General features: G+C 64.4%; 49 protein-coding genes, 1 tRNA gene and 1 pseudogene (1 of these 51 running past the window's edge). 26 read left to right on the forward strand and 25 right to left on the reverse strand.

The genetic code is table 11. The features are described 5' to 3' along the window. Positions 1-183: 183 nt before the first annotated feature. From XI04_RS10955 to XI04_RS10980, 6 genes are all read right to left on the reverse strand, one after another. The gene (locus tag XI04_RS10955) at positions 184-1,044 is read right to left on the reverse strand and encodes a D-amino-acid transaminase (protein ID WP_212474949.1); all 861 of its coding nucleotides are present in this window, start codon (positions 1,042-1,044) and stop codon (positions 184-186) included. A gap of 178 nt (positions 1,045-1,222) precedes the next feature. Next, the gene (locus XI04_RS10960; RefSeq protein WP_028140045.1) at positions 1,223-1,954 is read right to left on the reverse strand and encodes an amino acid ABC transporter ATP-binding protein; all 732 of its coding nucleotides are present in this window, start codon (positions 1,952-1,954) and stop codon (positions 1,223-1,225) included. 12 nt (positions 1,955-1,966) lie between these two features. Next, a complete protein-coding gene (locus XI04_RS10965) occupies positions 1,967-2,659 on the reverse strand; it encodes an amino acid ABC transporter permease (RefSeq protein ID WP_028140044.1) in 693 nt (230 codons plus the stop codon). 4 nt (positions 2,660-2,663) lie between these two features. Next, a complete protein-coding gene (locus XI04_RS10970; protein WP_038947549.1) occupies positions 2,664-3,395 on the reverse strand; it encodes an amino acid ABC transporter permease in 732 nt (243 codons plus the stop codon). 115 nt (positions 3,396-3,510) lie between these two features. Beyond that, complete coding sequence (locus tag XI04_RS10975) at positions 3,511-4,422, reverse strand: amino acid ABC transporter substrate-binding protein (protein WP_028140042.1); 912 nt, start codon at positions 4,420-4,422, stop codon at positions 3,511-3,513. Positions 4,423-4,523: 101 nt separating this feature from the next. Then, positions 4,524-5,909: a M20 family metallopeptidase gene (locus tag XI04_RS10980; protein WP_271609719.1), complete on the reverse strand. Its 1,386-nt coding sequence runs from the start codon at positions 5,907-5,909 to the stop codon at positions 4,524-4,526. Between the two features lie 262 nt (positions 5,910-6,171). On the opposite strand from XI04_RS10980, the gene XI04_RS10985 reads away from it, so the two are divergent. Then, positions 6,172-7,596 (forward strand): LLM class flavin-dependent oxidoreductase, encoded by a 1,425-nt coding sequence (locus XI04_RS10985; protein ID WP_271611012.1) that lies wholly within the window; start codon positions 6,172-6,174, stop codon positions 7,594-7,596. A gap of 106 nt (positions 7,597-7,702) precedes the next feature. On the opposite strand, the gene XI04_RS10990 is transcribed toward XI04_RS10985, so the two are convergent. From XI04_RS10990 to XI04_RS11005, 4 genes are all read right to left on the reverse strand, one after another. Continuing rightward, positions 7,703-9,364: a thiamine pyrophosphate-binding protein gene (locus tag XI04_RS10990; protein ID WP_152103605.1), complete on the reverse strand. Its 1,662-nt coding sequence runs from the start codon at positions 9,362-9,364 to the stop codon at positions 7,703-7,705. 249 nt (positions 9,365-9,613) lie between these two features. Beyond that, positions 9,614-10,117: a GFA family protein gene (locus XI04_RS10995; RefSeq protein WP_038947554.1), complete on the reverse strand. Its 504-nt coding sequence runs from the start codon at positions 10,115-10,117 to the stop codon at positions 9,614-9,616. Between the two features lie 149 nt (positions 10,118-10,266). Beyond that, a complete protein-coding gene (locus XI04_RS11000; RefSeq protein ID WP_028140037.1) occupies positions 10,267-11,394 on the reverse strand; it encodes an alkene reductase in 1,128 nt (375 codons plus the stop codon). A 119-nt stretch (positions 11,395-11,513) separates the two neighbouring features. Beyond that, positions 11,514-13,010 (reverse strand): aldehyde dehydrogenase family protein, encoded by a 1,497-nt coding sequence (locus tag XI04_RS11005; protein ID WP_028140036.1) that lies wholly within the window; start codon positions 13,008-13,010, stop codon positions 11,514-11,516. A 182-nt stretch (positions 13,011-13,192) separates the two neighbouring features. Between XI04_RS11005 and XI04_RS11010 the strand changes: the two genes are divergently transcribed. After that, positions 13,193-14,038 carry an SDR family NAD(P)-dependent oxidoreductase gene (locus tag XI04_RS11010; RefSeq protein ID WP_038947555.1) on the forward strand — a complete coding sequence of 282 codons (846 nt, stop codon included), beginning with the start codon at positions 13,193-13,195 and terminating at the stop codon, positions 14,036-14,038. Between the two features lie 185 nt (positions 14,039-14,223). Here the strand turns inward: XI04_RS11010 and XI04_RS11015 are convergent, their stop codons facing one another. The 3 genes from XI04_RS11015 to XI04_RS11025 form a co-directional block, all read right to left on the reverse strand. Further along, positions 14,224-14,430 carry a hypothetical protein gene (locus tag XI04_RS11015; RefSeq protein WP_008145196.1) on the reverse strand — a complete coding sequence of 69 codons (207 nt, stop codon included), beginning with the start codon at positions 14,428-14,430 and terminating at the stop codon, positions 14,224-14,226. 183 nt (positions 14,431-14,613) lie between these two features. After that, positions 14,614-14,889 carry a YiaA/YiaB family inner membrane protein gene (locus XI04_RS11020; RefSeq protein WP_014491840.1) on the reverse strand — a complete coding sequence of 92 codons (276 nt, stop codon included), beginning with the start codon at positions 14,887-14,889 and terminating at the stop codon, positions 14,614-14,616. Between the two features lie 40 nt (positions 14,890-14,929). Next, on the reverse strand, positions 14,930-15,625 hold the full coding sequence (locus tag XI04_RS11025; protein WP_038947556.1) for a PspA/IM30 family protein: 696 nt from the start codon (positions 15,623-15,625) through the stop codon (positions 14,930-14,932). A 103-nt stretch (positions 15,626-15,728) separates the two neighbouring features. Here XI04_RS11025 and XI04_RS11030 point away from each other — a divergent pair, with 103 nt between their 5' ends. The 3 genes and pseudogenes from XI04_RS11030 (at position 15,729) to XI04_RS11040 (ending at position 19,548) form a co-directional block, all read left to right on the forward strand. After that, positions 15,729-16,337 carry a TetR/AcrR family transcriptional regulator gene (locus XI04_RS11030; protein WP_028140033.1) on the forward strand — a complete coding sequence of 203 codons (609 nt, stop codon included), beginning with the start codon at positions 15,729-15,731 and terminating at the stop codon, positions 16,335-16,337. 170 nt (positions 16,338-16,507) lie between these two features. Next, positions 16,508-17,778: pseudogene (locus tag XI04_RS11035) on the forward strand (DUF892 family protein). A gap of 147 nt (positions 17,779-17,925) precedes the next feature. Then, positions 17,926-19,548, forward strand: a complete 1,623-nt coding sequence (locus XI04_RS11040) for an ABC transporter substrate-binding protein (RefSeq protein WP_271609717.1) — start codon at positions 17,926-17,928, stop codon at positions 19,546-19,548. 97 nt (positions 19,549-19,645) lie between these two features. Here the strand turns inward: XI04_RS11040 and XI04_RS11045 are convergent, their stop codons facing one another. Then, a complete protein-coding gene (locus XI04_RS11045) occupies positions 19,646-20,989 on the reverse strand; it encodes a glycoside hydrolase family 3 N-terminal domain-containing protein (RefSeq protein ID WP_038947559.1) in 1,344 nt (447 codons plus the stop codon). Positions 20,990-21,177: 188 nt separating this feature from the next. Here XI04_RS11045 and XI04_RS11050 point away from each other — a divergent pair, with 188 nt between their 5' ends. The 3 genes from XI04_RS11050 to XI04_RS11060 are packed head-to-tail and all read left to right on the forward strand — an operon-like array spanning position 21,178 to position 25,007. Further along, positions 21,178-22,707 (forward strand): DUF4153 domain-containing protein, encoded by a 1,530-nt coding sequence (locus XI04_RS11050; RefSeq protein WP_049806503.1) that lies wholly within the window; start codon positions 21,178-21,180, stop codon positions 22,705-22,707. Positions 22,708-22,719: 12 nt separating this feature from the next. Beyond that, on the forward strand, positions 22,720-23,424 hold the full coding sequence (locus XI04_RS11055; RefSeq protein ID WP_038947561.1) for a response regulator transcription factor: 705 nt from the start codon (positions 22,720-22,722) through the stop codon (positions 23,422-23,424). Beyond that, positions 23,421-25,007: an ATP-binding protein gene (locus XI04_RS11060; RefSeq protein WP_271623691.1), complete on the forward strand. Its 1,587-nt coding sequence runs from the start codon at positions 23,421-23,423 to the stop codon at positions 25,005-25,007. Before XI04_RS11055 ends, XI04_RS11060 begins: the two co-directional genes overlap by 4 nt. Here the strand turns inward: XI04_RS11060 and XI04_RS11065 are convergent. Then, entirely contained in the window at positions 25,004-25,144 is a 141-nt protein-coding gene (locus XI04_RS11065; RefSeq protein WP_018321489.1) for a hypothetical protein, read from the reverse strand. The genes XI04_RS11060 and XI04_RS11065 overlap by 4 nt on opposite strands. Before the next feature lie 79 nt (positions 25,145-25,223). Here XI04_RS11065 and XI04_RS11070 point away from each other — a divergent pair, with 79 nt between their 5' ends. The 6 genes from XI04_RS11070 to XI04_RS11095 all read left to right on the forward strand — a co-directional run bounded on the left by XI04_RS11070 (position 25,224) and on the right by XI04_RS11095 (position 31,196). Beyond that, complete coding sequence (locus XI04_RS11070) at positions 25,224-25,793, forward strand: alpha-ketoglutarate-dependent dioxygenase AlkB (protein ID WP_038972863.1); 570 nt, start codon at positions 25,224-25,226, stop codon at positions 25,791-25,793. Positions 25,794-25,997: 204 nt separating this feature from the next. Then, the gene (locus tag XI04_RS11075) at positions 25,998-26,414 is read left to right on the forward strand and encodes a DUF3606 domain-containing protein (RefSeq protein WP_028140025.1); all 417 of its coding nucleotides are present in this window, start codon (positions 25,998-26,000) and stop codon (positions 26,412-26,414) included. Between the two features lie 259 nt (positions 26,415-26,673). Further along, entirely contained in the window at positions 26,674-27,603 is a 930-nt protein-coding gene (locus XI04_RS11080) for an alpha/beta hydrolase (protein WP_095425189.1), read from the forward strand. A 152-nt stretch (positions 27,604-27,755) separates the two neighbouring features. After that, positions 27,756-28,979, forward strand: a complete 1,224-nt coding sequence (locus XI04_RS11085; protein ID WP_173015973.1) for an ABC transporter substrate-binding protein — start codon at positions 27,756-27,758, stop codon at positions 28,977-28,979. A gap of 467 nt (positions 28,980-29,446) precedes the next feature. After that, complete coding sequence (locus XI04_RS11090) at positions 29,447-30,073, forward strand: LysE family translocator (RefSeq protein WP_152103611.1); 627 nt, start codon at positions 29,447-29,449, stop codon at positions 30,071-30,073. A 31-nt stretch (positions 30,074-30,104) separates the two neighbouring features. Further along, positions 30,105-31,196: an enolase C-terminal domain-like protein gene (locus XI04_RS11095; protein ID WP_152103612.1), complete on the forward strand. Its 1,092-nt coding sequence runs from the start codon at positions 30,105-30,107 to the stop codon at positions 31,194-31,196. Positions 31,197-31,204: 8 nt separating this feature from the next. On the opposite strand, the gene XI04_RS11100 is transcribed toward XI04_RS11095, so the two are convergent. Then, positions 31,205-31,747, reverse strand: a complete 543-nt coding sequence (locus XI04_RS11100; protein WP_240536476.1) for a RidA family protein — start codon at positions 31,745-31,747, stop codon at positions 31,205-31,207. Between the two features lie 85 nt (positions 31,748-31,832). On the opposite strand from XI04_RS11100, the gene XI04_RS11105 reads away from it, so the two are divergent. Next, positions 31,833-32,300: an NUDIX hydrolase gene (locus XI04_RS11105; RefSeq protein WP_152103613.1), complete on the forward strand. Its 468-nt coding sequence runs from the start codon at positions 31,833-31,835 to the stop codon at positions 32,298-32,300. Between the two features lie 28 nt (positions 32,301-32,328). Here XI04_RS11105 and XI04_RS11110 read toward each other — a convergent pair whose 3' ends face one another. Both XI04_RS11110 and XI04_RS11115 read right to left on the reverse strand, forming a co-directional pair. Next, a complete protein-coding gene (locus XI04_RS11110) occupies positions 32,329-32,877 on the reverse strand; it encodes a DUF488 domain-containing protein (protein ID WP_152103614.1) in 549 nt (182 codons plus the stop codon). A 32-nt stretch (positions 32,878-32,909) separates the two neighbouring features. Continuing rightward, the gene (locus tag XI04_RS11115; RefSeq protein WP_018316154.1) at positions 32,910-33,137 is read right to left on the reverse strand and encodes a DUF2945 domain-containing protein; all 228 of its coding nucleotides are present in this window, start codon (positions 33,135-33,137) and stop codon (positions 32,910-32,912) included. A 412-nt stretch (positions 33,138-33,549) separates the two neighbouring features. On the opposite strand from XI04_RS11115, the gene XI04_RS11120 reads away from it, so the two are divergent. Next, positions 33,550-33,864 (forward strand): hypothetical protein, encoded by a 315-nt coding sequence (locus tag XI04_RS11120; protein ID WP_240536477.1) that lies wholly within the window; start codon positions 33,550-33,552, stop codon positions 33,862-33,864. 233 nt (positions 33,865-34,097) lie between these two features. Here the strand turns inward: XI04_RS11120 and XI04_RS11125 are convergent. Beyond that, positions 34,098-34,172 (reverse strand) — tRNA-Val (locus tag XI04_RS11125). A gap of 75 nt (positions 34,173-34,247) precedes the next feature. After that, complete coding sequence (cpdR, locus tag XI04_RS11130; RefSeq protein WP_007597092.1) at positions 34,248-34,607, reverse strand: cell cycle two-component system response regulator CpdR; 360 nt, start codon at positions 34,605-34,607, stop codon at positions 34,248-34,250. A gap of 326 nt (positions 34,608-34,933) precedes the next feature. Between cpdR and XI04_RS11135 the strand changes: the two genes are divergently transcribed. From XI04_RS11135 to XI04_RS11145, 3 genes are all read left to right on the forward strand, one after another. After that, complete coding sequence (locus tag XI04_RS11135; protein ID WP_018316156.1) at positions 34,934-35,824, forward strand: N-formylglutamate amidohydrolase; 891 nt, start codon at positions 34,934-34,936, stop codon at positions 35,822-35,824. Between the two features lie 531 nt (positions 35,825-36,355). Further along, a complete protein-coding gene (gene hisN / locus XI04_RS11140) occupies positions 36,356-37,138 on the forward strand; it encodes a histidinol-phosphatase (protein WP_028140016.1) in 783 nt (260 codons plus the stop codon). 19 nt (positions 37,139-37,157) lie between these two features. Continuing rightward, positions 37,158-38,123: a Bug family tripartite tricarboxylate transporter substrate binding protein gene (locus XI04_RS11145; RefSeq protein WP_212474958.1), complete on the forward strand. Its 966-nt coding sequence runs from the start codon at positions 37,158-37,160 to the stop codon at positions 38,121-38,123. Between the two features lie 236 nt (positions 38,124-38,359). On the opposite strand, the gene XI04_RS11150 is transcribed toward XI04_RS11145, so the two are convergent. After that, complete coding sequence (locus XI04_RS11150) at positions 38,360-39,250, reverse strand: LysR substrate-binding domain-containing protein (protein ID WP_028140014.1); 891 nt, start codon at positions 39,248-39,250, stop codon at positions 38,360-38,362. 88 nt (positions 39,251-39,338) lie between these two features. Between XI04_RS11150 and XI04_RS11155 the strand changes: the two genes are divergently transcribed. Further along, positions 39,339-40,091: a sulfite exporter TauE/SafE family protein gene (locus XI04_RS11155; protein WP_028140013.1), complete on the forward strand. Its 753-nt coding sequence runs from the start codon at positions 39,339-39,341 to the stop codon at positions 40,089-40,091. Between the two features lie 44 nt (positions 40,092-40,135). On the opposite strand, the gene XI04_RS11160 is transcribed toward XI04_RS11155, so the two are convergent. Then, positions 40,136-40,768, reverse strand: a complete 633-nt coding sequence (locus XI04_RS11160; RefSeq protein WP_028140012.1) for a LysE family translocator — start codon at positions 40,766-40,768, stop codon at positions 40,136-40,138. Positions 40,769-41,014: 246 nt separating this feature from the next. Between XI04_RS11160 and XI04_RS11165 the strand changes: the two genes are divergently transcribed. Further along, positions 41,015-42,811 carry an adenylate/guanylate cyclase domain-containing protein gene (locus tag XI04_RS11165; protein WP_038972871.1) on the forward strand — a complete coding sequence of 599 codons (1,797 nt, stop codon included), beginning with the start codon at positions 41,015-41,017 and terminating at the stop codon, positions 42,809-42,811. A 196-nt stretch (positions 42,812-43,007) separates the two neighbouring features. Then, entirely contained in the window at positions 43,008-45,770 is a 2,763-nt protein-coding gene (locus tag XI04_RS11170; protein WP_271609713.1) for a di-heme-cytochrome C peroxidase, read from the forward strand. A gap of 138 nt (positions 45,771-45,908) precedes the next feature. Here the strand turns inward: XI04_RS11170 and XI04_RS11175 are convergent, their stop codons facing one another. After that, positions 45,909-46,856: an alpha/beta fold hydrolase gene (locus XI04_RS11175; RefSeq protein WP_028140009.1), complete on the reverse strand. Its 948-nt coding sequence runs from the start codon at positions 46,854-46,856 to the stop codon at positions 45,909-45,911. Positions 46,857-47,077: 221 nt separating this feature from the next. Between XI04_RS11175 and XI04_RS11180 the strand changes: the two genes are divergently transcribed. Both XI04_RS11180 and XI04_RS11185 read left to right on the forward strand, forming a co-directional pair. Further along, complete coding sequence (locus XI04_RS11180; protein WP_028140008.1) at positions 47,078-47,539, forward strand: Hsp20 family protein; 462 nt, start codon at positions 47,078-47,080, stop codon at positions 47,537-47,539. Positions 47,540-47,887: 348 nt separating this feature from the next. Next, positions 47,888-48,658: an alpha/beta fold hydrolase gene (locus XI04_RS11185; protein ID WP_028140007.1), complete on the forward strand. Its 771-nt coding sequence runs from the start codon at positions 47,888-47,890 to the stop codon at positions 48,656-48,658. A 233-nt stretch (positions 48,659-48,891) separates the two neighbouring features. Here XI04_RS11185 and XI04_RS11190 read toward each other — a convergent pair whose 3' ends face one another. Beyond that, positions 48,892-49,683 carry a hypothetical protein gene (locus XI04_RS11190; RefSeq protein ID WP_271623692.1) on the reverse strand — a complete coding sequence of 264 codons (792 nt, stop codon included), beginning with the start codon at positions 49,681-49,683 and terminating at the stop codon, positions 48,892-48,894. Positions 49,684-50,174: 491 nt separating this feature from the next. Between XI04_RS11190 and gltB the strand changes: the two genes are divergently transcribed. Both gltB and XI04_RS11200 read left to right on the forward strand, forming a co-directional pair. Then, a complete protein-coding gene (gene gltB / locus XI04_RS11195; protein WP_271610645.1) occupies positions 50,175-54,908 on the forward strand; it encodes a glutamate synthase large subunit in 4,734 nt (1,577 codons plus the stop codon). 159 nt (positions 54,909-55,067) lie between these two features. After that, positions 55,068-56,519, forward strand: coding sequence for a glutamate synthase subunit beta (locus XI04_RS11200; RefSeq protein ID WP_271610646.1), 1,452 nt, complete (start codon positions 55,068-55,070; stop codon positions 56,517-56,519). 166 nt (positions 56,520-56,685) lie between these two features. Here XI04_RS11200 and XI04_RS11205 read toward each other — a convergent pair. Beyond that, positions 56,686-57,329 carry part of the coding region annotated (locus XI04_RS11205) for an outer membrane beta-barrel protein (RefSeq protein ID WP_271623693.1) on the reverse strand (this coding region is incomplete at its 5' end). Its footprint extends 635 nt past the window's final position, so 644 of the 1,279 annotated nt are shown.

The raw sequence follows: 57,329 nt of genomic DNA on the forward strand, positions 1-57,329 counted from the left end.
CATTCCTCACGGAACCAGGCCATTCTAATCCGGCGCGCTAATACAAGGGTGGGCAAAGCGACTTGTCCGCCGTAGCTCGTAGAGCGAAGGCGGAAGCGTGCCCACCTTCTGTCAGCTAGAGCGAGAGAGACGTGGGCACGGCGCAAGTGCGCCTTTGCCCACCCTACGGCAGCGGTACGCGGCTCAGACCGCCGTCGCCTTGGCGAACTCCACGTAGATTTCGCGCAATCTCGTCGCCATCGGGCCGGGCTTGCCGTCGCCGATCTTCTTGCCGTCGATCGCAACCACGGGCTGGACAAACAGTGACGCCGAGGTGGCAAAAGCTTCCTTTGCAGCCAGGGCCTCGGCCACCGTGAACGAGCGCTCCTCGACGCGAAGCTGACGTTCCTCGGCGAGCGCCACCACGGCCTTGCGGGTGCAGCCCGGCAGGATCGCGTTGGAGTTCTTGCGGGTCACGATGACGTCGTCCTTGGTCAGGATGAACGCCGAGGATGAGCCGCCCTCGGTGACGTATCCGTCTTCCAGCATCCAGGCTTCGCCGGCGCCGGCTTCGGCCGCCGCCTGCTTTGCCAAGACCTGCGCCAGCAGGGCCACGCTCTTGATGTCGCGCCGCTCCCAGCGGATATCCGGCACCGTGATGACATTGATGCCGGTCTTTGCGGAGGCGGCGTTGATGATGTCCTTTTCCGAGGTGAACATCACCAGGCTCGACTTGACGCCGCCCTTGGGGAAGGCGAAGTCGCGGCCCTTGTCGGCGCCGCGCGTCACCTGGAGATAGACGAGGCCGCTTGTGACCTTGTTGCGCGCAATCAGTTCCTTCTGCAGCTCGGTGATGCGTTCGAGCGTCTCCGGCAGCCTCAAGCTGATCTCGCCGACCGAGCGCTCCAGCCGCGCCAGATGCGAGGCGTTGTCGACCAGCTTGCCGTCGAGCACGGCCGAGACCTCATAGATGCCGTCGGCGAACAGGAAGCCGCGATCGAGGACCGAGATCTTGGCGTCCGAGAGCGGGACGAATGAGCCGTTGACGTAGGCGATCGGGTCCAAGGCAGGTCTCCTGGGGAGAAAGGGGGATTTGGGGTGTTATACGCCGATTGAGGGGCGCAATCATCCCTCGTTTCGTCATTCCGGGGCATTCGCGCAGCGAATGAGCCCGGAATCCATAACCACCATCGGGAGTATGGATCCCGGGCTCGCGCTACGCGCGCCCCGGGATGACGACCGGCTAATGCGACAAAATCTTCGACAAGAACTTCTGCGCGCGGTCGCTGCGCGGCTGGCCGAAGAAATCGTCCTTCGCCGCGTCCTCGACGATCTCGCCGCGGTCCATGAAGATCACGCGATTGGCCACCTTGCGGGCAAACCCCATCTCGTGGGTGACGACCATCATGGTCATGCCCTCATGGGCGAGATCGACCATGACGTCGAGCACTTCACTGACCATTTCGGGATCGAGTGCCGAGGTCGGCTCGTCGAACAGCATCACGATCGGGTCCATGGCGAGCGCGCGCGCGATCGCCACGCGCTGCTGCTGGCCGCCGGAAAGCTGCGCGGGAAATTTCTGCGCCTGTTCCTTCAGGCCGACGCGATCCAGCAGCATCATGCCCTTCGTCACCGCCTTGTCAGACGACCTGCCCAGCACCTTCTGCTGCGCGAGGCAGAGATTGTCGATGATCTTGAGATGCGGGAACAGCTCGAAGTGCTGAAACACCATGCCGACGCGCGAGCGCAGCTTGGGCAGATTGGTCTTGGGATCGTTGACCTTGGTGCCGTCGACGCTGATGTCGCCGCTCTGGAACGGCTCCAGCGCATTGACGCATTTGATCAGCGTCGACTTGCCCGAGCCCGAGGGGCCGCAGACCACGACCACCTCGCCCTTGGTGACGTTGGTGGTGCAATCGGTCAGCACCTGGAAGCTCGGAGTGTACCATTTGTTGACGTGGCTGATTTCGATCATGACCGACACGCTCTATCGAATGATGGCGATGCGCGCCTGGAGGCGACGGACGCCGAAGGACGCGATACAGGAAATGGTGAAGTAGACGACAGCTGCGAACAGGTACATTTCGACGAGGCGCCCGTCGCGCTGCGCGACCTTGCTCGCCGCTCCCAGGAAGTCCGTGATCGAGAGGACGTAGACCAGCGAGGTGTCCTGGAACAGCACGATGGTCTGCGTGATCAGGACCGGCAGCATGTTGCGGAAGGCTTGCGGCAACACGACGTAGCGCATGGTCTGGGCGTAGGTCAGCCCCAGCGCGCTGGCCGCGGCCGGCTGGCCGCGCGAGATCGACTGGATACCGGCGCGCATGATCTCGGAGAAGTACGCCGCCTCGAACATGATGAAGGTGATGAGCGAGGATGCGAACGCGCCGACGCTGATGGGGCGCGAGGCGCCGGTCAGCCATTGCCCGATATAGGGCACCAGGAAGTAGAACCAGAAGATGACCAGCACCAGCGGCAGCGAGCGCATGAAGTCGACATAGACGCCGGCGATGCGGCCGAGGATCTTGAAGCCGGACAACCGCATCAGCGCGAGCGCCGTGCCGAAGACCAGGCCGCCGAGAGCTGCGAGCCCCGTCAGCGTCAGGGTGAACGTCATGCCCTCGTAGAACAAATAGGGCAGCGCGCGGCGGATGACGTCGAAATCGAGATTGCCGAACATGGCGCTATTTCCCCGTGATGTAGCCGGGGATCGCGACCCAGCGCTCGAGGAAGCGCATCGCGGTCACGACGACGGCGTTGACGAGGAGGTAGAGAAGCGTCGCGGCGGTGAAGGCCTCGAACACCTGGAACGAGAACTCCTGCATCGAGCGCGCCTGTCCAGTCAACTCGAGCAGGCCGATGGTGATAGCGACCGCCGTGTTCTTGATGGTGTTGAGGAACTCCGACGTCAGCGGCGGCAGGATGATACGGAACGCCATCGGCAGCAGCACATAGCGATAACCCTGCGCGGTGGTCAGACCCAGCGCGGTCGCCGCCATCTTCTGCCCGCGCGGCAGTGAGCCGATGCCGGCCTGCAATTGCACGGCGACGCGCGCCGACATGAAGAAACCAACGCCGATCGCCGCCGTCCAGAACGGCGCGTTCGGCAGCTGCTTCAGCCAGGTGCCGGCGCCTTTCGGCAGCAGTTCCGGCAACACGAAGAACCACAGGAACAGCTGCACCAGCAGCGGCATGTTGCGGAAGAATTCGACATAAGCGAAGCCGAACCAGTTCGCACCCTTCGACGGCAGCGTGCGCATGACGCCGACGAGCGAGCCGGTGATCAGCGCGATGACCCAGGCCAACGCCGCGGTCTTCAGGGTCAGCACCAGGCCCGACAGCAGCATGTCGAGATAGGTGCCCGTCCCCATCGGGTTCGGCTGGAAAAAGATTCCCCAGTTCCAGTTATAGTTCACGTGTCCCCCGCGCGAACGCGCCAGTCAGAGATATCCTGGCCGCCTATGCAAATGTCCGGCCACCCCTGTGTCAAGAGTGGCCGGACATGATCCCGATCGAAATATCGAGGTTATCTTACTTATAGTCGTCCGGGTTCGGCGAGTCCGAAGGCTTCGCGAACTCGTTCTTCAGCTCGGCCGAGATCGGCGTATTGAGGTTGAGGCCCTTCGGCGGGATCTTGGCCGTGAACCATTTGTCGTAGATCTTCTGGGCCTCGCCGGACGTATAGAGCGCAGCGGTCGCCGCATCGACCACCTTCTTGAAGGCGGCGTCGTCCTTGCGCAGCATGATGCCGTAGGGTTCGGGCTTGGAGAACGCGTCCTTGGAGACGGCGTAGTCATCCGGCGACTTCGAGCCGGCGACGAGGCTCGCGAGCAGGATGTCGTCCATGACGAAGGCGACCGCGCGGTCGGTCTCGACCATCAGGAAGGCTTCGGCGTGGTCCTTGGCGGGGATGATGTTTGCGCCGAGGCTTTTCGCGACGTTGGCCTCGGTGAGCTGCTTGATGTTGGTGGTTCCCGCGGTCGAGACCACCGTCTTGCCCTTGAGGTCGTCGATCGACTTCAGGCCGCTCGACTTCTTGAAGACGTAGCGGCTGGCGGTCAGGAAGTGGGTGTTGGTGAAGGCGACCTGCTTCTGGCGCTCGGCATTGTTGGTGGTCGAGCCGCATTCGAGGTCGATGGTGCCGTTGGCCATCAGCGGGATACGGGTCGCCGACGTCACCGGATTGAGCTTGACCTCGAGCTTGTCGAGCTTGAGCTCCTTCTTCACGGCGTCGACGATCTTGTAGCAGATGTCCATCGCGAATCCGACGGGCTTCTGGTTGTCGTCGAGATAGGAGAAGGGGATCGAGGAGTCGCGGAAGCCCAGCGTGATGGCGCCGGTGTCCTTGATGTTCTTCAGCGTGCCTGTCAGCTCCTGGGCCCCGGCCTGGCTGACGGCGAAGGTCGCGGCGAGCGCGAGCCCAATGCTACGGAAATGTTTCACTTTTTTGGTCCCCTTTCAGGATGATGCGGCCCGGATGCAAGCACAGATTGGGCCGGATTAGAATGTGACTTTCGGCTGGCTTGCGGCAGAGGTTAATGGGCTCAGGTCAGCGGCTTGGGCAATTCCCCGAGATCCCAGAACAGGCCGGCCATCACCGTCAAGGCTTCTTCCGTCAATGGCAGCAGGATGTGCTCATTGGGCGCATGCTGGGAGCAGCCGGGATAGGAGTGCGGGACCCAGATCGTCGGCAGACCCAGGATCTCGGAGAATACGTCGTTGGGCAGCGAGCCGCCGAAGTTCGGCAGCACCGCCGGCGGTTTCCCCGTGGTCTCTTTCACCGAATCCGCCGCCCATTTGATCCAGGGGCTGTCGAAATCGGTCCGCGATGCAGCAAAGCTCTGCGCCGCCCGCACCTCGACCATCGGAAAGCCCTTCTGGACAAGATGCGCGCGGACCGCCTCGATCAGGCCGCCGACCTCGGTGCCGACCACGAAACGCAGTTGCAGCACGGCGTTGGCATGGCCCGGAATGGCGTTGGCCGGCTTCTCGATATTGCCCGATGACATCGCCAGCACTTCCAGCGTGTTCCAGGCGTAAAGCCGCTCGGCGGCCGACAACCCCTCCTCGCCCCAGTTCTCGGCAAGCGCCGGCTCGTCCTCGGTCGGCACCACCTGCACGTCGGCGAGATAGCTGCGGATCTGGTTGCTGAGGCGCGGCGGCTTCAGCGCGTCGAGCTGCAGGCGGCCATGGCCGTCGACCAGCGTCGAGATCGCGTTGACCAGGATGGTCGCGGGGTTGGCGAGCACGCCGCCCCAATTGCCGGAATGGTGGCCGCCATCGCGCAGGTTCACATCCAGATGAATGCGGATGCCGCCGCGGCATCCCAGGAACAGCGTCGGGCGGTCGGCGGACAAACGGGGCCCGTCGGAGGCCATGAACAGGTCGGCCTTGAGCGCGTCGCGATTGAGGTCGCAGACCTTGCCAAGATCGGGCGAGCCGATCTCCTCGCCCATCTCGACGATGAACTTGGCGTTGAAGCCGAGCTTGCCGCCACGGGCGTCGCGCACCGCGCGGAGTGCCGCCATGTTGATGCTGTGCTGGCCCTTGTTGTCAGCGGTGCCGCGGCCATAGAGCCGCGTGCCCGCAACCGTCGTGCGCCAGGGATCGCGGCCCTCGCGCCACTCGCCCTCCATGCCGTCGACGACGTCGCCATGGCCGTAGATCAGCACGGTCGGCGCGGAGGCGCTTTCGTGATGCTCGGCGAACAGGAACGGCGACTTGCCACTGGGGGACTCGACGATGCGGCTGGTGAAATCGAGCGCCGCGAAGGCCGGCACCATCTCCTGTTCCAGATAGGCGCGCAGCTCGGGGCCGCGCGCGGGATTTTGGCTTTCGGTCTTGAGGGCGACGCGGCGGTCGAGTTCAGCGAGGAACGCACCGGATTTGAAATCCTCACGGGCGCGGGCGATGGCGTCGGCTCTGGTCATGATTTTCTTTTCGGACTTCGAGGCGAAGGACCCTACCCGAGACAGGGTGGCCTTCGAAAGTGGCAGGGACTTGGATAGCTCTTGTACTTCTCTTGTAGTTCTCTTGGGATTTCGTTCTTGCTCTCTTGAGATTGGCTTGCCAAAGGCGGCAGCCCGCTGATTTTGGCCTTGCCAAGCGCAGGTTATATGCAAGAACTTCGCCAAGTTCGGGCGCACATCTACCATTCGAAGAGCGCTCAGTATAGAGCGCCGGGGAACGATCATGGCCAAGCAGATCAGACTCAATGCCTTTGCGATGAATTGCGTCGCGCACCAGTCGCCGGGCCTGTGGACCCATCCGCGCGACCGCACCGCCGAGTATAACCGCCTGCCCTACTGGATCGATCTTGCCAGGACGCTGGAGCGTGGCCGTTTCGACGGATTGTTCCTCGCCGACGTGCTCGGCGTCTACGACGTCTACGGCAACAGCCCTGACGCGGCCTTGCGCAACGCTGCGCAGACGCCGTCGAACGAGCCGCTGCTGCTGCTCTCGGCGATGGCCGCGGTAACGCAAAATCTCGGCTTCGGCGTCACCAGCAATCTGTCGTTCGAGCCGCCCTACCCGTTCGCGCGGCGGATGTCGACGCTCGATCATCTCACTGAAGGGCGGATCGGCTGGAACGTCGTCACCGGCTATCTCGACAGTGCCGCGCGTGGCGCCGGCAAGGACAAGCAGACCGGGCATGACGACCGCTACGACATCGCGGACGAATACATGGAGGTGGTCTACAAATTATGGGAAGGGAGCTGGGAAGAGGACGCCGTGCTGCGCGACCGCAAGCGCGGCATCTTCACCGATCCCGCCAAAGTCCATCGCGTCAACCATGAGGGCGCAAACTATCGCATCAACAACACCATTCACCTCAGCGAGCCGTCGCCCCAGCGCACGCCCGTGCTCTACCAGGCCGGCACCTCGCCGCGCGGCCGGCAATTCGCGGCACGTCACGCCGAATGCGTGTTCATGTCGGGACCGTCGGCCAAGATCATCGGGCCGCGCGTGTCGGCGATCCGCCAGGAGGCCGCCGCGGTCGGCCGCAATCCGGCTGAGATCCTGATGTTCAACATGATGACGATCATCCTCGGCAACACGGAAGCGGAAGCTGCGGCGAAATATGCCGACTACCGGTCGCATATCAATCCGGAAGGCGCGCTGGCGTTGATGTCGGGATGGACCGGCATCGACTTCTCCGGCTACGAGCTCGACCAGCAAGTGCGTCACGTCCAGAACGACGCCGGTCGCAGCGCGCTCGACAACGTCACCCGGGGCGACCCGGACCGCGTCTGGACCGTGCGCGACGTCATCGAGCATGTCGGCATCGGCGGCGCCGGCCCTGTCGTGGTCGGCACGCCGGAGATGGTCGCGGACAAGATCGAGGATTGGTTCGAGAAGACCGACGTCGACGGCCTCAACGTCGCGTTTGCGGTCTCGCCCGGCGACTTCGAGGACATTGCCGACATGCTGGTGCCGGAGCTGACGCGGCGCGGACGGTACAAGTCGGAATACGCAAAGGGCACGCTGCGGGAAAAACTGTTCGGCAACGGCCGCGCAAGGCTGGATGCGCCGCATCCGGCGGCGGGATATCGGGTGGGGAGGAAGGGGTTGTTGCCACACCCGCCGTGTCGTCCCGGCGAACGCCGGGACCCATAACCCCAGGGAGTAGTTTTGGCGAAGATTGGTCGTTCGGGATTGGGAGCAGCCGCGATCGATAGATCACGCGGTATGGGTCCCGGCGTTCGCCGGGACGACAGCGGATCTACACCTTCCCGTCGACCATCACCTCGATCAACTTCGTCCCCGGCCGATTGAACGCCGACGCCAGTGTCGCCTTCAGCTCTCTGGGATCGCTGACCTTGATCGCCTCGCAGCCGAGCGCCTTGGCGACGCCGGCGAAATCGACGGGCGGATCGACGAAATCCATGCCGACATAATTGTCGTCGTCATGGAAGGCGAGCAGGCGCTGCTTGATGATACGGTAGCCGCCATTGTTGGCGATGACGACGTTGAGCGGCAGCTTGTGATGCGCCGCGGTCCATAGCGACTGAATCGAATACATCGCACTGCCGTCGCCCGAGAAGCAGACGACCGGACGATCAGGATTGGCGATGCTGGCGCCGACCGAGGCCGGCAGGCCCCAGCCGATGCCGCCTGAGGCAAGGCCGTGATAGCCGTAGCGATCGCGATGCGGTCGCAGCGCCGTCACCTGGCGGCTGGAGGTGAGGCCTTCGTCGACGAGAATGGCGTTATCGGGCATCGCCTCGACCATCTGCAGCACGAGGAAGTCCGGATCAATGGGCGCGCGGCCGGCGCTCTTGCCGATCTGCTCGACCAGCGCGGCACGCCGCGCGGTCCAGTTCTTCGGCGCGATCTCGGCGAGGCGCTGCTTGGCGCGGCTCGCAAGTGTCGCGCCACCCATCTCCTTCAGCACCGGGATCAACGCGCGCAGCGTTTCCTTCAGATCCGCCTTGAGCGCGATCTCGGCGCCGTAATTCTTGGCGATCTCCCAATCGACGAGGCCGATCTGGACGATGCCGAGTCCGTCAGGCAGCGCATCGACCTCGCTATAGACAGACATCCGCAAGGGATCGCCGCCGAGCGCAATCAGGAGATCGTACGGCGCGAGCGTATCGCGCGCGACCTTCTGCACGCGTGCCAGCGTGCCGACAAAGCTCGGGCTCTCCGACAGGAAGTGCGAGCCATAGGGCGTCGAGGACTGGTAAGCCGCCGCGCCGAGCAGCTCGGCAAGTTGGGCAGCCTCCTTCAGCGCATCGCTCTTGACCACCTCGTCCATGGTGACGATGACGGGGCGCTCCGCCCTCAGCAGCCGCGCGGCAAAGGCCGTGAGCGCTTCGTCCGACGGCCTTGTCCGCGCGTCGATGCGGGTGGAGCGACCGAGATCGATCCCCGCTTCGCTGTTCAGGATGTCGCCGGGCAGCGAGATGAACACCGGACCGGTCGGCGGCGTCGTTGCAATCTTGGCGGCACGGCGCACGATGCGCGGCAAATCCTCCAGCCGCGTCACCTCCACCGCCCATTTCACCAGCGGTTCGGCCATCCGCACCAGCGGCCCATACAGCACCGGCTCCATCAGGCCGTGCCCCTGCTCCTGCTGGCCGGCCGTGAGGATCATCGGCGTGCCCGTGAACTGGGCGTTGTAGAGCGAGCCCATCGCGTTGCCGAGGCCGGGCGCGACATGAACATTGCAGGCGACGAGTTTTCCGGAGGCGCGGCTATAGCCATCGGCGGTCGCCACCACCAGGCTCTCCTGCATCGCCATCACATAGGTGAGGTCGGGATGGTCCTTCAGCGCATGCATGATCGGCAGCTCGGTGGTGCCGGGATTGCCGAACAGATGCGTGACGCCCTCGTCCTTGAGCAGCGCGAGAAAGGCGGAGCGGCCGGTGATCTTGTTCTTCATGTTTCCTCCAGGGAGCGGACGTTGCCGCAAGGACGGCGGCATGATGGCCGAAGTCGCGGGAGGCGCGCAAGGAAGCGTGCTCATGGCTGCGTTGCGTGGAAGCCCCGCTCTCGTGTCCCGGACGCGACGCGGCGAAGCGTTGCGGCGCAGAGCCGGGACCCAGTTGCTCACCGCATTCTCCGCTGCATGGGCCCCGGCTCGGCGGCGCGGCACTTCGTGCCGCACCGCGTCCGGGGCATGAGAGTGGAGCTAAATTTCCTCCCGGCCCAGCTCGAACGGGTCCTCGCCGCCCGCGCGCTTCTTCTTTTTCGAGCGCTGGCAGACCACGCCCGGAAAGCCCTTGAGCGGCACCAGCGGCTCGCCGGTATAGGCCCATTCCTGCAGCTCCTCGATCGCGATGTGATAGAGCGGCTGGCGGCCGGTGCGCTCCCTGAAGAGCGCACGCGGGATGTTGACCATGTGCGGACCACGCGGTCGTTCATAGGCAATCGGCGTGCCGCATTGCGAGCAGAAGCTGCGCGTGGTCCTGGTGGCCTTGTCCTCGTAGCGCGTGAGCGCCGTCTTGCCCGACGTAATGCGAAACCGCTTCTTCCAGCTTCCGACATAGGTCGCATAGGCCGCGCCATGGGCGCGGCGGCTGGCGGCGGAGTGATCGTGCCAGGCCCAGCGCGCGGGGACATCGATCTCGAAGGTGACCTTGCCGCAGAGGCATTGGCCGGTGGCGATCCCTGCGGCGACTGCGGCTTTGGCCATGGACGTCTTTCCGTTGTCATTGCAGACAATACGATCGTCATTCCGGGGCGCGACAAAGTCGCGAGCCCGGAATCCATCAGGCGGCTTGTTCAGACGGAGAGATGGATTCCGGGTTCGATGCTACGCATCGCCCCGGAATGACAGCCGAACTACGCCGGCGTCAGCTCGTCATAAACAGGATAATCCGTGTACCCCTTCTCCTCGCCGCCATAGAACGTCGCACGATTGTACGGCGTGATCGGGTAGTCGTGCTGCAGGCGGCGCGGCAGATCGGGATTGGAGATGAAGATGCGGCCGAAGGCGATGATGTCGGCATGGCCGTCGGCGATCGCCGCATTCGCAGTCTCGCCGGTGAAGCCGCCGGCGGTCATCAGCACGCCGCTGTAGAGCGGACGAAACAGCAGCATCGCCGACGGCACATTCTGCCAGTTGACCTCGGCGCGACCCGAGCCGCTCGATCGCGGCTCGATGAAGTGCAGATAGGCGAGGCCGAGCTTGTCGAGCGCCTTCACCACGTGGGTGTATAGCGGCATCGGATCGGGCTCGCCGGAATCGTTGGCGATGCCATGCGGCGACAGCCGCACGGCGACGCGGTTCGCACCCCAAACGTCGATCGCGGCCTGCGTCACCTCAAGCAGCAGCCGGGCGCGGTTCTCGATCGATCCACCATATTGATCGGTGCGCTGGTTGCTGCGTGATTGCAGGAATTGCTCGAGCAGATAGCCGTTGGCACCGTGGATCTCGACACCGTCGAAACCGGCTGCGAGTGCATTCTTCGCGCCTTGCCTGAAGGCCTCGACGATACCCTTGACTTCCCCGGTCTCCAGCGCGCGCGGCGTCTCATAGTCCGAGATCTTGCCGTCGGCCGTCATCGCCTTCATGCCTTCCGCCTTGATCGGGATCGCCGAGGCCGAAACCGGCAGCTCGCCGCCGTGGAAGGAGGAATGCGAGACGCGGCCGACATGCCAGAGCTGGAGGAAGATGATGCCGCCCTTGGCGTGCACGGCATCGACCACCTTGCGCCAGCCGGCGATCTGCGCCTCCGAATAGATGCCGGGCGTCGCCGGATTGCCGCGGCCGTGCGAGAGCACCGGCGAGGCCTCGGCGATGAGCAGGCCGCCCGGCGTCGCACGCTGGCCGTAATATTCGGCGTTGAGCGGGCGCGGTGAAAAGCTCTCGCGCTCGGCCCGCATGCGTGTCAGCGGTGCCATCGCGACGCGATGCGCAAGCTTGTACGGACCGACCTGCAACGGTCTAAACAACGCCTCGAATTTCATGCTGACCCCGAGTTTCTTTGGAAGGATGCGGATCATATCGCGAGGGGCGGCACCCGGAAAAGGCGCCGCCCCCATAAAAGCAGATATTCCCTCCCGCGGAAGGCGGGAGAGAACAAGTGCTAGGCCGTCTTGATCCAGACGGACTTCACGTTGAGATATTCCTCGACATGCTGCTTGCCGGACTCGCGGCCATAGCCGCTCATCTTGTAGCCGCCGAAGGGCACGGCCGGGTCCATCGCCTGGTAGCAGTTCACCCACACCGAGCCGGCGCGCAGCGACTTTGCAACCGCATGCGCCTTGCTGACGTCGCGCGTCCACAGGCCCGAACCGAGGCCGAAGGTGGTGTTGTTGGCGCGCTTGACCAGCTCGTCCATGTCCTTGAATGCGATCGCGGAGATGACGGGGCCAAAAATCTCCTCCTGCGCGATGCGCATGTTGTCCTGAACGCCCGCGAACACGGTCGGCGAGACGAAGAAGCCCTTCGACAGCGCGCCCTCGGTGACGCGGCCGCCGCCGGCGAGCGCCCTCGCGCCTTCCTTCTGGCCAATGTCGAGATAGCCGGTGACGCGCTCGAGCTGCTGCTCTGACACCAGCGGGCCGATCTGCACATTGGGATCGAGACCGTTGCCGACCTGCAGCTTCTTGCCGAACTCGGCGACGCGGCCGACGAACTCCTCGTAGATCGACTGCTCGACGAACAGGCGCGTGCCGGCGCTGCAGATCTGGCCCGAATTGGCGAACACCGCCATCGCCGCGCCCGGCACGGCGGCGTCGAGATCGGCGTCAGCGAACACGATGTCCGGCGACTTGCCGCCGAGCTCGAGCGAGACACGCTTCAAATTGCCGGCGGAGGCGCGGATGATCGACTGACCCGTGACGTGCGAGCCGGTGAAGGCGACCTTGTCGACGTCATGATGCGAGGCGAGCGCGGCGCCCGCGGTCTCGCCATAGCCGGGCACGACGTTGATGACGCCGGGGGGAATGCCCGCCTCCATCGCCAGCTCGGCGATGCGCAGCGAGGTCAGCGGCGCCTCTTCGGCGGGCTTGAGCACCACGGTGCAGCCGGTCGCGATCGCCGGGCCGATCTTCCAGATCGTCGCCGTGAGCGGGCCGTTCCAGGGAATGATGGCGCCGACGACACCGATCGGCTCCTTCAGCGTGTAGGAGAAGATCTCGCCGGGCAGCGAGTTCTCGATGGTCTCGCCGTGGATCGCCGTGGTCTGACCGGCGTAATAACGCAGCATGCCGACGGCGCGCAGGCGATAGGCGCGGGTGCGGCTGAGCGGCGCACCCATGTCCAGGGTATCAAGCTGCGACAATTCGTCGAAATTCTTCTCGACGAGGTCGGCAAGCTTGAGCAGCAGATTCTGCCGCTCGAACGGTTTCACCTTGCTCCAGGGCCCCTCGAAGGCGCGGCGGGCGGCGGCAACCGCACGATCGATGTCTTCCTTGTCGCCCTCGGCGACGGTTGCGAGCAATTCGCCGGTGGCAGGATTATGAGTCTCGAAGCGCTTGCCTGAGGCTGCATCGACCCACTTCCCGTCGATCAGCATCTGCTTGTAGGACCCATTCGCGAACGGATGGCGCGTGATCGGAATAGCCTGCGACACAGCCATGGCTGCACTCCCTGTCAGGTGATTGATTGGTTCGATCTGGGCGGGATCGTTAGGGTGAAGGATACAGCCGTGCCGGAAAGGCGTAAAGGCAGCGCTGAACGAAGACCTCCCATGCCAACTTGTGCAGGGTCGGACTGCTGCCATGTTATAGCTCGATGAAGAGTCCTCCCCGGAGATGATCCATGCCACATCCCGCCATCGTCAAAGACAATGTCGCCGTGATTACAGGTGGCGCATCCGGAATCGGGTTTGCCGCCGCTGCGGCCTTCGCGCGCGCGGGCATGAAAGTGTGTATCGCGGACGTGGACCGGCAACGTCTGGCGGACGCCGCAACAAGACTCTCATCCGTCACGTCTGCCACAAACGTGATGACCTTCGCCGTCGATGTCAGCAGCGCGGAGAGCGTGAGGGAACTGGAACGCGCCGTGGCCGCGCAGTTCGGCGGAACGGACCTGCTCATGAACAATGCCGGCATCCAGCCGGGCAGCACGCTGTTCGGCGAACCCGACAATTGGCAGCGCGTTATCGCCGTCAACATGTGGGGCATCATCAACGGCTCGCGCATCTTCGCGCCCAACATGATCGCACGCGGCAGGTGCGGCCTCATCATCAACACGGGCTCGAAGCAGGGCATCACCACGCCGCCGGGCGATCCCGCCTACAATGTCTCCAAGGCCGGCGTGAAGGCATTTACCGAAGCGCTCCAGCACGAACTGCGCAACACGAGAGACTGTCGCGTCACGGCACATTTGCTGATCCCCGGCTTCGTCTTCACGGGCCTCACCGCGAAAGGACGCACCGAGAAGCCGGCCGGCGCCTGGACGCCGGAGCAGACGGTCGATTTCATGCTGGCGCGGCTGGAGGTGGGCGATTTCTACATCCTGTGCCCGGACAACGACGTGCCGCGCGCGCTCGACGAGAAGCGCATGCAATGGGCCGCCGGCGACATCGTCGAGAACCGGCCGCCGCTGTCGCGCTGGCACCCGGATTACGCGGATGCGTTCACGAGGTTCGTGGAGGGGAAGTAACTGTCAGACCCTCATGGTGAGGAGCGCGCCCTTGCGCGCGAGGCGGACGATGCTGCGCATCGCCGCGAGAACCATGCAGGCCCGGCTGCAGCAGCCCGGCCTCGATCCTTCGAGACGCCCGCTTTCAGCGGGCTCCTCAGGATGAGGGTTGGAGTGTTCGCGGCGCGGCAGTTCGCGCAACCGCCCTACAGCGTCTCTTGCTGGTGCCCGCAATTCTTGCAAGCGAACTTGACCCGGGTCTGGCCTTTCTCCGCCTGGACCCGGTTCGGCGCGCCGCACTTGCCGCAGACGGCCTCGATGCGGGTCGCGCCCTGCTTGACGACGATGGTCTTCTTTTCCATCGATTCGCGGATCAGGCGCTCGGCCTCCTCACGCAGCGATTGTTTCGACAAAGCTCGTCTCCGCCTCTGGAAAGCGCGAGAGCCATATCGCACCTGCGTTCGAAGTACAATGCGAGATGCGGACCGCGAGGCACGATCAAGACGTCATTTCCGGGTGGGGCCTGGACGCGAGAGCCGCGGCGCGTCGCTCCGCGGCTCTCTTGCTCGTCGTCCGATTGGCGCGAGGCACATTTTTCAAGCCGCCTTGGAAACCTCCATCAGCAAACGCTCGGCCTTGGCATCCTCGATGCGGTTCACCAGCCGGCTGCTCTCGTGATTGTCGCGCACGGTCTTGGTCAGGGTGATGCAGGTCTGGATCAGCATGACGATGCCCATGGTGAGATAGCCCTTCATCCAGAGGTCGATCGGCAGGAAGAAGATGCCAATGGCGACGAGAAATGCGGAGGCTGCGAAGGACGCGTAGGTGAAGGTCACCCAGGCGCTGCTATGGGGTTGGCCGTTCTGGTTCATGACGGTCTCCTGTTGGTTCGAATGATGATGGGGTTGGGGATCAGGCAGTCGGCGCGCGCTTGGACTTCAACCGGACCAGCACGTCGTCCGCAGTCGTCTTCAACCGTGGGCCAAAACCCTGCTCGGCTAATCTCTCGGCGGTGGCGAGCGGACCGGTGGCCGCGTCGAGCTCGACCAGCGCATCATCGGCGGCCTGGGTTTCCATCTGCCGTTCGCGCAGGCGCCGCAGGGTGCTCTCCGCCTCCGGCAGCGTGGATTCGTAAGGGCGTGCCGCCTCGATGCCGCTGCGCCGAAGCGAGCGTACCGCCTCCGAGGCTCGGGCGACGCGGCGACCGCGATCGAGCTCGGTGATGCGGGCCTGCGCGGTCGCGACGTGCCGCTTCAACCGGGCGATCTCGGTCGCGAACAAGGCGCGGGCCGTCATTGCCGCATCGCGGTCGGCCTCCAAGCCTACGATGGCTTCGGCAGCGTCCCTGGCGAGATCCTCGCGGCCGCCGTCGAGCGCCGCAACCGCGCGCGCCTCGAGATCGGCAATGCGGGCGATCGTCGCCTCGAGCTTGCGGCCTTCCTGCTGATCCTGCGCGATCGCCAGCGCCAGCGTCCGCTTGCTGCGCTCGACGGCCGCGGCCGCATCGCGCATCTGCTGGTCGAGAATGAGGAGGGCCGTGCGGTCCTCCAGCTCTTCGCCCGCGGCGGCCACGCTGCCGCGGAAAAGTGTCACGACGGTCTTGAACATCTGTTGCTCCCTGTTATGAGCGTTGCTCACAGATACTTTGTAGCAACAACCTTGAACATTGTTCAAGAGAATTTTGAGCAACGCTCAAGAATTTGACCGATGCATGTCTAAGGCCTTGGAACGTCGAGAGAAACTTCGATCCGCGCTCATTCAGGCGGCGGAACGGATGATCGCGGACCGTGGATTGTCAGGGCTGAAAACTCGCGATCTCGCCCGCGAGATCGGCTGCGCCAATGGTGCGGTCTATAATCTCGTGGCCGATATGGATGAGCTGATCCTGCGTGTGGGGTCGCGCACGTTGCTCCGGCTCGACGAGGCGCTGAGCGTGGCGGAAGGCGCGGGCGCCCCCTCGCCGCAGGAGACCCTGGTCCGCATCGCCATCGCCTATTGCGATTTCGCGGCGGAAAATCTCCAGCTCTGGCGCGCGCTGTTCGAGCACCGCATGGAGGCCGACAAGGTCGTCCCCGACTGGTCCGTCGACGACCAGATGCGGCTGTTCCGCCACATCTACAAGCCGCTGGCCGCGCTGTTTCCAAAGCGCGGCCCGGAGGAGCTCGGCATCACCGCACGCAGCCTGTTCTCGGCGGTCCATGGCATGGTGGCGCTGGGGTTGGAGCAGAAGCTGGTCGCCGTGCCGCTGCCGGCGCTGCGCAAGGAAATCGCTGGCCTCGTGCGCGCGATGATTGACGGACTGATCGCGCGGGCAGCATAGGGCCGCGCAGCAGCGGGACCGTAGAGATCTCGCCGGCACCAACGAACGTGCATATGCGCTCCGCTTCACTCCTTCGCGCAGCACCGGATCTGAATCTCGGCGAGAGCTAGGAACGAACATTCCGAGGGTCGGTTGACGCGCATAGTTTCCCTCAGAGCGCGAGCCTTCCCATGTATCACCACGTCAAGAAACTGATGTTCACCGTGCGTGTCGACGAACCCGATCCCCGCTTCGGCAATATGCTGCTGGAGCAGTTCGGCGGCGCCAACGGGGAACTCGCGGCCGCGATGCAATATTCGATTCAAGGTTTGAATTGCGAGGACCCCGACCGCAAGGATCTCCTGATGGATATCGGCACCGAGGAGCTCAGCCATCTCGAAGTCGTCGGCTGTCTCGCGCGAATGCATCTTGCGCCTTCGAAGAATGACCGCCAGGCGGCGGAAGCCGATCCGCTGATTGCGATCGCCGGCGGCGGCGGTGTCAACCTGTTCAATTCGCAAGGCAATCCCTGGACCGCCGACTATCTCAAGATCACCGGCGAGCTCGACGTCGATCTCCGCAGCAACATCGCCGCCGAGGCGCGCGCCAAGATCGTCTATGAACGGCTGATCAATTTCTGCGACGACGCCGGCAGCAAGGACGCGCTCCAGTTCCTGATGACGCGGGAGATCACTCATATGAAGGCGTTCGCGCGAGCGCTCGAAAGCCTGTCGAAGCCGGCCTTCAGCGTCGGCAGGCTCGCGCCGACGCCCGGCCTCGTGAACCAGTACTTCAACGACTCCACCGGCAGCGGTGACCACGGCGAAATCGACACCCGCGGTCCCTGGAACGAGGGCGAGGATTGGGTGTTCACGGAATCGCCTGCGCTGCAGTCCGCCGATCCCGGCGCCGGCACGCCGATCTCACGGAAAGCTCACCGCCCGTCGACGAAGCCGGCCTGACCGATCTCCTGCTCCATGAACTGCGCGACATTCTCCATGCCGAGAAGCAGTTGACCAAGGCGCTTCCCAAGATGGCGCAGGCCGCCCGCTTCGACCAGCTGCGGGAATTATTCGAGCAGCATCTGACCGAGACCGAGAATCAGATCGAGCGCATCAACGAGTGCTTCGAGCTGCTCGGCGAGAACGCACGCGCCAAGCCCTGCAAGGGCATGATGGGCCTCATCGAGGAAGGCCAGGAGGTCATGAAGGAAGGCGAGGAAAAGGAGGACGCGGCCGCCGACCTCGCACTGATTTCTGCGGCTCAACGCGTCGAACATTACGAGATGTCCGGCTACACCACCGCGCGCAACCTGGCGCAGCAGCTCCGGCATAGCGCAGTGGTCGCCCTGCTCTCCAAATCCCTCGCCGAAGAAGAAAACGCCGATCTCCTGCTCAATCAGGTCGCGCGATCGCTGATGTCGGTTGCGAAGATGCCTGCCGCACTGGAGCAGGCCGAATAGGAAGCGCCTGGCGCGCGCAGACGCACCGAATGAAACCGCCTCGCGCCGTCGCGCGGGGCGGCCGGCCCCGGACACGGTACGATCATTCGTGCCGGTGGCACACACCTTGCCTCTCGATGCCGGACAATTGCCGGACAGGAGGCACCCATGAGCAGTTCACCCTTCCATATGAGCCGCCGCAGCGTGCTGCTCGGCGGCGTGGGTGCCGCCGGCATCAGTGCCGTCGCCCCTCCCTTCGCCTGGGCGCAGGGCCGGAGCGAAACGCTGCTGGTGGTGCAGGAGCTGGGTCCGAACTCGCTGGACATGCAGGGCGTCGGCTCCAACCAGACCGTGAACGGGCTATCGTGGAATTGCTACGACCGCCTGCTCTCCTACGCCTCCAAGACGCTGCCGGACGGAACGCTGTCGTATGATCGCGAGAGGCTCGCGCCCGAACTCGCCGAGAGCTGGGAGGTCGCGGCCGACGGCATGTCCTGCACCTTCCGCCTCCGAAAAGATGCGAAGTTCCACGACGGGTCGCCGGTCACGGCCAAGGACGTCAAATGGTCGTTCGACCGCGCGGTGAAGGTCGGCGGCTTTCCGACCTTCCAGATGTCCGCGGGATCGCTGGAAAAGCCCGAGCAGTTCGTGGTCGTCGACGATCACACCTTCCGCATCGACTATGTCCGCAAGGACAAGATGCTGCTGTTCAACGTCGCCGTCGTGGTGCCGTTCATCATCAATTCCGAGCTGGCGAAGAAAAATGCGACGGCCGAAGACCCGTGGGCGCTGGCGTGGCTGAAGAACAACGAGGCCGGCGGCGGCGCCTACAGGATCGAGAGCTGGAAGCCCGGCAGCGAGACCGTGCTGGCACGCTTCGACGACTGGAAGAGCGGACCGTTGCCGAAGATCAGGCGCGTGATCGCACGCGACGTCCCCTCCGGCGGGACCCGCCGCGTCATGCTGGAGCGAGGCGATGCGGACTTGTCGAGCGGCTTTGCGCCGCGGGATTTCGACCAGCTCATCAGGGAAGGCAAGGTCAAGGTGTCGGGCGTGCCGATCCCCAATGCGCTCTGGTACGTTGCTCTGAACACCGCAAAGCCGCCGTTCGACAACGTCAAGCTGCGCCAGGCCATCGCCTGGGCGATGCCATATGAGCAGATCCAGAGCAGCGCGTTCTTCGGCCGTGCCGTTCCCATGTACGGCGGCGCCGCCGACATTTCAAAGCCGGTCTGGCCGCAGCCGTTTCCCTATGTCACCGATCTCGAAAAGGCCAAGGCGTTGATGAAGGAAGCCGGCTTCGCCTCCGGCGTGGAGACGACCTTGTCACTCGACACAGGCACCGCGACCGTCGGCGAACCGACGGCGATCCTTATCCAGGAGAGCCTCGCCAAGATCGGCATCAAGGCGGCAATCGAAAAGATCCCCGGCGCGAACTGGCGGACGACGCTGAACAAGAAGGAGCTGCCGCTCGCGCTCAACCGCTTCAGCGGCTGGCTGGATTATCCCGAATATTACTTCTACTGGAATTTCCACGGCAACAACTCGATCTTCAACATCTCCTCCTACCAGAACAAGGAGATGGACGTGCTCATCGACAAGGCCCGCTTCACCGCTGATACGGCCGAGTACGACCAGGCCGTGAAGGATTTCATTGCGCTCTGCATCCGCGACGTCCCGGTCGTTCCGCTCAACCAGCCGATCCACGACGTCGCCATGCAGAAGGCCGTCACCGGCTACGAATTCTGGTTTCACCGGGAGCCGGACTACCGTCAGTATGCGAAAGGCTAAACCGCGATACGATCAGGACGAATCGTCATCGCGCTTTGGCTTTTTGTTTAAGCATGATCTTTTCGGAAAACCGCTGCGCACTTTTCCGGATCATTCTTTAGTCCTGACGGGCGAGGCTGATCGCGCCAGAACCCGCTCGGGCCTGCTCGATCGGAAATCCTCTTTCCAGACGCGTCGCGCTTGCGCGCAGCATCGCCGCATCGAGCCTGCCGTGCCGCAACCCGTCCAGAGCGCAGGCGAAGACGCGATAGAACTGCGCGCCGTCATAGGCGACCAGCAGCAGGTCGACGCCGGCATTGATCGCCTCGACCACGGCCTTGCAGACGTCGTTCTGGTAGATCGCACCCATCACGAGGTCGTCGGTCATCACCATGCCCTGGTAGCCCCATTTGTCCCGGAGAATGCCATCGACGACGCGCTTGGAATGCGAGGCGGCGCGGTCGGGATCGACCGCGGTCAGCGTGACATGCCCGACCATCAGCGCGCTGCGCGAATGCGACAGCACATCGCGGAACGGAAGCCAGTCGGAGGCTTCCAATTCCCCGACCGGCGTATCGAGATTGGCACTGAAATGATGCGTGTCGGTGCGGACGCGGCCGATGCCCGGAAAATGCTTGAGCGTGGCACCGACGCCGGATTCTTCCAGCCCGCGGACATAAGCGCTTGCGATCGTGCCGACGACAGCAGGATCGGTTGCAATTGCGCGCTGGCCGATCAGCGTGTGGAAATCGAGACGGTTGCGCCTCGCCGGCGGCTTGAGGTCGAGCACCGGCGCGAGATTGAGGTTGACGCCAAGCGCGCCGAGCTCGTGTCCGTGGATGCGGCCGAATTCTTCCGCTTTGGCCTGCTGGTCGTCGGGAGCCAGCCCGGTGAGCGTCGCCAGCGCCGGCACCTTGGTGAGCGGCGGGGCAAGGTGCCCGACGATGCCGCCTTCCTGGTCGGCGGCCACGACCAGCGGCGGCAGGCCCGCCGCGCGCCTGATATCCTGAAGCGCCGAGATTTCGGCACGTAGCGCCGCAATCGTCCGGCCCCGGATGTTGTGCCGGGTCACATAGACGCCGCCGATCAATCCCTGCTCGGCCAGCCGCGCGACCTCGGAAAACGAGGAATAGCCGACCATGAAATGAGGCCCGAGCTGTCGCGCCTCGGCGGCGCTTGCGCCGAGAACGTCGTGCTTGCGCAGCTCGAACTTCAGATGCGCGGCGGACATCAGGAGCGGCGGCAGGCACCAGAGCGTGACGAGCAGCTTGCCCGCGATAGTGCGCCACCGTTCTCCGCGCAGCAGGAGGATGACGATCACAAGGCTTGCGACGACAAGCGCGACGTTTCCGGCGCCCCGGAGCGCGACCAGATAGGGATCGTTCTTGTTCGCGGCCACGAATGCGACCAGGGGTGCGGCAAGCCAGAGCAGAATGAGACCGATACGGCGGAGGAATTGCATGATGCATCACGCGCTGGGAGTGGCGATGCTTCGCACCTATCAAAGCGATTTGCGCTCCGCGAGAGGCAAACGCGTGCCTGCACGAAATCTGCAAAAGACTCCTGAAACCGTGCAGACGATGATCCCGGCTTCTGCACAAGCACCGTTCAGACTTCGTGATGCCACCCATCACGAAAGGTCTTCTGGACATGACGAGCCTGGCTTCGACGATCGTAGAGGAAATCAAGCCGATCGGTCATTCCTCGATCCCGGCCAAGCTCGGTCTCGCGCTGGTGCTGGCCGCACTCGCCGACTGGCTGTTCTACGGCCAGCGAATCGGGCTGTCGCTGACGCTCTTTGCGATCGCGCTCGCCGGCGTGTCGGTGCTCTTCAATCACGCGGCCCTAAACCTGCGGCGCGCCCTGATCGGCACAGCCATTCTCATCGCCGGCCTCGCACCGGCCGTCGAGGAGCTCAACGCGCTCTCGTTGCTGATCCTCGGCGCGGCGCTGCTTATCGCCCTGCTGCTGGCGACCAATCCGGAAGCGACCGGGCTCGCCGACCGCGTCCGCGCGCTGCGCAATTTCGTCCTGCTCGGGCCCTTCAGGTTCTTCCTCGATGCGCCCCAGGTGTTCAACGCGTCGGCGCTGACCCGCGGCATCGCGCGCTGGCTGCTCCCTGCAGCACTCAGCACGGTCTTCGTCGCGCTGTTCGCCGCGGCCAATCCGGTGATCGAGCAATGGGTGTTTATGCTCAATCCGAAACTCATCCTCCAATATATCAGCATCCCGCGCGTACTTTTCTGGGCCTTGATGCTGGCGCTGGTCTGGCCGTTCATCCATGTGCGCTGGCGGCGCAAGACGATCGTCACCACCGCCGTCGCGGACGGACCTGTGCCGCCGCCGCTCCCGCCTCTGGTCTCGGCGGAGTTTCTTGGTCCCTCCACCATCCTGCGCTCGCTGATCCTGTTCAACCTGCTGTTCGCGGCGCAGTCCATTCTCGACGGCATCTATCTCTGGGGCCATATGGCGCTGCCGGACAATCTGACCTATGCGGGCTATGCGCATCGCGGCGCCTATCCGCTGATCGTAACCGCCCTGCTCGCCGCGGCGTTCGTGCTGGTGGCGATGCGCCCGGGCGGGCCGGCCGAGAAATCGTCGGTGATCCGGCCGCTGGTCTATCTCTGGGTCGGCCAGAACGTCCTTCTCGTCGCCTCCTCCATCCTTCGCCTCGACCTGTATGTCGATATCTACATGCTGACTTACTGGCGGATCGCGGCCTTCATCTGGATGGGGCTGGTGGCGCTCGGATTGCTCCTGATCGTCGCCCGCATCGCGCTCGGCCGGTCCAACGGCTGGCTCGTGGGCGTCAATCTGACCGCGCTCGCGATCGTGCTGTATGGCTGCGCGCTGGTGAACTTCGACGCCTTCATTGCCGACTATAATGTGGCGCACAGCAAGGAAGCTTCAGGTAAAGGCGTGCAGCTCGACACCAATTATCTCCTCTCGCTCGGGCCGCAGGCGCTGCCTGCGATCGACAAGGCCATTGAACTCCTGGCGAACGCGAAGGGCAGCGATCTTTCGGCACGAGGCTACTGTCTTGTGTCCCGACGCGACCGCCTTGTAGAACTGCAGCGCCAGGATCTGGCCTGGCGGAGTTGGGGCTTTCGGAGCTGGCGGCTGCAGCGCAGGCTGGACGCGCAGGCGAAAGATCAGTCCGGCAGCCGGCCGGCAGGGTGAGCGGAGACTTTCTTGGCGCATCGCATTCTCATCGTCGACGACGAAGGCCATATCCGCGAGGTCATCCGCGTTGCGCTGAAGAAGGCCGGCATGGACGTGATCGAGGCCCGCGACGGCAAGGAGGCGCTCAGCCGCTTTGCCGCCGACAGGCCCGATCTGATCGTGCTCGACATCGGCATGCCCGAGTTCGACGGCCTCGATGTCTGCCGCGAGATCCGCAAGGCGTCCGACGTGCCGATCCTGTTCCTGTCGGCGCGCGACGAGGAGATCGATCGCATCCTCGGTCTCGAGATCGGCGGCGACGACTACGTGACGAAGCCGTTCAGCCCACGCGAGTTGGTGGCGCGGGTCAACGTCATCCTGCGCCGGCTCAGCCCGCGCAATGGCGAGGCCAAGGCGGGCCCGGCCGCGCTGTCGCAAGGCGGCCTGCTGATCGATCCCGAGCAGCATGTCGCGACCTTCGCCGGCACGCCGCTGAAGCTGACCGCGATCGAGTTCGGCATCCTCCGCGCGTTCCTGACCCGGCCAACTTCGGTGTTCAACCGGGAGCAGCTGATGCGGGCGGCCTATCAGCTCAACATCCAGGTCTCCGACCGCACCATCGACAGCCACATCCGCAACATCCGCGCCAAGCTCGCAGTGCTGGCCTGCGACAACGTGATCGAGACCATCCACGGCGTCGGCTTCAAGCTCGGCCGCTGCGAGAAAGCGGCATGAGCGCGGCGCCCGACAAATGGCGGCCCTCGCTCGCCCTCGTGATCTTCACGGTGCTGACCACCGTTGGCGTGCTGCCGCTGGTCGGCCTGTTCTTCTTCCGCCTTTACGACAACCAGCTGATCCGCCAGACCCAGGCCGAGCTGATCGCGCAAAGCCGCGTGCTGGCGACGATCTATGCGCAGGAGGTCACGGCCAGGCTCGACAGCGGCCTGACGCTCGGCGCCGAGGTGCCGCCGAACGTGCTGCCCGACCCCGGCGACCAGGTCACCCCGATCCGCCCCGCGCTCGACCTCACCGCCAACGATCTGCTGCGGCGGCGACCGGATGCGCAGGCCGCGCCTCATCCGGCGCAGGCGGCCTATATCGAGATCGGCGCAAGACTGTCGCCGATCATCCGCGAGACCCAGAAGGTGACGCTGGCGGGCTTTCGTATCCTCGATCCGCAAAGCGTCGTTATCGCCGGGCGGCAGGAGGTCGGCCAATCGCTCGCCCATATCGAGGAGGTCGCCGACGCGCTGCACGGGCAGTATCGGGCCACCTTGCGCAACCGCGTGCCGGACAAGCCGCCGCCCCCGATCTATTCCTTCAGCCGCGGCCTCGGCGTGCACGTGTTCTCGGCAATGCCGGTGATCGTCAACAACCGCGTCGCGGGCGTGATCTACACCACGCGGACGCCGAGCAACATCTTCGACCATCTCTACCAGGAGCGGGCAAAGTTCGTGCTGGCGGGGCTCGCCGTGATCCTCGGCACGATCGCGATCGGCCTCGTGTTCTCGCGCACCATCACCCTGCCGATGCGCGAGCTGATCGACCGCGCCGCGCGGATCGGCCGCGGCGACCGCGAGGCCTTCCAGCCGCTTCGGCATTACGGCACGCGTGAGTTCGCCCAGCTCTCGCACAGCTTCCTCGGCATGGCCGAGCAGCTGGCGCGACGTTCCGACTATATCGCGACGTTCTCGGCCCATCTCACCCACGAGCTGAAATCGCCGCTGACCTCGATCAAGGGCGCGGCCGAGCTGCTGCAGGATTCCTATCAAGGCAGGTCAGACGGACTGACGCCGGCCGAGCAGAAGACATTCATCGCCAACATCCTGTCCGACACTCAGCGGCTGGAAGCGATGGCGCAGCGGCTGCGCGATCTGGCGCGCGCCGAGAGCCTGCCGCAGAACGAGCGCACGGAGCTGGCGCCCGTGATCGCCGACCTCAGGAACAGGTTTCCGGCCAGCTCCATCGAGGCCAGCGGCAGCCTCGACCGCCCCATCGGCATGTCCGGTGAAAAGGCACTGATCGTGCTGTCGCATCTCGCCGACAACGCGATGCGGCACAAGGCTGGGACAATCAGGCTGGAGGCTGTGGACGAACGCACGACCTTGCGTCTGACGGTGAGCAATGACGGCGAGCCGATCTCGGCACCGAACCGCGACAGGATCTTTGATGCGTTCTTCACCACCCGCCGCGACCAGGGGGGCACCGGGATGGGGCTTGCGATCGCGCGCGCGGTGATGGCGAGCCATGGCGGCTCGATCAGGCTCAAGCCGACCGACGAGGGCGCGGCCTTCGAGCTGCAATTCCCTGCGGTCTAGATCGCGAACACCCAGGCGGCGACGATGGTGCCGATGGTGACGAGACCAGCGATGGTCCAACCGGCGGCATATTCCAGCTCAGGATGACCGGTCGCCCGCATGATCTCTGCCGGATCGGCGGTATGTTTGTGTGCCATGACAGCCTCGCACGTTTCTTCCCGCGTCATATGTAAGTCGCATCAGCCGCCATTAGGTTCCATCACGGAAATGCGAGGAATGACGCAGCTTGGCTTGTTCGCCGTCCCTGACGAAGGCCCGACCGGCCTTCGCTACATGGACAATTTTATCGAAGCCGCCGTCGAGCAGGCCTTGATCGGCCGCATCGCAGCATTGCCGCTCGAGCGTTTCCAGTTCGGGGCGTTCGAGGGCAACCGCCGGGTGGCGTCGTTCGGCTATCGCTATGACTACACGCTGCAGCGGCTGGCCGAGGCGGAGCCGATTCCGGACTGGCTGTTGCCCGTCGCGCGTCAGGCCGAGGCCTGGGCGAAGCTGCCGGAGGCCAGCGTCCGGCAGGTGCTCTGCACCGAGTATGAGGCCGGCGTCGGCATCGGCTGGCACCGCGACAAGCCGCACTTCGACAAGATCCTCGGCCTGTCGCTCGGCTCGGCCTGCAACTTCCGCTTCCGCCGCCGCAGCGGCGACAAATGGCAGCGCCACACGCGCGAGGCCCAGCCGCGCTCGCTGTACATGATGGAAGGCGAGGCGCGCTCGCAATGGGAGCACAGTATCCCGCCGGTCGAGGCGCGCCGTTACTCCATCACGTTCCGGACGATGAAGCGGGCGTAACGCGGCCGGCCAGACAAAAAATGCGAAACAACCCCATGCAAAGTAAAACGCCCGTTCCGCCCGAGGCGCGGCGGCGCCGCACAAGGGTTTGACACATCGGTGCAAAACCGCCGCCTTGCGCAATCACCGCACGGCTTGCGTCTTGCCTTCCGAATCCGGTTGCATGCTAGATTGGCGGCACGCATTCCGCGGCAGGAGGGAAGCATGGCCGACAATAAGGCAAAGCGCGGCGGGGCCGATCGGGCGCTGATTGCGCTCACGGAAAAATATGAAGTCGCCTACTGGTCGAAGAAGTTCAAGGTGACCCCGGCCAAGCTGAAATACGCCGTCAAGAAGGTCGGCCGTTCCGCCAAGAAGGTCGAGGCGTATATCAAGCTCCAGAAGCACCGCGCCTCCGACAAGAGCCGGATCGCGCTGAGCGAGGCCTATGAGGTCCGTTACTGGTCGAAGAGATTCAAGATCACCCCGGCCAAGCTGAAGGCTGCCGTCGCCGCGGCCGGCCATTCTTCCAGGAAGGTCGAGGCCTATCTCGCCGCCCGGAAGACGGCAAAGAAGAAATCGGCCAGGAAGACGACAAGGAAGACGACGAAGAAGGCAGCCAGGCGCAAGAGCGCCGCCTGAGACCTCGGAAGCCAGGGATGCGGGGGGCCGCAACCTGTCCTCACATGGGCCACGTCGTCGCCAGTGCGACCGGGGGCCGCTGGCGGCCGGGCGCCAGCCGAAAATCTCGCACACGACGACGGTGGGGCTTTCGGGATGGTCGCCTTGCTGTCGCCGAACAAAGGTGCCGTGAAATCGCCTCAAGGCGGACGAATAAGGCGAATTGAAAAGACAGGCCAAACCGGCGAACCAATATGGGGGGCGCAAAGGCCGGCACCAAATGAAGAATTATCTCGCTTTTTTCCTGTTTCTGACCATCACGACAGCATCCGCGCATGGCCCGTTGCCGGCGCGGCTGACGCCGCCCTCCGACCTCATCCTGACAGGCCTGACCGATTCCGACACCACCGCCGGCGGCACCGCGCGGCTGTGCGAGCAGGTCACCTTCTCGCGGGGCCTGCGCTACGGCGAAAACGAGGCCAATGTGCTCGACGTTGCCGCCAGCACGACCAAGGCGGATACGCCGCGGCCGGTACTGCTGTTCGTGGCCGGCGACAGTTTCACCGGCGACCGCGCCGCGCCCGAGCTGTCGCGCCAGATCCAGGACCAGGTCATGTGCTTTGCCGCCCGCAACGACATGATCGGGGTGCGCGTCAATTATCGCTTGGCACCCGCAGCAACCTGGCCGATGGGAGCGACCGATGTGGCGGCGGCGCTGTCCTGGGTCCACGGCAATATCGACCTGTTCAACGGCGACGCACGCGAGATCGTCGCGGTCGGCTACGGCGCCGGCGCATTCCATGTCGCAACCCTGCTGGCGCATCCCGAGCTCCAGGCCGACCGCGCCGATGTCGCGGCCGTCGTGCTGGTGTCCGGCATCTACCGGGCCGGCAAGGACGCCAGCGACAGCGAGAAGGCCTATCTCGGCGGTGACGCCAGCCAGTACAACGCGCGCTCGGTATTCCCCGGCATCCTCAATGTCGATGTGCCGATCGTGCTGGCCTGGGCCGCGGACGATTCCCCTGGCCTCGTGACACAGGGCGAGACCTTGAAGAAGACGCTCTGCGGCGCCGGCCACTGTCCGCGCAGCGCGCTGCTGCGCAGTCGCGACGGCATCGCCTCCGCCTTCGGATTGGATGGCTCCGGCGACAGCCTCGCCGAACCGACCCTGCTGCTGGTGCATCAGCTGGAAGCGCGGGGGCTGCCGTAGCGGCGTGTCAGCACGCCTGCCACTTCGTACGGGCCTGCGCTGTATTGAAGCGGGCTGCCAGGCCACACGATTGCCAAACGCCTGATCTAGATCAACTCGCCTTGGTGCGGACTGAGCCGACCTCGTTGGGGGCCAACGACAAGGTGTCGAGCATGCGCGTCACCGGCAGACTGCTGTTCGTTTTGATCGCCGCACTCGCGTCGCTTGGCGCGATGTCCGAGCAACGCCCAGACCAACCCACAAGCGACAAGGAAATCCGCATCGGCAATGTCATGCCGTATTCGGGAGCGCTCTCTGAATTCGGCGCGATCGGTCAGGCGGAGGCCGCCTATTTCGACATGGTCAACGCGCGCGGCGGCATCAATGGCCGCAAGATCCGCTTCATCACGCGCGACGACAATTCCGATCCGTCGACCGCACTGGAGCTGACGCGCAATCTGGTCGAGAAGGACGACGTGCACCTGATGTTCGGATCGTTCGGCACGCCCGGCAATCTCGCCACCCGCTGGTATCTGAACGAGAAGAAGGTGCCGCAGCTTTTCGTCGCCTCCGGCGACGAGGAGCTGAGCCAGGCCAGGGCTTTCCCCTGGACCATGGGCTGGCAGCCGTCGATCCGGTCGGAGGGGCGCATCTACGCCAACTACATTCAGGCCTATTATCCCAGGAAGAAGATCGTCGTGCTCTGGCAGAACGACCAGTTCGGACGCATGCTCTACAAGGGAATCCAGGACGGACTTGGCGATCTGAACCGCCATGTCCTCGTCGACATCGCCTTCGACATCGGCGACGAGCACCTCGACGGGCACGTCTCGATCCTCAAACGCGCGGGTGCCGATATCTTCGTCTTTCTCGGCGTGCCGTCGACTGCATCCAAGGTGATCAGGCTCGCGGCTTCGCTCAACTGGCGCCCGGTCTTCATCGTCAACGATACCTCCGCCTCGATCGCCAATGCGATGGCGCCCGCGGGCCTGGAGAATTCGGCCGGCGTGATCTCGGCCGCCTTCCTGAAGGACCCCAGCGACCCCGCCTGGAAAGACGATCCTGCCATGAGGGAATGGTTCGCCTTCATGGACAAGTACCATCAGGTCGAAAGCACCAACAACAGCGCAGCGGTCTACGGCTACGCCGCGGCCGAGGCGTTGACGCAGGTGCTGAAGCAATGCGGCAACGACCTGTCACGCGAGAACATCATGCGTCAGGCGGCTTCGCTGAGGGGTTACAACCCCTCCGTCGCGCTGCCCAACATCAGGATGAATACCTCGCCGAACAACTATCTGCCGATCAGGCAGATGCGGCTCGTGCAGTTCGACGGCCGCTCGTGGCAGCCCTTTGGTGAGGTGATCGAGACGGCGTTCACGGAGGGGGCGGCGAGGTGAGGCCCACCTGAACGCTGTCCAGCGGATGGATAGGTAACAAAACAGACCGGATGGATGGGTAACAGTCGTTCATGATCTGGTCGGCTGCGGCGCGGCGCTGGCGCTGCGCCGCAGCTTGCGCGTTTTCTGGTCGATGATGCCGATCGGTACGTCGAGAAGCGCACTTGCCAGGATCCGTCTTCGGTCTCCTCGACGGCAACGGCTTCACCAACGAGAGCGCTGCAAATGTGAATGAGCTCGCCTCGCCATTTGATCTCGCCGTTGGAGCGAACCTGGCGCACCGCGGCTTCGGCCGGATAATCCGGCTCGGGAAGCCGCGTCGTTCAGCGTCGTCGACCGAATAGGGAATCACCTCGCGGCTGATGGAGACAGCTCTGAGAACCAGGAGCCTATGCCGCATCGAGGACTTGCATTGAGAGACCGGGTCTGGCTGGTTTGAGCTCCTGACAATCAGACCGGAACTCACCATGATCCAGTTCGACACGTTGCTGACTTATATCGCGGTGGTTCTCGGCCTCTTTCTCATTCCGGGTCCCGCCGTCCTCTTGGTGCTCGGGCGCGCGTCTGTGGGCGGGCATCGCGTCGGAATTGCCACCGGTCTTGGCATCGCTACTGGAGACCTGCTTCACACCGCGATGGCTACGCTCGGATTGTCGGCGGTGCTGATGACCTCGGCGCTCGCCTTCAGCCTGGTGAAGTACGCCGGCGCTGCCTACCTCATATATCTTGGCATCCGCGCGTTTATGGAAAGAGGCGAGGATATCAAGTTGGCGCAGTCGCGTTTGGTCGACGCGTCGCTCGCCTTCCGGCAGGCCGTGCTGGCCGAACTGCTCAACCCGAAGACGGCGCTCTTCTTCCTGGCCTTTCTCCCACAGTTCGTACATTTCGAGAAGGGCTCCGTCGTTGCCCAGCTTGCAATTCTTGGCCTCATCTTCGTCATCATGAGCGCGATCTACACCGCGTTGATCGCACTTGTTGCCGGACAAGTCGCTGGCTGGCTCACCCGTCATCGCAGCATCGGCCGCTGGCAGGGCCGCGTCATCGGGGTGATCTACCTGGGTCTTGGCGTTCGCATGGCCTTGCAGCAAAAGTAGCCTGATCGTTCCATCCCGCCTGGAGAGATTCATGACCGAGACCATCCGCATCCAACGCTTCCATGCGCGGGCCGTGATCGTGCCGATGAACCTGCCGCTGCAGACCTCGACCGGCGCTGTCGCCAAGGCCCCGCTGGTGCTGATCGACTGCGAGACCGACCAGGGCGCCCGCGGGCACGCCTATCTGTTCTCGATCACACCATCGGCCTTGAAGCCGCTGACGGCGATGGTCACGGAAATGTCAGACTTGCTTGCCGGCGACGAGCTGCTGCCGTTCGAGATCGAGCGCAAGCTGAGCCAGCGCTTCACCCTGCTTGGCCTTGCCGGCCTGCAGCGGCTGGCGCAATCCGGCATCGACATGGCGGCCTGGGACGCGCTTGCCCGCAGCAGAGGCTTGCCGCTGGCCCGGCTGCTCGGCGGCGCGCCGAAGCCGGTCAAGGCCTACAATTCGAAGGGGCTCGGCATCATGCCGGCGGGCGCCGCCGTCGAGGAGGCGCACAAGCTGCTGGCCGAGGGGTTTCAGGCCGCCAAGATCCGCGTCGGCCGGCCCGATGCGCGGGAGGATCTCGCCGTCGTCCGCGCGGTGAGAAAGGCCGTCGGCGACGAGGTGACGCTGATGTGCGACTACAACCAGGCACTGACGGTGACCGAAGCCATCCGCCGCGGCGAGATGCTCGACGACGAGGGCTTGAGCTGGATCGAGGAGCCGATCCGCCATGACGATTATGCCGGCTGCGCCCGCATTGCCGACGCACTGCATACGCCCGTCCAGATCGGCGAGAATTTTGACAGCGCCTTTTCGATGCAAACAGCGTTCTCGGCGGAGGCCTGCGACTACGTGATGCCCGACGTGCAGCGCATCGGCGGCGTCACCGGCTGGCTGCGCGCCGCCTCGCTCGCCCATGCCGCCGGCATCGAGATGTCGACGCATCTGTTCTCGGAAGTCAGCGCGCATCTGCTCTGCGTGACGCCGACCGCGCACTGGCTGGAATATGTCGATTGGGCCGACGCGGTGCTTTCGACGCGACTGAAGATCAAGGACGGCTTTGCGCTGCCGAGCGAGGAGCCCGGCAACGGGATTGCGTGGGACGAGGCGGCAGTTGCCAAATATCTCGTTGGATAGGCTGCTTGCTATGACCGAACAGCGGCAATCATGTTCAGCTCGACCGGCGCCCCTCGCGGCAACTCGGCGACACCGACGGACGTCCGCGTATGACGACCGCGCTCGCCGAGGCGTTCGATCAGCCGATCGGAGGCACCGTTCATGACTTGCGACTGCTGGGTAAATCCAGGTGCCGAAGCGACGTATCCAACGAGCTGGAGGACCTGGACGATCCGGTCCTCTCCGCCTGTGGCGTGATTGATGGCGGAAATGCAGAGATCGGCGCAAAGGGCTGCAGCTTCTTGTGCGGCCGCGATATCGACGCCTGCTCCGACCTTGCCCACATACAGCAGGTCTTCGCCGCGACGCGGCAGCTGGCCACTGACATAAGCGAGTCCACCATGGATGATCACCGGCAAATAGTTGCCGCCGGGCTTGTTCACGCTGCTCATCTCAATAGCCTGCCTTTGCTTCACATCCGGCGAAGCGACGCATTTCGCCGCACGCCATAACTCGATCGCACCGGCTCGTTGCCGTGGTGGATAACCGGACAATGGCAGGCGGCGAGTCATGGATCAAGGCTGCGAAGCCTCATCCGGCCCGACGGAGCTCGCCCCACGCATTGCACCACGGCGGCGCGCGCGATAACGATCCGCTATGACCATTTGGCGCCCGCATCCCCACATCCGCGTCGTCGCGATCGGCCTGCACTGGCGGGACGGGCGCCTGCTGGCGGCCGAAATTCGCGACGATGCCGGGCGGATCAAGGGCGTTCGGCCGCTCGGCGGCGAGATCGAATTCGGCGAAAGCTGGCGCACTGCGCTGATGCGCGAGTTCAACGAGGAGCTCGGCATCGACGTCACCATCACAAGCGAGCCGTTGGTGCTGGAGAACATTTTCATGCACGAGGGCGCAACCGGGCACGAGGTGATGTTCATCTGCGAGGTGGAGTTTCCCGACGGCGCCTTCGCCGACCGGGATCGCCTCGACTTCCTCGAGGACGATGGAGAGCAGATCGTCGCGCGCTGGTTCGACCTTGCCGACCTCGACGTGGACGGTGGACCGAGCCTTTATCCGGCCGGGTTGAAGGATGTGCTGCTCCAACCGGCGAGCCAGCCCGATTGACGGCGTTGGCTAGCTCCACGCGGGGGATTTACGCGATTGGCTGATTTTCCGCCGGGTAGACCAGACGCTCTTCGGGAACGACCCGCGCAGCCGGATTCATCTCGGCCTCTTTGACCTGCCCCGGCCCCAGAATGTGGAACACCGTCTCGCCCGCCGCGAGCAAGTAATCGGTGATGATCCGACGGTGACATCGCCACCACAATGTTTCCGCGCACATGATGGCGCAGCGCTCCACCTGCCCGACGGCGCGCAAATGTGCGAGCCCTTCGTGAAAGGCCGCGCCCATCGCGTGATCGGCGTAATTGTGAAAGCTGACGTTCTGCCAGAAGGCGTTGGTCTCGCGCGGCACCTCGCGCTTGCGGCTGCGCAGGCCGCCGAGCGAGGCAATGTGCTCGTAGCCGATCGAAGCAGCCGCGAGCGATTGCGGCAGGGTCTCGCGATTGTACTGCGGGTTGGTACGGGAGCGGGGCACGGTCCGAACGTCAGCCACGAAGGTGACCGCGCTGCCCTGCAGCAATTCGACGAATTCCTCGATCGAACGTGTGGCGTGGCCGATGGTGAAGAACGGATGAGCCATGGTGACACCTCGACCGCCCGGCTCGCGGGCCGTCAGCTTTTCAACGACCGCAATGCGCGGCCCTTGTGCAGGGCGACGTGATCGGTCTTGTCGCTCCTGATCTCGTACTGCGGATCGTCGGGCGTAGCGTGATGGACGTAGCCCTTGTAATCGACGTCGGCGGTGTGCACGCGCAGGATATGGCCGCGCACCCGGCCGGCCTCGGAATTCCAGCTGACGTGGTCGCCGACGGCAAACCTTTTTCCGGGGGTCTTGGACATGGCCGATCAATGCGCGGCAGCACCGGCCTGTTCCAGGGGGCAGCCCCCGACCGCGCGAGGGCAGGCTAAATCCCTGCGGCAATCCACCAAGGCGTGGGCAACGAAGACGTGATGCAGCGGCGACCGCGGATCGCGCGATCCTGAAAGGCCGGCGAGGCGATTGATGATATGACGATCAACATTCAAACGAGAGGTGACCATGCCCCCTTCCGAGATGTCTCGAGGCTCCATCAGGCCGCGGCCATTTGCGCGATGTCGTCGTCGTGCTGCGGCAGCGACCGCAGCGCTGCTCCTCGCCGCAGCGTTCTGGCCAGCAGGAGGCGCGCAAGCTGCCGCAAATGACGCGGAGGCAAGAAACATCTTCGAAAAATTCATCGCCGCGCAGAATGCGCATGATGCGGACGATGTGAAGATGATGCTCTGGAATTCGCCCGGCACACTGTTGTTTGCGAGAGGCATCGAGACGAGAGGCCGCGATGCGGTCGCCACCCGATTCAAGGCGTATTACGAGGGCACCTGGCACCTCGAGCCCAACATGTCGGAATTCCACGTTGCGGTGATCTCGAACGAGGTGATGCAGATCCTCGTTCCCATCGTTTTCACACGCGGCCTTCCGGGCAAGCCGTCGCAACAAAATACGTTTCTGATCAGCCAGACCTATGTTCAGGATGCGACCGGCTGGCACGTCGCCTCCATCCTGCCGGTGGCGAACACGGAACTGAAGTGATGGCCGGGATGGGCCTCTGGAGGGGCATCCCTGATTGCGCTTCGCTCCATCCCGGCTACGGGCTGTCCAGGGAAACCGAGCAAGACGCACCAGTCCGTCTCCGCTCTTCGAGCTACGCCGGACACGCTTCGCATGGAGATCGTGGCTTGCCGAGCCGAAGCTCGCGGCGGCAGCCCGCCTGCGCCCTTTGGGCTTCGGCGCGGCATCCTTCTCTCGCTATCGCGAGCGAAGGATGGTGGGCACGACAGGGATCGAACCTGTGACCCCTACCATGTCAAGGTAGTGCTCTCCCGCTGAGCTACGTGCCCTAAAAGTCCACTTACGTCGGGTGGGGTCCCTATAACGGACGAGGGGACCCTGTGCAAGGACGGAACGGGGCCGATTTAGGCCGCCAGCATCTTGTTCACTTCGCTGACCAATTCGCGCAGATGCACGGGCTTGGACAGCACCTTGGCGTTCTTGGGGGCGTCCGAATCCGAGTTCAGGGCGACCGCAGCGAAGCCGGTGATGAACATGATCTTGATGTCGGGGTCGAGTTCCGAGGCCCGGCGGGCGAGCTCGATGCCGTCCATCTCCGGCATCACGATGTCGGTGAGCAGCATTTCGAACGGCTCTTCCCGCAACCGCTGATAGGCGGCCATGCCGTTGTCATGGGACGAGACCTGAAAACCGGCGTTTTCCAGCGCCTTGACCAGGAAACGGCGCATGTCGTTGTCGTCTTCAGCGAGCAGGATTTTTGGCATGGCAGGAAACGTCGAATCCCCAGAGGATATCAGCAGAGCTTACTAAGCCGGACAGAGGGTAAATTTGGGGTGAAAATCTTAACCCCAAGCCGGCTGCACTGCCGGCTCCTTGTGAACCGGAATGCCGCTCGAATCAATCGAGCCGCCGGCGCATCCCCGCTTCCCTGCCCACACGGTTAAGACATGTTCCAGCGCCGATCACATCTTTTCGCTTGGCAGAATGGTTGCGATTCCGGACAATGACGACACATAAGAGCCGCATCGATCGGCCGAATCAATTCGATCCGAGGCCCGGATCCTGCCGCTAAGGGACGAAGCCTGAGAAGATGACCCGGTTTGACGGCGAGGTGTCGCCAGCCTTCGAGATCGTTGAGCCCGCGCAATGGCGCGCGCCTGTCATCTTCAACTCGCCCCATTCCGGCTCGACCTATCCGGACGAATTCCTCGCGGCGTCCAGGATCGACCTGCCGACGCTGCGGCGGTCCGAAGACTCCTTCATGGACGAGCTGATCGGCCACTTGAGCGAGCGCGGCTTTCCGACCGTGCGGGTCAACTTTCCCCGCTCCTATGTCGACGTCAACCGCGAGCCCTATGAGCTTGATCCCCGCATGTTCAGCGGACGGCTGCCGAGCTTTGCCAATACCCGCTCGATGCGGGTCGCCGGCGGCCTCGGCACCATTCCGCGCGTGGTCGGCGACGGCCAAGAGATCTACCGCGACCGCATCCTGGTCGACGATGCGCTGGGGCGGATCGAGACGCTATACAAGCCCTACCACCGCGCGCTGCGCCGGCTGATCAACAAGGTGCACCAGATGTTCGGCACCGTGGTGCTGGTCGACTGCCATTCGATGCCCTCGGTCGGCGTCAGCAGGGACGAGCCGCGCCGGCCCGACGTCGTGATCGGCGACCGCTACGGCACAAGCTGCACCCCGCTTCTGCCCGACCGGGTCGAGGAGACCATGACCGGGCTCGGCTATTCGATCGGCCGCAACAAGCCCTATGCCGGCGGCTTCATCACCGAGCATTACGGCAATCCCGCGAGCGGCCTGCACGCGGTGCAGCTCGAGCTCAACCGTGCGATCTACATGGACGAGCGGCGGCGCGAGCGGAGTGCACGCTTTGCGCAAGTGGCGTCCGACTTCGGCGTTCTCGCCGACGTGCTGGCGACCACGATTCCGTTCGGCGATCTCGGCCCGTTCCAGGCCGCGGCAGAATAGGCGCCGGCTTTTCTTCGTCAAACCTTATTGTCTGTGATCGGGCGAACGCGTCTTCGCTTCGCTTTCGCTGCGCACCTTGAAACGAAAACGACAGGCCCAAAGAAAAAAGGGCCGCTCGCGAATGACGCAAGCGGCCCAAGTCTAGGGAGGAAACGCCCAAGGAGGGCAGCGGTAACGCCAAGCGCTACCGCACCGCAACAATATGCGACCGCGCCGCACAAAGTGCAAGGGCTTTTGAGCCATTTCCCATGCAATACGCACATGGCTCAATTGCTTCTATGGAAACCCAGATTCAGTTTCTTTGATAAGGAATTTCAATGGGTTGATAACATTTGCATACGAACAAGGCATATTCGGAACTAAGTTTTCAACTCTGTGATCGATATTTGGCCAGCAGATGACTTCGATGGGGCAGCGGCCTTCGGCATCCAAAATACCAGGGTGCAAGATCAAGACAGCGCTGCACGCGGGAGGCGAATTGAGCTAGGCAAGAGGGAGCTCCCTCCAACCTTCGCTTTGAGGATTCGGCCTGTGACGGTGATCGACTTTTCCGCCTTCATCGGACGGCTCGCCACCGCCTCCGGCGAAACCATCCTGCCGTTCTTCCGCACCTCGCTGTCGATCGACGACAAGAGCAAGACCAAGGATTTCGACCCCGTCACGGAGGCCGACCGCGCCGCGGAGGCGGTGATGCGGCGGCTGATCAAGGCCAACTTCCCTCAGCACGGCATCGTCGGCGAGGAATTCGGCAATGAGCGCGAGGAGGCCGACTATGTCTGGGTGCTCGACCCCATCGACGGCACCAAATCCTTCATCGGCGGCTTTCCGATCTGGGGGACGCTGATCGCACTGCTGCACAAGGGCGCGCCGGTCTACGGCATGATGCACCAGCCCTTCATCGGCGAGCGCTTCTCCGGCGACAACGGTTCGGCCAACTACAAGGGCCCGTCGGGCGAGCGCCGGCTCCAGGTTCGCCGCTGCGCCTCGCTTTCGGAAGCCACGACCTACACCACCAGCCCGCTCCTGATGAACGAGCGCGACCGCGCCATTTTCAGCCGCATCGAGAAGGGCGCGCGTCTGTCGCGTTATGGCGGCGACTGCTACTCCTATTGCATGCTGGCGGCCGGCCACGTCGATCTCGTGGTCGAGACCGAGCTGAAGCCTTACGACATCGCCGCGCTGATCCCGATCGTGACCGGCGCCGGCGGCGTCGTCACCACCTGGGAAGGCAAGCCGGCCCAGGGCGGCGGCCGCATCGTCGCGGCCGGGGATGCCAGGGTTCACGAAGAAGCACTGAAGCTGCTCAACCAATAACACGCGAGCGGAGGCTTGCATGACCATCTCACGCAGGCTTCTTCTTGGATTATTGCTGCTGCTGCCATCAGTGGCGTCCGCTCAGAATTTTCCGACGAAGCCGATCAAGCTGATCGTGCCGTTTCCGGCCGGCGGGCCCAACGACATCATCGCGCGGGTCATCGGCCAGCGCATGTCGGAGCTGTCAGGGCAGCCGGTGCTGATCGACAATCGCGGCGGCCAGGGCGGCGTGCTCGGCACCGATGCGGTCTCCAAGGCCGCCCCCGACGGCTACACCATCGCGATCTCCTCAGCCGGCGCGCTCGCGATCAGCCCGAGCATGGAGAAAGTCGCCTACGACACCTTGAGCGACCTCACACCGGTGACGCTGGTTGCGACGGTGCCGGAGATGCTCGTGGTCGCCACCAACGTGCCCGCCAAGGACATCGGCGAATTGATCGCTCTGGCCAAGGCGCAGCCGGGAAAGCTCAACTTCGCCTCTTCCGGCCCCGGCAGCCTGCCACATCTCGCCGGCGAGCTGTTCAAGCTGACGGGGAAGATCGACATCGTCCACGTGCCCTATCGCGGCGCAGCCCCCGCGGTGAACGATCTCTTGGGCCAGCAGGTGCAGATGACGTTTCTCGATCTCCCCGTGCTGCTGCCGCAGGTCAAGGCCGGCGCGCTGCGGCCGATCGCGATGGGCTCGGCAGAGCGCGCCCCGACCGCACCTGACGTGCCGACTCTTTCGGAAGCGGGTTTTCCCGATCTGCGCGTCGAGAACTGGTACGGCATGGTGGCGCCCAAGGGCACGCCGAAGGAGATTGTCACGGCGCTGCACGCCCTGGCGACGAAGGCGATGGCCGATCCCGCGGTGAAGGAGAAGCTCGCCGCGCAAGGCGCGACGCTGGTCGGCGACGAGCCGGAGCACTTTCGGTCATTCATCGCGGACGAGACTAGAAAGTGGGCGAAGGTGATCAAGGACGCCGGGGTGGAGACGGCGAAGTAGTTCGCGTTTTCGCTGGGTAAGCACCACCTTCACAACGCGACAGGTGCGTTCCCTCCCCCCTTGCGGGGGAGGGTTAGGGAGAGGGGGCCACACGGGGACCCCATCGATCTCTCTTCTTCACGACAGAGGCACCTGTTCCTGGACTACCCCTCTCCCCCGCCCTCCGCCACAAGGGGGGAGGGAGCGCAGTTTGCTCGCTGCGGGAGCGTGCCTCACACTAGCGCAGCAACAACTGCTCACACCGCCTCTGCCCGCAGATGCTCCACCAGCATCTTCGCAGGCCTTGGCAGCGTCTTGAAGCTGCGCGCGCAGATCACGAGCTTGCGGTTGGCCCAGGCATCGCGTAGCCGGACCATGGCGAGCGGCATCAGTTTTGCGCAGCGGCGGGCGGCGGATATCGGCACCAGCGCGATCCCGACGTCGGCGGCGACCATCTGGCAGATCGCATCGAAGTCGCGCAGGCGCGCGCGGTAATGCGGGCGCATGCCGAGCCGGGCGGCGTGCTTCGAAATGTGCATCTGGAGCGCGGTGGCGCTGGTGAGCCCGACGAAGTCGCAACTGCCGGCTTCCTGGAAATCGATCTGGCGGCGACCCGCGAACGGGCCGCGCCGCGACGTCACCAATGTCAGGTGGTCCTCGCTGAACACGAAGCGCTCAATATGGTCGGGCAGCGCGTGCTCGGCGGCGAAACCGAGGTCGGCGGCGCCTGCGGTGATCGCCGCCGCGATGTCGGTGCTCTCGCGCTCCTCGATGTCGATGGCGACGTCGCGGTGCTCGCGCAGGAAGCCGGCCAGCGCCTTCGGCAGATGTTCCGACAGGCCCGAGGTGTTGACGAGGAAATGCACGCTGGCGCGCACGCCAGAGGCAAAGCCGGCGAGATCGCCGCGCATGGCATCGATCTGGTGGATCACGAGCCTGGCATGATCGAGCAGGCTCTCGCCGGCCGCGGTCAGCTCGACGCCGCGCCGCCCGCGCTTGAGCAGCGCGACGCCGAGCGCGTCCTCGAGCCCCTTGATGCGCGCGCTGGCCGAGGCCAGGGCCAGGTGCGACCGCTCGGCGCCGCGGGTGATGCTGCGCTGGTCGGCGACCGCGATGAAGAGTTGGAGATCGACGAGGTCAAAGCGCATGGCAGGTCTCCTAGCCTTCGTTCAGACCGAAGGCTTACTCCGTAACCTCCAGATTGTGCGCCCGCGCGGCTTAGGTCAATGTGCTGGCATGATCGACCCGCTTCTCATTGTCATCGCCGCCGTGTTCCTGATCGCCGGATTCGTCAAGGGCGTGGTCGGGCTCGGCCTGCCGACGGTGTCCATGGGCCTGCTCGCGGTGAGCATGACGCCCAGCCGCGCGATCGCCATCGTCATAGTGCCAGCCATCGTCACCAACATCTGGCAGACCTTCGTCGGCCCGTATCTGCGTGACATCCTGAAGCGGCTGTGGCCGCTGATGATCGGCACCGTGATCGGATGCTGGCTCAATGCCGGCGCGCTGACCGGGCCGCATGCGCGCTACGGCACGATCGTGCTTGGCGTCCTGCTCGTCATCTATGCCGTGATCGGTCTGAACAAGTTCCAATTCCGCGTCGCGCCGCAAAACGAGAAATGGGTCGGCGGCGTGGTCGGTGTCGTCACCGGCGTGATCTCGGCCTCGACCGGCGTGCAGGTGATCCCCTCGATGCCGTTCATGCAGGCAATCGGCATGGAGAAGGACGAGCTGGTGCAGGCGCTCGGCGTGTTCTTCACGACGGCGACACTGGCGCTCGCCTTCAACCTGACGGCCGTTGGGCTGTTGACGCCAGCCAATGCCGTGCCGGGCGCGGTGGGCATGGCCATGGCTTTTGCCGGCATGTTCGTGGGACAGTCGGTGCGAGCACGGATGCCGGCCGAAGCGTTCCGCCGCTGGTTCCTGATCGCGATGATCCTGCTCGGCCTTTATCTCGCCGGCAGTGCGCTGGCGAAGGAGTTCGTTTGAGGGAAGATCGCCCTACGCTGCCCGCATCATTCGTTCGAATGAGCCTACCGCGTCTCCAGCATGGCGACGCGGATGCCGAGATAGATGAAGAGGCCGCCGAGGGCGCGGTTGACCCAGGCGATCACGCCTTCGGATTCGCGCAGCCGGTGGGCGGCTTTGGCCGCGAACGCGGCCAGCACCAGGCACCACAGCGTGCCCGTAGAGATGAAGATCAGGCCGAGCGTCAGGAAGGCGAGCGGCTTGTGCGGTGAATCGGCCGCGACGAATTGCGGCAGGAAAGCCAGGAAGAACAGCGCGACCTTGGGATTGAGCGCGTTGGTGAAGACGCCCTGGAGGAAGACCCGCCGCAGCGAGCTCCGCACCGGCTCGTCGATCGCCGCCGCCAGCACCGGGCGCGACCACAGCATCTGAAGCCCGGTGAACACGAGATAGGCCGCCCCGACCAGCTTCAGGATCGAGAAGGCGGTCGACGAGGCCATCAGCAGGGCCGAAAGCCCGATCGCGGCGGCCGCGACATGGACGAAACAGCCGCAACTGATGCCGAATGCGGCCGCGGCGCCGCCCCGCCAGCCCATCTGCATGCTGCGGCCGATGACGTAGACGGAGTCAGGCCCCGGCGTGATGTTGAGCAGCACGCCCGACAGGATGAAGAGCCCGATTTCGTGAATGCCCAGCATGCAAAGGTGCCCCCTGCCGCCCGTTCCGGCGGTCAATTCCGCTTAGTCGGTTCGGCGGCCGCCGTCCACCGCCGGGATTGCGGAGGATTTACCTCGAATTTGCAATGCGGATCATGCTTCCGCTCGGCCACATCTGCTTTATAAAGGCGAGGTTCTTGAAATGCGGGATTCGCGTCGACTTGCCACGCCGTGGCCAGTCCCAGATCCCTTCACGATCCCTTCTCGATCCCTTGGAGCTTCCGGGATATGGAAAGACGTCTGGCTGCCATCGTCTGCGCCGATGTCGCCGGCTATTCGCGCATGATGGGCAGCGACGAGGCCGGCACCCATGCCGCCTTCAAGGCCCATCGCAGCGCGATCCACCCGATCATCCTCAATCACGGCGGCCGCGTCGTGAAGAACACCGGCGACGGCTTCCTGCTGGAGTTCCCTTCGATCGTCGGCGCCACCGAGGCCGCGATCGCGATGCAGACGCTGATGGCGGAGCGCAACCACCATCTGCCGGCCGACCGCGCCATGCAGTTCCGCCTCGGCATCCACATGGGCGACGTCATCGCCGATGAGGACGAGGTATTCGGTGACGATGTCAACATCGCCGTCCGCCTGGAGTCGGTCGCGAGCCCCGGCGGCTTTGCGATCTCGGCCAAGGCCTACAAGGAGGCGAGCAAGCATCTCAGCGTGCCGCTGGTCGATGCCGGCAATCATCGCTTCAAGAACATCAAGGATGCAATCGGGGTCTGGACCTGGACGCCCGAGGGTGCACCGGCGCTCGCGCCCGAGCTCCGCGAGGCGTCCGCCCTCTCGCAACAGTACCGCACCGCGATCGTCGGCGTGCTGCCGTTCGCCAATCTCAGCGATGCCCAGGACGAGTATTTCTCCGACGGCCTCACCGAGGATCTCATCCACGCACTGTCGCTGCAATCCTTCTATCGCGTGCTGAGCCGCAACTCGACCTTCGCCTTCAAGGGCAGGAACACCAGCACCCGCCTGATCGCGCGCGAGATCGACGCCACCTATTTGATCCAGGGTTCGGTGCGGCGTGCCGGCGCCAAGATCCGCGTCACCGCCGAGCTGATCGCCCCGGAGACCGGCGAGCAGCTCTGGACCGGCCGTTACGACCGCGACATCGGCGACTTCTTCGCGATGCAGGACGAGATCACGACCAATTTGTCCGCCGCCATCGCCACCGAGATCGTCCGCGCCGAAGCCTCGGCGCCCGCGCGGCTCTCGACGGACGTCACCGCCTGGGATCGCTTCCTCAAGGGGCTGTCGCATTACTACCGGCAGACCAAGGAGGACCTGACTGCCGCCGTCGATCTGTTCCGGGAAGCCATCATGGTCGATCCCAAGCTGTCGATCGCGCACGCCTATCTCGCCACGATCCAGATCCAGAGCATCCAGTTCGGCTGGGTCAAGGGCACGCGCGAGATGTGGGCCGAGGCGATGAACCTCGCCGAAACCAGCGTCCGGCTCGACCCGCGCTCGTCCTTTGCGTTCTCGATCCTGTCCTGGGCGCACGCCATGGAAGGGCATTACGAGGCGGCGATGGACGCGGCCAAGCGCGCGGTCGCGCTCAATCCCTACGACATGGGCGCGCGCGGCGTGCTCGGCATCTGCCATTTCGTCATCGGCGAGCACCGCGAGGCGATCGAGATGTTTTCGATGGCCGCGCAGCGCGACAACAGCGACCCGCGCTACCAATGGGCGGCGCTGAACGCCTTCAGTCATTATCTGTTGCGCCAATATGACGCGACCCTGTCATGGGCGCGCGAGCAGCTCTACATCAATCCCAACCACATGCAGGCGCTGGCAATCCGCGCCGCGGCCCTGGCACAATTGGGCCGGACCGCCGAGGCGAGCGAAGCGACCTCCGTGCTGATGGGCAATTACCCGACGCTCAATGTCGATCGTCACTTGCGCAACTTCCACTGGAAGCGGCCCGAGGACCTCGCCCACTATCGCGAGGGACTGCTGAAGGCCGGCGTGCCGCTCGGCAAGCTGACCCTGGTTCAGAGCGACGTCAAACGCGTCGCCGAGTCCTGACCGGCAGGCCACGGTCCCCCCGCAGCCGTTCCCTTAGGTCTTTGGCGAGACCCCGCCTGCACTTGTTGACAGGACAGTGAATTCGGCCACACTTCGCCACACGCTGAAGTAGTATAGTCTGCTGTCGGTTTGTTAGGACTTTCCGCGCTTGATCGGCGCCTCATTTCACGATTCGCTGTTTTCAGGATTTTGGGCCATGCATGACCCCGCTTCGAAACCGCCGTTCGACCCCTCGATCCAGGTCTCGCCGAACAATCCCTGCCCATTCCTGCGCGGCCTCGTCGGCGAGGGCTTTGTCGAGGGCGGCACTGTCCCGCTCGGCAAGCTGTCGGAGACGATCGCGAACGCGACCGGCGAAACCGGGCTGAAGAAGGCGTCTGCCCGGCTTCAGGTCCGCGGCGTGGCGCTCATCGCCAACGGTCTGGGTCACATCCTCAAGAGCATCTTTTCGGGCGCGCAGCTCGATGCGCTGCGCGGCGGCCCGCTGGACAAGCGCGGTGCCGGCTCGCGCATCCTCGGAGTCGACGGCAAGATCAACGAGGACGAGATCGCGCGGCTCGCGAGTTTCGGCCGGACTTACACCGATCCGAACGGCGGCTCCGAGCTGGGCCTCAACGCCTCGGAAATCGACATCTTCATGCGCGACAACCTCAAGCGCGCCGGCAGCGCCGCGCGCTGGTACTACCCGCTGCTGATGAAGTTCGAATGGCCGATCCTCCTGAAGATCATCGGCAAGGGCAGGGGCGAGGATCGCTATCTCGGCGTTGCCGACGTGCGCACGCTGTTCAACGAGCGCCAATTCCCGGCGCGCATCAACGAGCGGCTGGTCCCGCCGGTGCTGTCGACCTGCCAGCGCGTGGTGCGGGGCGCCCTCAAGCTTGCGGCCTTGCTGATCGCCGTCGGCCTCGTTGCCCTCGTCGCGGTCGCCGAATTCCCCAATCAGGTTCGCGCCATGCTGCCGCAGAAGGGAATTCTCGTAAATCTCTTGCCGCCGCCCTTGCCTGCGGTCCCGGAGACGAAGGCGGCCTTCTGGCTCGAGCAGAACTGGTCGCTGAAGGACCGGCACTGGTTCCATCATGCCAGCCAGGGCACCGCGACCTTCCCCGTGCCCTATGAATGGTTCATGGCGCTGGAGCAGCCACGCCTTCATCTATTCTCGAAACCCGGCATGATGAAGGAGAGCGCCTATCTCGAAGGCTTCGGCTTCATCCCGAGCCCGCAGTCGATCCAGACCGACACGACGACGTTGCGCCGCTTCGGTTACGCCAATGTCTATGAGACGACGCAGGTGCCGGACTGGTCGACCAGATGGACGCCAGTGGAGAACGTCGACGGCCTGCCGGTCGGATTCGCGCGGATGACCGGGGTCGTCGATCCCGCGACCGGCCGTCGCGAGGAAGACAAGATCGGGTTGACCTGCGCGGCCTGCCATACCGGGCAGATCCATTACCAGGGCGTGGACGTGCGCTTCGACGGCGGCCCGGCCATGACCGACCTGAAGAAGCTGGAGCTCTCGACCGGCCTGTCGATCGCCTACACCCTGTATGTCCCGTTCCGCTTCCAGCGCTTTGCCGATCGCGTGCTCGGCCCCGATGCCAGCAAGACGGACCGCGCCGCGCTCAAGCAGAAGCTCAGCGCGATCGGCACGTTCCTGATCGACTGGGCGAAAACCCAGCAAAAGACGGTTGAAAGCAAGAAGACCTGGAACGGCAGGCAGCAGCAGGACACGGAGGAAGGGTTCGGCCGCCTCGACGCTCTCAATCGCATCGGCAACCAGGTCTTCTCGCAGGATCTCGCGCTGAGCGGGGTCAAGGGCTTCGAGAAGAACCTGCATGCCCAGGATGCCCCGGTCAGCTACCCCGCGATCTGGACCGTGCCCTGGTTCAAATTCGCCCAGTACGACGCATCGATCGAGCAGCCGTTAATTCGCAATGCCGGCGAAGCGCTCGGCGTGACCGCACTGCTCAACCTGTCCGACGCCTATCCGGAGGACCGGCTGTGGCGGTCCTCGGTGAACATCAGGACACTCGGCTGGATCGAGGACATGCTGAGAGGCCCCGATCCGTTCAAGCCGGCCGATCCCTCCGCCGATCCGAAATTCGGCGGCCTGCTGGCGCCGCAATGGCCCTCGCAAATCCTCGGCGATGCATGGCGGCTGAAGCCCGATCGCGTCGAGCGCGGCCGCGCCATCTATGCCGAGATGTGCTCCGGGTGCCACCTTCCGGCCATCGACACGCCCGCCTTCTGGTCATCGAAGCATTGGGAGCCGAGCGGCGACAGCAAGGTGCTGAACGCGGTCACGATTCCCCTCAAGGAGATCAAGACGGATCCCGAACAGTCCCTTGTTCTCAGCAACAGGATCGTCGATGTGCCCGGCTTCCTGAAGGTGAATACGGCCGACCTCCAGACATGGTGGCAATGCGATATCCCGACCGCAAGCAAATCGCCCAACGAGATGGTCTACGCGCTCGGCCTCATGACGGTGGTCGATCTCGTCGCCCGCAAATGGATGGACGACGAGAAGGTCCCGGAGGCCGAACGGGCGAAAATGTGGAATCTCGCGCGCAAGAATTGTCTCAATCCGGCGCCTGACCCGCGCTATCGGGCGCGGCCATTGAACGGCATCTGGGCTACCGCACCTTACCTGCACAACGGTTCGGTGCCTTCGCTGTACTGGTTGCTGAAGCCGGCGAACGAGCGCCCGACCAAATTCTGCATGGGCCGCCGCGACTATGATCCCGTGACCGTCGGCTTTGCGGTGACCGCGGATGAGAAATGCAAGACGGGCGAAACGCAGTTCTCGGCGGGATCGGAGAAGGACCCGATCCAGGGCAACAGCGTGCTCGGCCATTCCTTCGAGCGCAAGGAAGGCGAACCGAAGCGCGATGGCGTCATCGGCCGCATGTTCAAGGACGATGCCGAGCGCTACGATCTGATCGAATATTTGAAGACGCTTTAACGCGACCAGAGTTCTTCGTCTCGTCATGGCCGGGCTTGTCCCGGCCATCCACGTTCTTGTCTCGCCGAACCGAAGTCCGTGGATGCCCGGGACAAGCCCGGGCATGACGAGTTTGTAGCGCGATGACGCGCTCTTTCCTCACTTGAACAACGGCGTGCCCGGCACGAAGGCGTCGAAGGCGGCCCAGAACTGGGAGCGGTAGCGGTCCTGCTCCTGGAGGATCTCGTGCTTGGCGCCGGCGATCACGAGGTGGGAGCCGGCGCGCAAGTGATAGGCGAACTCCTCGATCGCCGCGGTCGAGACCACCGCGTCGTTGGAGGCCGCCAGCATCAGGATCGGCTGGCGGATCTGCGAGGGGTAGTTCTTGCCCTTGAAGGTGTTCATGGCGCGGAAGGCGGTATCGGCCCAGGCCACGGTCGGTGATGCCAGCCCGAGCGTGGGGTCCTCCTCCAGGATCGCGGCATTGCGCGCATAGCGTACCGGATCGCTGGTCACGGGATTGTTGATGAAGGGATCGAGCCCGGTGAGACGGTCGCTGCCGCCGGGGACATAACGGCCCCCCTGCCCGAGCAGGCGCATGGTCTTGAGCAGCGCACGCACCGGAAGCGAGGTGGTGCGGCCGGGCAGGTCGATCATCGGCGCCGACAACACCATGCGGTCGAACCAGCGCTTGCCCGCATGCGCCACCCGCAGCATCACCGTGCCGCCCATGGAATGGGCCAGCGCGAAGAACGGCGGCGGGCAATCCGGCAGCACGACCTGCTGCACGAACGCCTCCACGTCGACCTCGAAATCGGAGAAGTCGCGCACATAGCCCTTGCGCGGGTCGCGCAGGCGGCGCGAGGAATGGCCCTGCCCGCGCCAATCGATCATTGCCACTGCAAAGCCGCGGTCGCGCAAATCGCGCACGGTCTCGAAATATTTCTCGATCTGCTCGCTGCGTCCGGTGAAGACGCAGACGGTGCCCTTGCGGTTCGCCGGCGGCGCCCAGCGCGCAAAGCGCAGCTCGGCGCCATCGGGCGTCTTGATGGTACCGCTGACGACGTCTTCGGGGACGGGATTGGACGGGATCGAGACCAGCGTCATGATTGGAAGTGCTTGGGCGCGAAGTGCTGCAAATCAAGGGGCGGGAGCGCCGAAAAGGCGCTGATTGCCGCCCTCTTGAACGCCGTCTCGTTCCACCCATATCATCTTCGTGCAGGCCGCTACCAGTGTTTCGGACCCGGAACATCAGGCTGCACACAGACTAAAGCCCGGCCCGATTGGCGGGCGGGTTACCCAACAGTCGCTCAATGGAGGACTAGACCATGCGTAGCTACGATCTCACCCCCTTCTACCGTTCCACCGTCGGCTTCGACCGCCTCTTCAGCCTGCTCGACCAGGCCAGCTCGGACGGCAGCCCCGGTTATCCCCCCTACAACATCGAGCGTACCGGCGAGAATGCCTACCGCATCACCGTTGCGGTCTCGGGCTTCGCCAGGGATGAGCTCTCCATCGTCGCGAAGGAAAACACGCTGACGATCAAGGGCGAGAAGGTCGCAGGCGAGAACAGCAAGAACGAAGTGATCTACCGCGGCATCGCCGCGCGTGCCTTCGAGCGCGCCTTCCAGCTCGCCGACTTCGTGCAGGTGAAGGACGCCTCGCTGGAAAACGGGCTGCTTCACGTCGACCTCGTCCGTGAGATTCCCGAGGCGAAGAAACCGCGCCAGATCGCGATCAATACCAGCGCACCGAAGGCGCAGGTGATCGAGAACTCGGTCGCCGCCTAACCACGGCACGCCACTTCCAGGTTTGAGAAAACGCCCCGGTGCCCCGGGGCGTTTTTTTACTTGCCCATTTGTGTCGCGAAACGCCGCGAGTAGCCCCGCAGCGACTCCTGCGTCGATATATTTCGTACCGGCCTGTTTGTCAGTGCCGCAGAATCCAGCGGCAGTTTTCGGTTGAAATGGAAATACAGGTTGGGCCTGTCGTCCTACGTTACCCCCACTGCAAGCTCGGCCACGCGTCCCGTACACGCCCGACCAAGACGCTGCTCACAGGTAGGTGACTGAGCGTAACGCCGCTGCCCCACGCTCCGTCCTTTGGACATCGAACACAAAACGAGACGGAGCACGATCATGTCACTTTGGCGCAGCTTTTTCGTCGCCGCGAGCCTGTTGGCGGCCCCCCTCAGCCTCGCTCACGCGCAGACACCGCAGACGGTGAAAGCAAAGAACGTCGTGCTGGTGCACGGCGCCTGGGCCGACGGCTCGAGCTGGTCGGAGGTGATCCCGATCCTCCAGGCTGCGGGCCTGCATGTCACGGCCGTGCAGAATCCGTTGTCGTCGCTTGCGGACTCGGTCGAGGCCACCAAGCGCGCGCTGGCCGAGCAGGACGGACCGACCGTGCTGGTCGCGCATTCCTGGGGCGGCACGGTGATCAGCCAGGTCGGCACCGATCCGAAGGTCACCGGCCTCGTTTATGTCGCCGCACGTGCGCCCGATGCGAACGAGGATTTCGTCGCGCTGTCGAAGCAATTCCCGACCGGCCCGGTGCGCGCCGGCATCGTCGAGCGCGACGGCGACACAAAACTTTCGGAAGACGCCTTCCTGAAATATTTCGCCAATGGCGTGAAGCCGGAGCAGGCCAGGGAGCTTTATGCCGTGCAATGGCCGACCGCCGCGTCGATCTTCGCCGGCCGCACCACGGAAGCTGCGTGGCATTCGAAGCCGAGCTGGTACGCGGTGTCGAAGAACGACTACACCATCAATCCGGATCTCGAACGCTTCCTCGCCAAGCGCATGAACGCCACCACGGTCGAGCTCGATGCCGGCCACCTCTCGCTGGTGTCGCATCCGAAGGAGGTCGCGAATTTGATCCTGGAAGCCGCGGGATATCCGCGGAGCTGAAGCGATCGCTGAAATGCGGAAGGCGCCTGAATTGCTCAGGCGCCTTTTTTTGTTTTGCTCAGCCGTCGTCCCTGCGAACGCAGGGACCCATAACCACAGGGAGCAGTTTGGCGAAGATTGGTCGTTCGGGACTCGCACCTCATCCCCACCGATAGATCACGCGGTATGGGTCCCTGCGTTGGCAGGGACGACAGCGTGGGTGTGGCTGGCGCTATCGCATCAAACTCGCAGTGCTAATCCAGTCCCTGTGCCGCCGGCATCTCCTGCGTCGGCAAAATCGTCGCCGACGGCTTGGCCTGACCGACGGTCGGCGCGACGGTTTGCGGTGTGGCCTCGGCCGGCTTCGCCTGGGCGGCAGCGGTCTGCTGCGGTGCCTGTGCCTGCGGCGCTTGAGTCTGCTGCGTCACAGGCTCGGCCGGCTTGGCGGCGGCGACCGGCGTCTCGCTGCGCGGCGGGGCCGCCCTGGGCAGCGGCACGGTGCGGCTCGCCACGTGCGGGATCGAGGCCGGCGGCCGCGGCGGGCCGCTGCGGATCACGGTCGGCGGCGGCAGCGCGCTTTGCGGACCGTAAGGCGAGGCCGCGCGCTCGTCATAGGCGGGCGCCATGCCGTAGGCGTCCGCGGCCGGCATGAAACGGATGATCCGCCCGTCGCGGGCATCGATCACGAGCCGGCCGTCGTCGCCGCGACGGTCGATCACCGCGATGGTGTAGACGCTGCCGCGCAGGCGCGGGATGCCGAGCGGCGAGAAGCCGTTTTCGCGCAAGACCGCGTAGACCTCGGTCGACGGCAGCAACGCCGGACCGCGCTCTTCGTAGCCATAGCCGGGACCGTAGCCTTGGCCGTAACGCGGCGGCAGTGGCGGGGCGGCTTCGGGGGACGCATAGGGTCCGTCGAAATCCGACACCACGATAGCCGCCCCTCCTGCGATACCTTTCGCGGGAACTTGCGCCAGAACCTGCCCATGCCCGGCGCTCATGGCGAGCGCCAGCGTGGCAGCAGCCACACATCCTGTGAAAAACTTCATCGTCGACACGCTCCTGTCAGGCCCCCGAATGCCTCGCGCTCTTTCGCCTCTTGCGGCGTGGCGCGCCTTTCGAAGGGCTGATCCGAAGCTTCATTTGGGATTTCGGCGCCCACAGGGCCGGATCGGGGCGCGTTTGCTTCAAAACCGGGGCCGCGCAACTTTCGGAAAGCGATTGATTGACATATCGGGAATCGGGACTTCCACGCGCTTGTGTGATAGACAAAAATTTGGCAAGGTGACGGTTAGGACAGGAAGACTGTCTCAATTTTGCTTGCGGTTCCGGCATAGGGATTGCAACGAAAGTCGGTGCTTTCGAGCACCATAAGGCAACAGGCAAAGCCGTTCTCGGGGACGAAGAACGCCTAGGCCTGAATTTAAGAAAATGCGGCTCGCAGCGGACGAGCGGTGACCCAGAGGCGGGTGCCGCGGAACGCCCAAGGTGCGCCGAAGATGGCGGTGAGGCAGCTTGCCGCATGGAGAGGATTGGAACAATGAACGGGTCGCAATTCGAGAGCGCAAACATCGTGGCAGAAGAACTGTCGGCGACGGTCGCCTCGAAAACGACCGATCCGATTCAGGAACACAATTCGCGCCCGCCAGCCGTTGGCCTCTACGATCCGAGCCTGGAAAAGGATTCCTGCGGCGTCGGCTTCATCGCCAATATCAAGGGCAAGAAGTCGCACGAGATCGTCGCGGACGCGCTGAGCATCCTGTGCAATCTCGAGCATCGCGGTGCCGTCGGCGCCGACCCGCGCGCCGGTGACGGCGCCGGCATTCTGGTGCAGATCCCGCACGCCTTCTTCAGCCGCAAGGCCGGGGAGCTCGGCTTCGCGCTGCCGGCGCCCGGCGAATACGCCATCGGCGCGCTGTTCATGCCGCGCGACACCGCATGGCGCAACGTCATCAAGAGCATCATCGCCGACCAGATCAAGGAAGAGGGCCTGACCCTGCTTGGTTGGCGCGACGTGCCGACCGACAATTCCTCGCTCGGCGTCACCGTGAAGCCGACCGAGCCGGCCTGCATGCAGGTGTTCATCGGCCGCAATGGCACCGCCAAGACCGAGGACGAGTTCGAGCGCCGGCTCTACATCCTGCGCAAGTCGATCTCACAGGCGATCTACCAGCGCCGCGACCGCGGACTTGCAGGCTATTACCCCTGCTCGATGTCCTGCCGCACCGTGATCTACAAGGGCATGTTCCTCGCCGACCAGCTCGGCAAGTACTATCCCGACCTGCACGAGAAGGATTTCGAGAGCGCGCTTGCCCTGGTGCATCAGCGCTTCTCGACCAACACCTTCCCGGCCTGGTCGCTGGCGCATCCCTATCGCATGATCGCGCATAACGGCGAGATCAACACGCTGCGCGGCAACACCAACTGGATGGCGGCACGCCAGGCCTCGGTGAGCTCCGAGCTCTACGGCAAGGACATCAACCGGCTCTGGCCGATCTCCTACGAAGGCCAGTCGGACACCGCCTGCTTCGACAACGCGCTCGAATTCCTGGTGCAGGGCGGCTACTCGCTGCCGCACGCCGTCATGATGATGATTCCGGAGGCGTGGGCCGGCAATCCGCTGATGGATGAGAAGCGCCGTGCCTTCTACGAATATCACGCAGCGCTGATGGAGCCGTGGGACGGTCCCGCCGCGATCGCCTTCACCGACGGCCGCCAGATCGGCGCCACGCTCGACCGCAACGGCCTGCGGCCCGCGCGCTATCTCGTGACCAAGGACGACCGCATCGTGATGGCGTCCGAGATGGGCGTGCTGACGATCCCCGAAGATCAGATCATCACCAAGTGGCGGCTGCAGCCCGGGAAGATGCTGCTGGTCGACCTCGAGCAGGGCCGTCTCATTCCCGACGACGAGATCAAGGCCGAGCTCGCCAAGAGCCATCCCTACAAGGAGTGGCTGGAACGGACCCAGATCGTGCTGGAAGAGCTGCCGAAGGTGCCGACCACCGGCGTGCGCTCCAATTTGTCGCTGCTCGATCGCCAGCAGGCGTTCGGCTACAGCCAGGAAGACATCGCCATCCTGATGACGCCGATGGCGGCCACGGGCGAGGAAGCCGCGGGCTCGATGGGCAACGACACGCCGATCTCGGCGCTGTCGGACAAGGCCAAGCCGCTGTTCACCTACTTCAAGCAGAACTTTGCGCAGGTCACCAACCCGCCGATCGACCCGATCCGCGAGGAGCTGGTGATGAGCCTGGTCTCCATCATCGGACCGCGGCCGAACCTGTTCGATCTGCAGGGGCTTGCCACCACCAAGCGCCTTGAAGCGCGCCAGCCGATCCTGACCGACGCGGATCTCGAAAAGATTCGCTCGATCTCGGATGTTGCCGAGTCGCACTTCAAGTCGCGCACGCTCGACACCACCTTCCACGCCGGTCTCGGCGCGGCAGGCATGGACCAGGTGCTCGACGAGCTCTGCGCGCGCGCCGAAAGCGCGGTGCGCGAAGGCGTCAACATCATCATCCTGTCCGACCGCATGGTCGGCACCGACCGGGTTCCGATCCCGTCGCTGCTGGCCTGCGCCGCCGTGCATCATCATCTTATCCGCACCGGCCTGCGCACCTCGGTCGGCCTCGTCGTCGAGTCCGGCGAGCCGCGCGAAGTGCATCACTTCGCCTGCCTTGCCGGCTACGGCGCCGAAGCGATCAATCCTTACCTGGCGTTCGAAACCATCATCGCGATGAAGGACCGCCTGCCCGGCTCGCTCGACGATTACGAGATCGTCAAGCGCTACATCAAGTCGATCGGCAAGGGCCTTTTGAAGGTGATGTCCAAGATGGGCATCTCGACCTACCAGTCCTATTGCGGCGCGCAGATCTTCGACGCCGTCGGCCTCAAGGCCGACTTCGTCGCAAAGTTCTTCGCGGGCACGCATACCCGCGTCGAGGGCGTCGGCCTTGGTGAGATCGCCGAAGAGGCGGTGCGCCGTCATGCCGACGCGTTCGGCGAGGCGCTGGTCTACAAGGGCGCGCTCGATGTCGGTGGCGAATACGCCTATCGCAGCCGCGGCGAGGACCATGCCTGGACCGCCGAATCGGTGTCGCTGCTGCAGCACGCCGCGCGCGGCAATTCGCAGGAGCGCTATCGCGCCTTCGCAAAGATCCTCAACGAGCAGTCGGAGCGCCTGCTGACGCTGCGCGGCCTGTTCCGGATCAAGAACGCGGACGAAGAGAAGCGCAAGCCGATCCCGCTCGACCAGGTCGAGCCCGCCAAGGACATCGTCAGGCGCTTCGCCACCGGCGCGATGAGCTTCGGCTCGATCTCGCGCGAGGCCCACACCACGCTCGCGATCGCCATGAACCGGATCGGCGGCAAGTCGAACACCGGCGAAGGCGGCGAGGAAGCCGACCGCTTCAAGCCAATGCCGAACGGCGATTCCATGCGCTCGGCGATCAAGCAGGTCGCCTCGGGCCGCTTCGGCGTCACCACGGAGTATCTCGTCAACTCCGACATGATGCAGATCAAGATGGCGCAGGGCGCCAAGCCCGGCGAAGGCGGTCAGCTGCCCGGCCACAAGGTCGACGCGACCATCGCCAAGGTCCGGCACTCGACGCCGGGCGTCGGCCTGATCTCGCCGCCGCCGCACCACGACATCTACTCGATCGAGGATCTGGCGCAGCTCATCTACGACCTCAAGAACGTCAACCCGACGGGTGACGTCTCGGTCAAGCTCGTCTCCGAGATCGGCGTCGGCACGGTCGCCGCGGGCGTCGCCAAGGCGCGCGCCGACCATGTCACCATCGCGGGCTTCGAAGGCGGCACCGGCGCTTCGCCGCTGACCTCGATCAAGCATGCCGGCTCGCCGTGGGAGATCGGCCTTGCCGAAACCCACCAGACGCTGGTGCGCGAGCGGCTGCGCAGCCGCATCGTGGTCCAGGTCGACGGCGGCTTCCGCACCGGCCGTGACGTCGTGATCGGCGCACTGCTGGGCGCCGACGAGTTCGGCTTCGCCACCGCGCCGCTGATTGCGGCCGGCTGCATCATGATGCGCAAGTGTCATCTCAACACCTGCCCGGTCGGCGTCGCGACCCAGGACCCCGTCCTGCGCAAGCGCTTCACCGGCCAGCCCGAGCACGTGATCAACTACTTCTTCTTCGTCGCCGAGGAAGTCCGCGAGATCATGGCTTCGCTCGGCTTCCGCACCTTCAACGAGATGGTCGGCCAGGTTCAGCTGCTCGACCAGACCAAGCTGGTCGCGCACTGGAAGGCCAAGGGCCTCGACTTCTCCAAGCTGTTCGTCAAGCAGAAGGAAGAGAAGGGCCAGAAGATCTATCACTCCGAGCGCCAGAACCATCATCTGGAAGCGGTGCTCGACCGCACGCTGATCGAGAAGGCAAGGCCTGCGCTCGACCGCGGCGCGCCGGTGAAGATCGAGGCCACGATCAACAGCACCAACCGTTCCGCCGGTGCGATGCTGTCGGGTGCGGTCGCCAAGATCTACGGCCATGCCGGCCTGCCGCACGACACGATCCATGTCGGCCTCAAGGGCACCGCGGGTCAGGCCTTCGGCGCGTGGCTGGCGCAGGGCGTCACCTTCGAGCTCGAGGGTGAAGCCAACGACTATGTCGGCAAGGGCCTCTCGGGCGGCAAGATCATCGTCAAGCCGCCGGCCAACAGCGGCATCGTGCCGGAAGAGAGCATCATCGTCGGCAACACCGTGATGTACGGCGCGATCCAGGGCGAGTGCTACTTCCGCGGCATCGCCGGCGAGCGCTTCGCCGTGCGCAATTCGGGCGCCGTTGCGGTGGTCGAGGGCGCGGGCGATCATTGCTGCGAATACATGACCGGCGGCATCGTGGTCGTGCTCGGCAAGACCGGGCGCAACTTCGCGGCCGGCATGTCGGGCGGCATCGCCTATGTCCTCGACGAGACCGGCGACTTCGACAAGCTCTGCAACCTGGCGATGGTCGAGCTCGAGCCGGTGCTGTCGGAAGAGCTGATCAACGCCGGCACCTACAATCACTCCGGTGACCTCGAGGCGCATGGCCGGGTCGACGTGTTCAAGAATTTGCTCGACTCCGACGTCGAGCGCCTGCACGTCCTGATCACGCGCCACGCGAAAGCGACCGGCTCCAAGCGCGCCGCCGACATCCTTGCCAATTGGAAGGAATGGCTGCCCAAATTCCGCAAGGTGATGCCGGTCGAGTACCGGCGCGCGCTGCGCGAAATGGCCGCCAACGCGGACGCCGAGCCGAAAATCGCGATCGGGGCGTAAGAGAAAGCCCTCATGGTGAGGAGGCGCGGAAAGCGCCGCCTCGAACCATGAGACCATCATCCGGGCCTCTATCCTTCGAGACGCGGCGCGAAGAGCGCGCCGCTCCTCAGGATGAGGAGTGAGAGAACAAACGACTAAGCGGCAGGGACTTCGGGTTTAATGGGCAAGATCACGGGTTTTCTCGAAATCGAACGGCATGACCGCAAGTACACCCCGGTCGCCGAGCGCGTGAAGCATTACAACGAGTTCGTCCTTCCCTTGACCGAGAAGGAAACGCGCGACCAGGCCGCGCGCTGCATGAACTGCGGCATTCCCTATTGCCACGGCACCGGCTCGGTCGCGCCCGGCACGCCCGGCTGCCCGGTCAACAACCAGATCCCCGACTGGAACGACCTCGTCTACCAGGGCAATTGGGAAGAAGCCTCGCGCAATCTGCACTCGACCAACAATTTCCCGGAGTTCACCGGCCGCATCTGCCCGGCGCCGTGCGAGGCCTCCTGCACGCTCAACATCGACGACAACCCCGTCACCATCAAGACCATCGAATGCGCGATCGTCGACCGCGCCTGGGACAATGGCTGGCTCAAGCCTGAGGTCGCGTCCGTCAAGACCGGCAAGAAGGTCGCGGTGATCGGCTCGGGCCCGGCCGGTATGGCCTGCGCGCAGCAGCTCGCGCGCGCCGGTCACGACGTGCACCTGTTCGAGAAGTACGCCAAGGCCGGCGGCCTGCTGCGCTACGGCATCCCTGACTTCAAGATGGAGAAGGGCGTCATCGACCGCCGCGTCAAGCAGATGGAAGGCGAAGGCGTCACCTTCCACTACAACAGCCATGTCGGCGCTGACGGCAATGTCGATCCGCGCGAGATGCTCAACGAGTATGACGCGGTGGCGCTGACCGGCGGCGCGGAAGCGCCGCGCGACCTGCCGATTCCCGGCCGCGAGCTGTCAGGCATCCACTACGCCATGGACTTCCTGCCGCAGCAGAACCGCCGCGTCTCCAGCGAACCCCTGAACGGCGTCCAGGAGATCCTGGCCGGCGGCAAGCACGTCGTCGTCATCGGCGGCGGCGACACCGGATCCGACTGCATCGGCACCTCGCTGCGTCAGGGCGCGCTGTCGGTGACCCAGCTCGAGATCATGCCCGCCCCGCCCGAGCGCGAGAACAAGGGCCTGACCTGGCCGAACTGGCCCTTGAAGATGCGGACGTCCTCCAGCCAAGCCGAAGGCGCAGTGCGCGAATACGCCGTGCTGACCCAGAAGTTCTCCGGCGAGAACGGCCAGGTCAAGAAGCTGCACTGCGTCCACGTCGATGACAAGTTCAAGCCGATTGCCGGCACCGAGTTCGAACTCGACGCCGAGCTCGTCCTGCTCGCCATGGGCTTCGTCCACCCCGTGCACGAGGGTCTCTTGAAGCTGCTCTCGGTCGAGCTCGACCCCCGCGGCAACGTCAAGGCCAACACGCTGGACTACCAGACCTCCCGCCCGAACGTGTTCACCGCCGGCGACATGCGCCGCGGCCAGTCGCTGGTGGTGTGGGCGATCCGCGAGGGCCGGCTGTGTGCAAGGTCGATTGATACGTTCCTGATGGGGAAGACGGATCTGCCACGCTGAGCTGTCATTCCGGGGCGCGCCACTTGGCGCGAGCCCGGAATCCATCAGGCCGCAAGCTTAGTGGATAAATGGATTCCGGGCTCGCGCTTCGCGCGCCCCGGAATGACGAGCGGAGAGAGCCTCGCCCCCGCGCTGCATCTCACTCCGACGTGTGCCGACAGGCGCACTAATTCTGCAGCCTCACCCCCACCAACACCACCGTCCCCTGCGAGCTCGAGCCCGCCTGGTTCGAATCCAGGATGTCGTGGCGCAGCGTGCCCTTGACCCAGATGTTGCGGTTGAGCTTGTAGATCAGATTGCTTTCGAACGAGTAGGTCTTGTCGTTGCGGTTCTGGCCCTGGTAGTCGAGCGTGCCGTAGGTGAATTTTCCGACCGCGGTGAGCCAGCGGCGGAAGTCGTGATCGACTTCGGCCGAATAGGTGCGCACCAGGACGCCCGAGGAGCCGGGGACGGTGGTCTCCGCGATCTGCGTGTCCGTGAAGAATTTCACCGTGGTGAGGCCGCTCGCATTCCAGATCAGCGAGCCCGAGGTGAGGAAGCCAGCAAGCTGGCTGAGGCGCGGGTCGGTATAGTTGCGCGCGGAATAGCCGACCGAGATTTCGCCGGTGAGGATGCGCGAGAATTCGAAGGACGAGCCGACCTTGGCATAACCGCCGTTTGAATCGCGGAAGTAGCCGTTGCGGTCGGCGGCCTGGTCGTGGATTCGGGTGTCGCCCTGGATCTCGACGAACGGCTTCAGGCCCGGCTTGAGGTCGTAGGAGAAGCGCCCGACGCCGCCATACTGGTTGAAATCGCGATCGCCGTTGCTGA

It is taken from the genome of Bradyrhizobium sp. CCBAU 11430 (assembly GCF_028128855.1).
GTDB lineage: Bacteria > Pseudomonadota > Alphaproteobacteria > Rhizobiales > Xanthobacteraceae > Bradyrhizobium > Bradyrhizobium ottawaense.

Coding starts and splice junctions, on each gene's coding strand:
- gltB (WP_271610645.1), top strand. CDS start 50,175: ATGAACGGGTCGCAATTCGAGAGCGCAAACATCGTGGCAGAAGAACTG.
- XI04_RS10980 (WP_271609719.1), bottom strand. CDS start 5,909: ATGACCAGAGCCGACGCCATCGCCCGCGCCCGTGAGGATTTCAAATCC.
- XI04_RS11020 (WP_014491840.1), bottom strand. CDS start 14,889: ATGAACCAGAACGGCCAACCCCATAGCAGCGCCTGGGTGACCTTCACC.
- XI04_RS11095 (WP_152103612.1), top strand. CDS start 30,105: ATGACCGAGACCATCCGCATCCAACGCTTCCATGCGCGGGCCGTGATC.
- XI04_RS11045 (WP_038947559.1), bottom strand. CDS start 20,989: ATGCAATTCCTCCGCCGTATCGGTCTCATTCTGCTCTGGCTTGCCGCA.
- XI04_RS11175 (WP_028140009.1), bottom strand. CDS start 46,856: ATGACGCTGGTCTCGATCCCGTCCAATCCCGTCCCCGAAGACGTCGTC.
- XI04_RS11165 (WP_038972871.1), top strand. CDS start 41,015: ATGGAAAGACGTCTGGCTGCCATCGTCTGCGCCGATGTCGCCGGCTAT.
- cpdR (WP_007597092.1), bottom strand. CDS start 34,607: ATGCCAAAAATCCTGCTCGCTGAAGACGACAACGACATGCGCCGTTTC.
- XI04_RS11185 (WP_028140007.1), top strand. CDS start 47,888: ATGTCACTTTGGCGCAGCTTTTTCGTCGCCGCGAGCCTGTTGGCGGCC.
- XI04_RS11005 (WP_028140036.1), bottom strand. CDS start 13,010: ATGGCTGTGTCGCAGGCTATTCCGATCACGCGCCATCCGTTCGCGAAT.
- XI04_RS11060 (WP_271623691.1), top strand. CDS start 23,421: ATGAGCGCGGCGCCCGACAAATGGCGGCCCTCGCTCGCCCTCGTGATC.
- XI04_RS10990 (WP_152103605.1), bottom strand. CDS start 9,364: ATGAAGAACAAGATCACCGGCCGCTCCGCCTTTCTCGCGCTGCTCAAG.
- XI04_RS11025 (WP_038947556.1), bottom strand. CDS start 15,625: ATGTTCAAGACCGTCGTGACACTTTTCCGCGGCAGCGTGGCCGCCGCG.
- XI04_RS11190 (WP_271623692.1), bottom strand. CDS start 49,683: ATGAAGTTTTTCACAGGATGTGTGGCTGCTGCCACGCTGGCGCTCGCC.
- XI04_RS11085 (WP_173015973.1), top strand. CDS start 27,756: ATGCGCGTCACCGGCAGACTGCTGTTCGTTTTGATCGCCGCACTCGCG.
- XI04_RS11170 (WP_271609713.1), top strand. CDS start 43,008: ATGCATGACCCCGCTTCGAAACCGCCGTTCGACCCCTCGATCCAGGTC.
- XI04_RS11155 (WP_028140013.1), top strand. CDS start 39,339: ATGATCGACCCGCTTCTCATTGTCATCGCCGCCGTGTTCCTGATCGCC.
- XI04_RS11030 (WP_028140033.1), top strand. CDS start 15,729: ATGTCTAAGGCCTTGGAACGTCGAGAGAAACTTCGATCCGCGCTCATT.
- XI04_RS11150 (WP_028140014.1), bottom strand. CDS start 39,250: ATGCGCTTTGACCTCGTCGATCTCCAACTCTTCATCGCGGTCGCCGAC.
- XI04_RS10985 (WP_271611012.1), top strand. CDS start 6,172: ATGGCCAAGCAGATCAGACTCAATGCCTTTGCGATGAATTGCGTCGCG.
- XI04_RS11075 (WP_028140025.1), top strand. CDS start 25,998: ATGGCCGACAATAAGGCAAAGCGCGGCGGGGCCGATCGGGCGCTGATT.
- XI04_RS11145 (WP_212474958.1), top strand. CDS start 37,158: ATGACCATCTCACGCAGGCTTCTTCTTGGATTATTGCTGCTGCTGCCA.
- XI04_RS11120 (WP_240536477.1), top strand. CDS start 33,550: ATGATGCTCTGGAATTCGCCCGGCACACTGTTGTTTGCGAGAGGCATC.
- XI04_RS11070 (WP_038972863.1), top strand. CDS start 25,224: ATGACGCAGCTTGGCTTGTTCGCCGTCCCTGACGAAGGCCCGACCGGC.
- XI04_RS11065 (WP_018321489.1), bottom strand. CDS start 25,144: ATGGCACACAAACATACCGCCGATCCGGCAGAGATCATGCGGGCGACC.
- XI04_RS11100 (WP_240536476.1), bottom strand. CDS start 31,747: ATGACTCGCCGCCTGCCATTGTCCGGTTATCCACCACGGCAACGAGCC.
- XI04_RS10965 (WP_028140044.1), bottom strand. CDS start 2,659: ATGTTCGGCAATCTCGATTTCGACGTCATCCGCCGCGCGCTGCCCTAT.
- XI04_RS11010 (WP_038947555.1), top strand. CDS start 13,193: ATGCCACATCCCGCCATCGTCAAAGACAATGTCGCCGTGATTACAGGT.
- XI04_RS11110 (WP_152103614.1), bottom strand. CDS start 32,877: ATGGCTCATCCGTTCTTCACCATCGGCCACGCCACACGTTCGATCGAG.
- XI04_RS11090 (WP_152103611.1), top strand. CDS start 29,447: ATGATCCAGTTCGACACGTTGCTGACTTATATCGCGGTGGTTCTCGGC.
- XI04_RS10995 (WP_038947554.1), bottom strand. CDS start 10,117: ATGGCCAAAGCCGCAGTCGCCGCAGGGATCGCCACCGGCCAATGCCTC.
- XI04_RS11115 (WP_018316154.1), bottom strand. CDS start 33,137: ATGTCCAAGACCCCCGGAAAAAGGTTTGCCGTCGGCGACCACGTCAGC.
- XI04_RS11135 (WP_018316156.1), top strand. CDS start 34,934: ATGACCCGGTTTGACGGCGAGGTGTCGCCAGCCTTCGAGATCGTTGAG.
- XI04_RS11160 (WP_028140012.1), bottom strand. CDS start 40,768: ATGCTGGGCATTCACGAAATCGGGCTCTTCATCCTGTCGGGCGTGCTG.
- XI04_RS11105 (WP_152103613.1), top strand. CDS start 31,833: ATGACCATTTGGCGCCCGCATCCCCACATCCGCGTCGTCGCGATCGGC.
- XI04_RS11080 (WP_095425189.1), top strand. CDS start 26,674: ATGAAGAATTATCTCGCTTTTTTCCTGTTTCTGACCATCACGACAGCA.
- XI04_RS11040 (WP_271609717.1), top strand. CDS start 17,926: ATGAGCAGTTCACCCTTCCATATGAGCCGCCGCAGCGTGCTGCTCGGC.
- XI04_RS11050 (WP_049806503.1), top strand. CDS start 21,178: ATGACGAGCCTGGCTTCGACGATCGTAGAGGAAATCAAGCCGATCGGT.
- XI04_RS10960 (WP_028140045.1), bottom strand. CDS start 1,954: ATGATCGAAATCAGCCACGTCAACAAATGGTACACTCCGAGCTTCCAG.
- XI04_RS11200 (WP_271610646.1), top strand. CDS start 55,068: ATGGGCAAGATCACGGGTTTTCTCGAAATCGAACGGCATGACCGCAAG.
- XI04_RS11180 (WP_028140008.1), top strand. CDS start 47,078: ATGCGTAGCTACGATCTCACCCCCTTCTACCGTTCCACCGTCGGCTTC.
- XI04_RS11000 (WP_028140037.1), bottom strand. CDS start 11,394: ATGAAATTCGAGGCGTTGTTTAGACCGTTGCAGGTCGGTCCGTACAAG.